Here is a 57671-nt window from a genome sequence, read left to right as displayed (position 1 = left end):
TTGCGGCCGGATTAATACTAGGATTGTTTATTTATAATTTAGTGTAGGTATGGATGTTTCGATAGTATCAGAAAATTGGATTTGGTTTGGTATTGCTGCCGTTGGTTTTGCTATTTTGTTTAATGTACCGCGCAGAACATTACTACCTATATTTGTGATGGCAGCGCTTGGAGGAACCATTAAACTAGTATTGTTACAATATCAATTAAATGTAGTGTTGTGTACGCTCTGCGCAGCGGTATTGGTAGGTTTTCTAAGTATTTATGCAGCGCATTTTAGACATTCGCCTCCGTTTGTGTTTGCTATACCAGCGGTAATACCTATGGTACCGGGCTCGTATGCTTATCATACCATGAAAGGCGTAATTAATTTAAGTAACATGGTAAATACTAATATGTTTAATGAGTTATTGTATAGTACGGTTAGTTATGGTTTAAAAACTATGTTTGTATTACTAGCCTTATCTGTAGGGGTTTTTGCTCCTATGCTTATAACTCGTAGAAATTCTGCCAAAGAAATAAATATTTGGTTGCCTAGTGTTAAAATAAGAAAAAAGTGATATCTTAAAAAGTATAAAAAATACCTATTTATAGGTATTTTTTTAATGATAATATTTTTAGATACTTGTGTTATATAATTTTAAGGCAATCATTTTAATAAATAAAATAAAAAAATTATGAAAGTTTTACAAGTTTGCGGATTATTAGACGCTTCACTTACTACGGTAGATGTAAAAACAATGCTTCCTGATTTAAAAAGTGGAGGAAGTTATGTATATGAAGATTTTTATAATTTAAGTGTATCCAATGGTATTAATACTTATTATGTACTTTTAGGAGTATTAAAAGTGACTGGAGAAACTGTGGGTAAATTAAATCAATATTGTACAGATAAAATAGATTTAAAGTCGGTGTCTGGAAATAAAATTGATTATATTAAAGATGTATCAGACCCTCTTGGAGTTGGTATTAGCTTAAAAGGAATTACTCCTGCAACAGATGTATATATGATTTCTTTACATGAAGATAATTTTGATATTAACGAAGGAGGATTAACTACTTTAAGTACAATACGTACAAACATTTTAACTAATATTGAAAGTAATGACTTTGCATCAATGGTATACCCAAAAGATGGGAGTGGAGGTCCATTAAGAACTGGAGGATGCACGTTTTAAGTAACGTAATTTGTATAAAATATTATATGGCAATGGTACTAGGTATCATTGCCATTTCGTGTTTTGGTCAGAGGGTAGAGTTAGAGGAGCTTGATCAAATTATAAATAATGGTCATTATAAAGAAGCTATAGAAATATCTAAATCTATAGACACTATTGATTTTACGGTTTCAGAGCGAGCGGAGTACAATTATTTGTTATCAAAAATTTATAGGTCAAAAAATGAACAGTCAAATGAGATACATCATCTCATGCGTTCTAGAGATCTATTTAAGAGTATAGATAGTCTTAATAAAGTAGAGGATATTAATTTAACTATTGTTTCTGTCATAGCTAATAATACGGATGATATTGATGAGGCTCGTATTTATTTTGATGAATTTTTGAAGAGTATTGAAAAAGAAAATAATCATGTGATACTGAGTAGGGCTTATAGAGAATTAGGAAGTATATATTACAATGAGCAACCTGAATTGGCATTAGAGTATTTTAAAAAAGCTTTAAAAGAAGTTGAGTATACTGATGATGAATTTTTGAAAGGCAGGATATATAATGGATTGGGAGCGGTGTTAGCAAGTGATGATGAGGTTATGGAATTAGATTCTGCGATGATTATGTATGATAAAGCTATGCGTATCTATAAAAAATACGATAGAAAATCGTGGCAGGCTGTGATAAGACAGAATAGAGCGGTAGTGTATACAAAGCAGAAAAAGTATCAAAAGGCACTTGATCAATATGCAATTGTAGATACCTCAAAGTTAGATGAATTTAAATTAGCTGTAAAGTCATATTTATATAGACATTGGGGGGATACCTATAGAGCTATGGGTGATTATAAAAAAGCGCTTGAGTCTTATGAGGTAGAGAAAATATATATGGACTCTATAAAAGTTGATGAACAGAAAAAAGCTATAAAAGATATTGAAACCAAATACAAAACAGCTGAAAAGGAACTGGAGAATCAGATGTTGGCAAGTGATTTAAAAATAAATAGAATCTTTTTAGTGAGTACTGCTATTGCTTTATTGCTATTACTTATTATTAGTTTCCTTGGGTATAATTATACTACCAAAAAACGAAAAATTGCAGAGCAGGAAAAAGCGATTGAAACCCAGAAGATGCAAACCATGTTACGGGAGCAAGAACTTAACGAGATAGATGTAATGTTAGAAAGCCAAGAGAAAGAACGCCAGCGAATAGCAAACGATTTACATGATAATTTAGGAAGTTTATTATCGGCTTTAAAACTTAATTTTAATACACTCGGGAAACGCGAGATACAAGATAATAGTTCTAAAAAGCTTTTTGAGAAAACAGAAGAACTGATTAACGAAACCTATGTGCAGGTACGTAATATATCGCACCTTAAAAATTTAGGGGTTATAGGTAAAGAAGGATTGTTGATAGCCGTTAAGAAAATGGCCGAAAAAATGAGCGTGATTAATGAGTTGGAATTTAGTGTAATTCCGTTTGGATTAAATAACCGATTAGAGAGTAGTTTAGAGATTGTATTGTTTAGAATGATACAGGAGCTGTGCTCTAATATTATTAAACACTCTAGAGCAAACGAGGTTAATATATACTTAACACAGCATGATAATCACCAGCTAAATATTATTATTGAGGATGATGGTGTAGGTTTTGATCCTCAGTTATTGAATAAAGAAAGTTCGGGTATTGGTTTAAAAAATATAGAAAAGAAAGTAGAACAATTAGGGGGAACTTTTACAATTGACTCTTCTAAAAATAAAGGTACTACTATTATAATAGATATTCCGTTATGATACGAATTGTAATCGCCGAAGATCATCAGGCACTTATAGATGGCGTAAAGTTATCGTTAGAATACGAAAAAGAAATTAAGGTTATTGGTGAAGCCAATGACGGGGAAATGCTTATAGACCTTGTGGTTAAATTAAAACCCGACATGGTTATAACCGATATACGTATGCCTAAGTGTGATGGTATTACAGCTACTCAGAAAATTAAAGAATTATATCCAGAGGTAAAAGTGATTGCTTTTAGTATGTTCGATCAGCGTGAGGCTATTACGCAAATGAAAGCCGCAGGTGCCTCTGGCTATGTAATGAAAAACTCATCTTTAAAAACGCTGCTAAGCGCTATTTTTAGTGTGAATGAAGGAAAGCATTTCTTTGACGATAAAATAATTATTGGAGATGAAAACTCTGAGGAAAAAATTATTCTAAGCAGACGTGAAAAGGAGATTTTAGGATTAATAGGGCAGGGCAAAACTTCGTATGAAATAGCGGAAGTGCTATTTATAAGTAAAAGTACCGTAGATACCCACCGTAGAAATATACTTAGAAAAATAAATGTACATGGTAAAACAGATTTACTACGGTTTGCAATAGAGCGTAAGTACGACTTCTAGTATTCTTTTAATGCTAGTGTTGTACCATCGTATACGGCATAGGTGTAGTACGAAATCCAGTCGCCTAAATTTACATATTTAGAAGTGTCTTTAAGCTGAATTTCCATAGGTAAATGGCGGTGCCCAAATACAAAATAATCGTAATGGTTGGTTTCTAATTTACGTTTGCAGTATTGTACCAGCCATTCGTTTTCTTCCCCTAAAAATACAACGTCATCATCGCCACTAATGAGTTTGTTTTTTACCGATAGGTATTGCGCTAAGCGTACCCCAATATCTGGGTGTAGCCAGCGGTATAACCATTTAGAAAACGGATGGGTAAATACCTTTTTCATACGTTTATACCCCTTATCTCCAGGGCCTAATCCATCGCCATGTCCTATAAAGAAGGAAGTATTGTTAAAGGTAAAAATTTGCGGCGTATGATATACAGGGATGTTTAGCTCTTCTTCAAAATAGTTGTTCATCCATAAGTCATGATTACCAACAAAAAAATGGATAGGAATACCCGCATCTGAAATCTCGGCAAGTTTACCCAATACCCTAACAAAGCCTTTAGGAACCACTGTTTTATACTCAAACCAAAAGTCGAATAAATCACCTAATAAGAAAATTGCGGCAGCATCCTTTTTAACTTCATCTAACCACTGAACAAATTTATGTTCACGTACGATACTATCTTTTTTGTTAGGTGCTCCTAAATGATTGTCGGAAGCAAAATATATTTTTTTACCTTCGGGTAATTGCATAACTATGGTTTAATTACGGGCTAAAGATACTATTTTTTATAGGCTTTGGTTTTACAACTTTTGGTAAAATACTTGAAACTAGATTTGAAATATTAGTGGGCGTGAGTAACGGGATATAAAACGCTATTTTTTGACAACTTATAATTGCCAAAAAGTAGCGTTAGTGTTTGTTTTAAAAGATGTGGTGTTGGTATGTTTTCTTTTGTAAAAGATAACAGTTAAGATGACTCTTTATCTTTTACAAAGAAAATAAAGTGAGCTACTAAAGAAGCTACTGCTAATAACATACATAATGCCGCCGTCCAATCGGGAAGCGGTAAGGTACGATTGGTTAACAAAATAACCGAGCAAAAGCCAAGGAACATTGTTAGGAATAGAAAACTTTTATTTTTCATACGTAATAGTGTTTGTGTTTAATTGATTTAATTACGTTGTTGTTGTTTATATAGCTGATATTAGATTGTTCTAAAATAAAAGGCATCAGATTTACTATATGGGATGTACAATAATTCTCATAGCGAGGTATAAAAGTACGGTTTTTTACAGAAGTTTGGATGGCACATTTATATAGCAGCTCGTATTTAGGAGCTGTCCAATATGTGTTAGTTATATACGTTTTATCGATGTGTATAGATGCTAAACATGTATGTATTTCCATAGGTTATATTTTAAAATATAACAAACCATTTTATAGCTGCATTATGCGGCTTTTAGTTTGAAGAGGACAGGGAAAATTTACTTAGCAGCTGAATATAATAATTATAACTAAAAATAGGGTAATCTTATTGTTATATTTTTAATTTATTGATTAGTTAGTAATAAAAAGGTGGGTTTTAGTTAAACTATTTATGCATGGCCATTAACCATAAGATCTTTATATCTCTTAGTAGTAAGGTTTATTTTAATACTAAAGTAACAAGGACCACCATCATGAACCATTATATGCTGAGATTTCCAATCTTCTGATTCCCGGTCATCGCAAAAAAAGTTTATGTATACCTCTTTTTCACCTTGGTTAGTAAGTACCGAAATATACTGTCTTTTGTATTTTTTTAGAGGGAATGTATTATATTCTTTAGAAGCATTTCGGTTATATTTCTTTACGGCCTTTTCTAGAATTTCTTCAGTAGTAATGAGTTCTTCTGTAGTTAACGAGGATGTGGTAGCGTTTTTAAATGGAAAGCTTTCTTTGTTATTGTATGGTAGGATTACATAATTAGAATCCGGAACTTTAAAGTGAACAGGAGGTGCTACTGTAGTAACTTTTTCTTCCTGATTTTTACAAGAAACTATCAGCAGACAACAAAGTATAAATAGGTATTTCATTTTAAAAAATTGGGAAGGTTATAAAATTAACGTTGTTTTATAAAAGGAAGATATATTTATTCCAATATTTCTTTATCCTTTAAAAGCTGAACAAGTGCTTCACCGGCGTCTGAATCTTCGCTATATACATGAAAATACGAAACAGGCTGGTCTAACCAAATTCCTTTAACAGCAATAATTTTACCTTTTTTCCACCAAGTGGAATAGTCATCAGAACATTCAGGTAGTACTTTAAAGTCTTCACTCATTACTTCTTCTAACAGTTTGCTGTTTTTAACGGTGTAGTATGGTGTTTCGGTATACTTATAATGTTTGTTTTTTAGAGCGTATGTTTCAATAAATTTTTCGAATGACGAGTGGATAATGTGGGGCATATCGGTATCGTCTAGCGTACAGAATTCGCCTTTATCAGTTATAAAAAAACTAAAAGGCGCAGATAGGTGATACCCACACATAGCAATTAGTCTGTCGCCCATTTTTTCAACTTCAATAGGTTTGTTTTTTTTAACCTGTTTTCTGGTAAATAACTCTGCCGAAAAATTATGGTGTTTCGCCTTTTTAATGGTGAATTTATAGCCCGAGTAGTTAACCTGAAACTTTATAAATTCTTCGAAATCAGAACCTAATTGCGCTTCTAAATAGGCAGTAGTAGATTTTTTTCCTGAAGAATAATTTTTATCTCTTTTTAAAGAGTCTAGATATTTTTTTGCTCTTTTAGATAATTCCATGGCGAATTTATTTTATGTCTAAGATACTATATTTTTCAACAATTTTGAAGTTGTTGTATTTGTCAATACTACTTCAAATGATATCTGTAAAACATACAAACATTTGTTATTGCTGAAATGAGAGGTTTAAGGATAGGGATCTATTTTTACAGTTGTCGGTTTTTTGCTTTTACTTTTTTATCAAAGTACATGCCAATGACCATACCTATTATGAGTCCAAATGGCACACCTAATGCAATACCCAACGGATTGCTGCTAGCCTTATAAGTTATAATACCGATGAGTAAGCTAGAAGCAGCTATACCCAATGATATACCTATAGTCATATAATAGTTTTTAGGTACCATCTTAAGCTCGGTTTTTAGCAGTTGTACTATTTCTACGTACGATGTGTTCATTATTTTGATAAACTTTTTATCGTCTCCAGAGAAATTATTAATGGTAGTTATTTTTTTATTGAAAACGTTCTGTAGCTTTTCGGGTATTTCTTTTTCATTGATAGATGTTAAAAGTGTATCTAGTTTATCGTAGCACTTTATTACATTATCATTATTGGTGACTCTTCGTTTAAGTATGGTTGCCATTGTTGGGTGTTTACTCGATCCTCGAGATTACATATTTCAAGACTTGTCTTGAAATAACAATTATTATTAAACTACTTGACGGTTTTACCAGCTAGTAGTTTGTTTTAAAATTATATAAGACAACAGTATTACCCAATTATATTAAGTTAATAAAAGATTATGTTTACTCAATAATTGAGATGAAATGCTCCAAGACTTGTCTAGAAATAGTTTAGTCTACAATCGCAATTAAACTCTGTACTTCTCAGATTTAATTGAAAGATAGAAAAATCTATTGGTTAGCAGTATGTAAAATAGAGAAAGAACAGCACATTTTAAAACCATGCATAGAACTTATTATAGATTAACCGATAGGTTACAACGAGGGTATTTGTACACCTTAAGGGGAAGCTACTAACATTCACTAAATATAAATAGCATATACAACGGCGTGATGCTACTTTATTTTAATTCTTGTATCTTCTTCGGAATTCTCTTGGGGTACATTTATTGATTTTAAAAAACATTGTATTAAAATGACCTAATGAACTAAAACCCCCTTCAAAAGCTATTTCAGTAATAGGATGATTCGTTGTAATCAATCTTCGTTTAATATGAGAAATTCTTTCTTCAATAATATACGCTGTAAGTGTTAGTCCAAATGCTTTTTTAAATATCGAGTTCGCATAATCAGGATGCAAACCTACTATTTCACCAATATCCGAAACTTTAATCTGTCGGTTATAATTTTGGGCAATATAAATAACCATTTTTTCTATTTTGGAAATACCTTTTGAGTTAACAGAGAGGTTGTTAGAGCTAGCGGCTAAATTTCCCTGAGCAAATCGGTTTAATCTTGCCTGTATTTCCAACAGACTTACACTTTTATCTGTTTTTGTAGTAGTATCCAAAACCCAATTTTTATAAAGAAACTCATCAAATTTAGCGTAATGTTCCGACTCTTCAATTAAAACCTCTCCTTGTAATATTCGTTCCACAAAATTATCAGGAAGTCTCCAATCAAGAAATTCGGCTAAGGGTACAGTGCATACATAATAGGGGTTTAATTCTTTAAAATCAATAATCTGATGTGGTATCAGTCCCCAAAATACAGTAAATCTACCGGCCGGAATTACAATCTTTTTGTCTTGAAATAGATAGGTTAAAGAGCCCTTAACAAGAAAATTTATCTCAATCTCATTATGCCTATCTGGTTTGCTCATCCGGCGAGGGTTCCACAACTCACATGTATAACCATAAGAACTAAAATCTTCACAGTTATGGTCAAAAGTACTATAAATCTCGGAATACAATGTTTTTTAATAGTAATATAGTGATTATATATAAAATATAGAGCTTAAATTTATAAATAATTTATTTATGACATCCTAATTATATGAATTCTCACAAGATAGTGTTGATATTTTTCATGTTTATCATTACGAGTGGAGCCTGTTTTTCGCAAAATCATATGGTGATGTTAACAGATTTTTCTACAATTGATATCATTTCGGGTGACCTAGGTTATATACCTAATGAGAAACGTAGTGATTCAGATGATGTTCAATCAATGATTACATCTTTGCTATGTTCTAAAGAACTTACTGTAACATCTGCAAATATGGCGAATAAGCAAAATAAAAATAATCGCTCTATAAGTGATTTACGGCATATAGCACAGCAAAGGTATTCAGGCACGTATGGTCAGTCTGTTTACAAATGGAGAAAAGTTGTTCATGACAATTTTGCACACGGTTAAGATAGGATGCCTTCAAATAAATAACTTTACTCTTTCATTAAACTTTTTAGTAAATAATTATTCAACTATGAAATTCATTTTTTCCTTCTTCATCATATGTATTATTGGCACTTCTCATGCGCAAACGATTTCTAAAACAACTTCCTTAAAACCCAGAATTATTGTACTGACAGATGTATCTACTTGGGAAACAGATGACAGTGAGTCTTTGGTTAGGTTGTTAGTTCATGCAGATCTTTTCGAAATTGAGGGCATTGTATATACAACGGGGTGGAGTTTGGATAAAACTCGTGATGATTTTTTTGGTTTAATCCATGAGGCTATTGATGCATATGAAAAAGACTTTCCAAACCTTATAAAACGTTCAGGTCAAAAAAAGTTCAAAAAGCATGAAGAAAAGCAGTTTCTGGGGTATTGGCCTAGCGCAGATTATCTAAGATCTCGTACTGTTAAAGGTAGTAAGAATCGAGGGCTTGAGTTTATAGGTGAAGGAAACGATTCTGATGGGAGTGATTTAATTTTAAAATTGGCACAGGAAAATGATGATCGTCCTCTTTGGGTATTGGCTTGGGGTGGTGGCAATACATTGGCTCAGGCTCTTTGGAAAGCAAAACATACATTAAGCCCAGAATATCTTCAAAAAGTTTTAGCAAAAATACGCTTTTATACAATTACAGATCAGGATAGGGAGCAAAAGACTTCTTATGAAATCAGCTCTCATCAATGGATGCGTAAAACTTTTGGCAAAAACTTATTCTTTATTTGGGATGAATCTGCCTGGGGCTATCAGAACGGAACCGGAAGACAAAACTGGGATCAATATGCTGCCCATATTCAAGGTCATGGGAATCTTGGGAATGTATATCCAAAATATAAATATGGTGTAGAAGGAGATACACCTTCCTTTTTGTACGTACTACCTAATGGACTAAACAATCCTGAAAATCCTCAATATGGTGGTTGGGGAGGCTACTTTGAATGGATGATAAGTGATGATAAAAAAACGTATGCTTACACAAATTACTCTCCAAGTTTAGCTAACCAAATTTCGGGCAGATACGAAGCATATTTTTATCCGGCTATTTTTAATAATTTTTCTGCCCGTATGGATTGGGCAAAAGATGGAATCGGAAATAGAAATCCCATAGTTATTGTAGATAAAATAAAGGGGCTGCAATGTATTCAAAAAACGCCTATAGCAGGTTCTCAAATTACATTGAACGCATCGGAGTCATTTGACCCTGATGGGGATAATTTAACCTTTAAATGGTGGGTTTTAACAGAGGCAGGAACGTATACTAAAAATATTAAAATACTCAATAGTAACACTGCCACACCTACGGTTAGTATTCCTGCCGATTCAGCAGATAAAACATTTCATATTATTTGCGAAGTCACAGATAGTGGAGTCCCAAGTTTAACGAGTTATCGTAGAATTTTGTTTAAACCTACGAAATAATGATTACTTAATAGCCAAGTAGCATGGGGTAACATCCATATTCAATTATAGCTTTTTAAAGAGTTATAGGGTACAGCTAATAGCAATGCTTTAACGTTTGTGATATATATTTTACTAAGTAAAGGTTATACATAAAAAAATACTATTGTAACATGAAATATTTTTTATTCATTTTTCTTATACTTCCTACTCTTTTTTATGCTCAGATAACTATAAGTACGTCTGAAAAGGAAAAAAATTATTTTCCAATTAGTACTACATCGGAAGAAGCAACTATTTTGTACGACTCATCTGAAAATATACTGGTGAAAAAATCTGCTGAATTTTTTTCGAGTGATATTGAAAAAATTACGGGTATAAAACCACAGGTAGCTACAATTTCAGATATGCCTAAAAGCGAAAACATAATTATTATAGCTACTGTAGGGAATAATGAATTAATCAACAAGTTGGTTCAGCAGGGTAAAATAGATGCTAATGCTATTAAAGGAGAATGGGAGCGTTTTATTATTCAAACGATTGAAAATCCATTCCCCGGAGTTAAAAATGCTTTGGTTATTTTAGGAAGCGATAGAAGAGGGGCTGCTTTTGGAACCTTTAGTCTTTCTGAAAAAATGGGCGTTTCTCCTTGGTATTGGTGGGCAGATGTGCCTCCCCTAAAAAGTAAATTTATTAGTTTAAAACCTCTTTTATATATTTCAGATGCTCCCTCAGTAAAATACAGAGGAATATTCTTAAATGATGAATCTCCTGCTTTAAGAAATTGGGCAAAGGAAAATTTTGGAGGATTTAATCATAAGTTCTATGAAAAGGTTTATGAACTTTTACTCCGGAACAAAGCTAATTTTTTATGGCCGGCCATGTGGTTACCTACAGTTTTTGCTGAAGATGATCCGTTAAATCCTAAAGTAGCAGATGAATATGGAATCGTAATTTCTACCAGTCATCACGAACCTATGATGCGAGCCCATGACGAATGGGGCAGGTTTGATGGGGGAGAATGGAATTATGTAACGAATAAAAAACAGCTCCGAGAATTCTGGAAGAATGGTATTAAGCGAATGAATAATTATGAAACCGTGGTTACGGTAGGAATGCGTGGAGATGGTGATGAGGCCATGAGTGAGGATGCTTCTATAGACTTGCTTAAAACTATTATTGAAGACCAGCGCAATATTATTGCTGACGTTACAGGAAAACCGGCAAAACAAACTCCACAAGTCTGGGCAATTTATAAAGAAGTTCAGGAGTATTATGAGAAAGGGATGCGTGTAGATGATGATATTATTATACTGCTTAGTGATGATAATTGGGGAAATGTTAGGATGCTTCCTAGTAAGAAAGATCATAACGGTAAATTTGGTATGTATTACCATTTAGACTATGTAGGGTCTCCTGTATCTTATAGATGGCAAAACGTAAGCCAAATAGAGCGGATATGGGAACAGATGCGATTGTCTTATGATTGGGGCGTGGATGAGTTGTGGTTAATAAATGTGGGAGACATAAAGCCTATGGAACTCCCTATAAACTTTTTTTTAGACATGGCATGGGATGTTAAGAGTATAACATCACAAAACCTTCCTAATTATTACCTTGAATGGGCAACACAGCAGTTTGGCGGTATGCAATCTACAGAAATAGCTGAACTACTTTCTTTGTATACTAAATATAACGCAAGAAGAACACCTGAAATGTTAAGTCCAGAAACGTATAGTCTGGAAAATTACAGGGAGGCAGATAGAATTTTAAATGAGTTTAAGGAATTGACACAGAAAAGCGAAGCCGTATTGGCAAGGTTACCCGATGTTTATAAAGCTGCTTACTTACAACTTGTTCATTACCCTATAGAAATGTCTGCCAATTTAAATGAAATGTATATAGCCGCTGCTAAAAATAAATTTTACTCAGAATTGGGTGCTACTGTTGCTAATAGGTACGCAAAAGAAGTTATTGAGTTATTTGAAAAAGATGCATTGCTAACAGAAAAATTTCATACCGAGTTGATGAACGGAAAATGGAATCATATGATGTCGCAAACACATATAGGATATACCAGTTGGAATCATCCGCCTGCAAATAAAATGCCGCTGGTTTCTTATATTCAAGTACGGGATACCGCTACCCTTGGGTTTTATATTGAATACGGGTCGGAACCAGCATGGGGTGGCTTTAGCGTAGAGGGTGATGGTTTATATAGTAAATCTTTTTCACCTTTTGATCAATTGAATAATCAAACTTATTATATAGAAATCTTTAATAGAGGAAATAAAGAACTTAACTACCAAATTAAAAGTAAAGACAAATGGATTAAGCTTTCCGAATTTAAAGGAACCATTCAATATAACGAAAAAATAGCCGTACATATAGATTGGGCACTTATTCCCAAAGGGGTATCTATGGGGCATATAGAGATTTTGAGTAAAGGCCAACGTTATTTGGTAGAAGTTCCTGTTATAACAGCAATGCCAAAAGCTTCTGGTTTTTTAGAAAATAACGGAATTGTAGCTATTGAAGCCGAGCATTTCACTAACAATACTAAAGGGAAATACGTTTCATGGGAAGTGATACCTAATTTAGGACGAACGGGTTCTTCAATAGTTGTAACGCCTATGAATGCAGACCGTCAGAAACTAAATAAAAATACGGCTTTGGCTGAATATCAATTCACCACTTTTGAAGATGGAGATCTACGAGTTGAGACGTATCTTTCACCAACACAAAATTATCAGAAAACGGAAGGGTTAAAATTTGCTATTGCTATTGATGATGAACAGCCACAAATAGTAAACGTGAATAAAGACGAAATGAAACCCGATTGGCAATATGCGGGATGGTGGACAAAATCGGTAGCAGATCATATTAAGAAACGGGTGTCTGAGCATAAAAATATAAAAGCCGGTATTCATGTTTTAAAAATATATGCCATAGACCCTGGCGTAGTAATACAAAAATTTGTAATAAATGCAGGTGGTTTAAAACCAAGTTATTTAGGGCCTCCTGAAAGCAAACAACAAGATTAGTTTTTGTCTTTCATTAATAACCAAATCTCCTACTAATTAAGTGGTTTATTTCCTGCTGATTAAAAAAATATAAGATATGCACAATTGGAAAGCATATGGACAACTTTTGGAATTGATGCTCCTATTTTAAATGAAGTATCTATTGGTGGTAGAATAAAGGATATTGTAGATAATAGGAATGCAATTGCTCATGGGAATTCTTCAGCTTCAGAGATTGGAAGTAGGGTTTCTTTATCCGATCTGTATCGCAGATATGAAGAACTTAGCGGATATTGTTCTTATGTCATTTCGGTATTTGAAAACTATGTAAACGAGAGAAAGTACGTTGCCCAATCGAGTAGACGGCCGTGAACGATGAGTCCACGGTGCGCCTCTCACACCACCGTACGTAAGGGTCGCGTATACGGCGGTTCAATAACCATCTTTCAACTCGCTCTTTACACCAAATTGAACTATCTTCTAGTTTATTCTTAGGCTACCAAACTTAATTGGGATTCGGACAGCCATTCACAAGTTCAGCTCCTAAGTACATTTCAAAGAGGTTATTGTTCGGTCCTTCCTCGTTTGTGAGACCTGTGTAAAATATTACACCTCGTTTACTGCGAGTACTATGACCGCTGCTGACTTCTCCACTATGCCAACCCGTAGCTATAGAGACCTCCCCAGGTAAGAACATCTTCTTTCTTTCAATTCCTGCCATATCTACTACTTCGGTACTTATCTAAAAGTGATATTTTGGACTTCGCAGTTATGTGCCTACTCATCCGACCTCATAGCCTCGGTATATGGTTCGTGTTCCTCAGTACCGAAATTTGCAGGCTCGCTTCCTTCAGTCCCAGCTTCACAACTAGCGACCTTGCGACTTGCTAATGGTTCAAGGCGTTACCCCTGCCCATAAGGGACTTGCATCCTCTAGATGAATATCCTATATTTGATAGGATAAAGATGCCCATGCTGGGTACACACATTTTGTATAAGTAATGGCAGGCAAAGTGCTAAATATCAATGTTTATACCCCGCTCAATCTTTGTAGCGGTTTGACAGGAAAGAAGCCCGAAATCTGCCACTATTCATACAATTTACCGTTCTACGCAATTTGAAAAACCACACAAAACTTGGAAAAAAAGAAATATCAAATCAAAAAAAAAACTTGGAAAAGGTGGTAACGGTATAGTTTACAAAGTAGAAGATGCTGAAGGTAATTTTTTTGCTAAAAAAGTTTAAAAAAATATCAAATCAAAAAAAATACGAAAGATTTAAAAGTGAAATAGAAGTTTTAAACAGTTTAAAAAAGAAAAAAGGGATAATTGAAATTATTGAACATCACTTTCCAACGGAATTAAATAAAGACGATTATCCATACTATATAATGCCAATTGGCATCCCTTTCAAAGAATTTATCAAAACTGCTACAATAGAAGAAGTATTTGAAATCATATTTGAACTTTGTGATGCTATTGAATATCTACATTCACAAGATATAACCCATAGAGACATAAAGCCTGATAATATTTTAATTATAGACGGAAAACCTGTATTTTCAGATTTTAGATTAGCTAATTTTCCCAAGAAAAAAAGGTTTCTGCATTAAACGAATCTATCGGGCCAAGGTGGACAATAGCACCAGAAATGAAAAGGATTTCGTCTGTCGCAGAATTTAAAAGAGCTGATATATACTCTTTTGCAAAAACTGTTTGGATGATTTTAACTGAACAATGGTTGGGCTTTGATGGTCAGTATATTTCAAATAGCAATATATCAATCGATAATTTTGTAGAAGTGAATATCAATAAAATGCATTACATCGGAGATTGGTATTATTTTTCAATTGTGTTATTAAATAGACTTCTTGAACAATCCACAGATAACGACCCTCAAAAAAGACCTACAGCTTCAGAGTTCAATGAAAAATTCAGATATTGGCATTCTAGCAATGATGATTATTACGAGAGGAATCCATATGAGTGGGAAGATGCACTGACTAGAATTTTTCCTGTTTCAATTCCATTGTGTTGTCAATGGAATGACTTGAAGGAGATTTATAATGTTTTAAAAATAATATTTGAATCATATGACAATTTAAATCATTGCTTTTACCCAAAAAGTGGTGGCAATGATTTTAATAAAATCGAGATTAAACAAGATTATTTATTCATTGAAAATGACATTTTCTTAAAACCTAAAGCGCTTTATTTCGAATCAATTGGAGATTTAGATTTTAGTTACTTTATCTTAGAGTGTGATGAAATTGAACCGTTATTTAATAAAAGAGTTTACGAAAACGAAGAACGAATATATATGGATGATAAAGGAAATTTCCATCAGGAAGAAAATGATAATTTGAGAGAAATTGGTAGATTCTTAAAAGGTAAATTCCTAATCACAAAAAAGACTTCTATTATTAATGAACTTAAAGGGAAATTAAACGCTTATGATGTAATCCAAAATAAAATGAGTTTAGCAGAGTATCAAGAATTGATAAATAAAGTAAAGTATAAAATTAAAAAAGAAAAAACTGCGTAGAACAATGGTAACCGTTGCACAACACCTGAATAACGGCAAAAGATCAATTATACAAGTCGCTTTAGAGCGACTTTGTTGTTTTTAGCAGTAGTACTATTTTAAAGTTGACTATTAAAAGAAGAGCTATAACAACTGTAATTGCTGCCTAATCAATCACTAACTCATACCTAACACCCCTACCGGCTCCTATAGAAGTAAACACTTCTTTATCTACTAAATCTTGTAAATCACGGGTGGCGGTTGCTTTAGAGGTTTTGGTAATTGCCATGTACTTTTTGGCAGTCATACCTCCTTCAAAACCTTCTATTCTTTTGTCTAGCATTTTAAGCACTACTTTTAGTTGGCGCTCATTCAATTGGTCTCTGTGAACATCTAAAAATTTTGCTTTACTTAGTGTAAATCGAATCAATTGTTTCGCATACTGCTGTGCCGCTAACATAGTTTCACAGAAGTATACAATCCAGTCGGTAATTTCTAAAGACTGTTGCGCCAATTGTAAAGCATCATAATAGGCTTTATTATTTTGCTCTATGGTTGTAGACAGACTAATTGCTAAAGGTCGGCCTAAAGATTCCGATAAACATTTGTCAGCAATGGCTCTACCAATACGTCCGTTACCATCTTCAAACGGATGTATACTTTCAAAATACAAATGCGCTATGGCAGTTTTTATCAGTGCTGCTTTTATATTATTTGGAGAAGTAGTAAAACTTGTATACCAAGCTACAAATTGTTCCATTTCAATTGGAATACCTTTAGAAGGTGGTGCTTCATAATGCACTACTTCTTTACCGTAGCCGCCGGAAACAATAACCATGGGTTCATCTCCAATTCGGTAAGCACCTCCATGTATAGCTCTAGATTTCGCAAATAATACCCCATGCCAATCTTTAAGCAATCCTTCCGTTAGTGGAGTGGCAAAATGCTCACGAACTTTTACCATAAGTTCGGCAATACCTTTGGCATTGATGTCTCTAATTTGAGTGGTTTCACCCATTCCCAAACGATTCTTAATAGACGACATTACATCTTTACGGCTGTAATATTCCCCCTCAATTTCAGAAGTCTTTATCGCCTCATCTATCATAAACTGCAATACAGTTTCCTGCTGAAAATCGGATGGTAAGGAATCTATAATACCCTTTACTTCTCCGGTTTCCGCTGCAAATTCAAGTACAATAGCATCTATGGCTGATGCATCATACTCAAACTGAGGCCAGTTTTTATATTGCCAGTTGTACATCATGAGCCGATTATTTTAGCTAATCGGCTCAAATATAATAAAAAAATGAGCCGATTAATAGGTTTAATTGGCTCATTTGCTATTACAGAGAAGTATTCTTGTTTTCATGTTTCTTAATTAAAGTTCCTAAAGGCTTTAATTCATTTACCTTTTTAGGTCCATACTTAGCATCAAAAGTCTCAATTCCAATATGGTGCGATTAAAAGCCGTCTCTTAAACGACTAAAAAAAGCCTGTTTTGCATGAATCATATTTCTTATTATGAGACATGAACACTAAATTTAATCAAATAAATCTGATTAAGTTTTACTCATTTATGAGTATTTTATAATATGCTTAAAATAAGCTGAAGGAGAGTGTAAATTATTTTCCATGTATCTAAAATAGAAATTAATAGAGAATAGAAAGAAGATAATTTTTTAAAAAATAGTGTACCTATGTTGTGCCTAAAACAAAAAAGCACTCACAATAAACATGTAAGTGCTTCATAATAAAGGTGGAGAAGATGGGAGTCGAACCCACGACCTCTTGACTGCCAGTCAAGCGCTCTAGCCAGCTGAGCTACATCCCCAATAAGTTCTTAGTACTTTTTCACTGGTAATACCAACAGCGGAATACTGCAGTGAAATTCACGCTTCAATATTACATTTTTTTCCAATAATTTGCTAAAAAATCCGCGTTTTCTTCTAAACACGCAAAGCATTTCGGGGTTAAGTTGCTGAATGTGTTGTAGTATCCCCTGAAAAGTAGTAGCACTTTCTACTGTGGTTAAACCGTTTCCTAGTTCTTTAAGTCCGCTATCTACCAATAAATCTTCCTCTTCATACCCAGGCGTTTTTACCAATAGCAGTTCAACCGTGGCATCGTATTTTTCTTTTACTTCCTTTAACGGCACCAACTGAATACGGTTTTTTACAATGCCCGATTTAAACGCAGTGAGTATAGACGTAATAGGGTGGTGTTTGTAATCTTCGGGCACAATTAAAGTAGGTATATTGGTTTGTTTAATAATGCTACCGGTGGTTTTACCAAGGTACACCTCGTCTCGTATATCGATACTTTTAGGTTCAATTACAATAAGATCTACCCAAAGCTCTTGGTCTATTTTCTGTATCGCCTCTAAAACGCCGCCTTCAAAGGTGAGTTTTTTTATTTGCACATCTTTGGTATCTATTGCTGAAATCACCTCGTCTAATTGGTAGGTACTACTTTTAGACACCGCCTCGTGAGATGAGTTCATACCCATAGTTGCAAATACAGTATAGGCTTGCATAACATACACATCACAGTAAAAATCGGTCGCAAAATCAATAGCATATTGCAACGTTTTCACGGCATTAGGCGAAGTACCTACGGGAACCAGAATGTTTTTCATAATTGGCTAGTTTTCAATAAAAGTAGTATTTTATTTTTAATTTTCAAGAGGTGAAATCTAACAATTCTGTATTATGAATTATCATAAAATATGCATGCTAGAGGTGTTTCAGCATCACACAAGTGACTCACGTGCTACTTTTACTCCATAATTAAGATTAAATGCTTCGTGAGCTTGCCCCGAAGTGGTTTAGTTCTCCGGTTTCTGATGCAAATTCAAGTATAATAGTATGAATTATACTCAAATTGAGGTCGGTTTTATGTTGTCAATTATTTTCCATATCTCTAAAATTAGAAATTAACAGAAAAGAGAAAGAAGATAGTTTTTTAAAAAAATGGTGTACCTGAAATACAAAACCTCCATACGCAAGGTGTAGAGGTTTTGTATACTATGGAGAAGATGGGAGTCGAACCCACGACCTCTTGACTGCCAGCCAAGAGCTCTAACCAACTTAACTACTTCCTAAATGCCTGCCATTTTCAGAGTATTTATAATAAATTTTTTTAGTCAAGTTTAAAGACATCGTCAGGAATACTAGAAGAAGCATTAAAACAGAAAACAAAATCACCTGAGATAGTTAAAAATAAATATGCTCCTTTTAACTTCTCCCTACAGCAATTGTCTACTCCTGGATCAACTGAAAGAAAAAGACTAAGTTCATTTATAGTTTCATTTTTAGAGATAACTTCAATACTACCTCTAAAAGGGTAGGAATCATCATACTCTTTATGGTTTACTACTCTGTATTTACCTTCTAATGGTTTAATAGGGGAAAATGTCATTATATCGAGAGTGTCCCCCTTATTATCAAAAAAATAGCTTTTACCCTCTTGAATACCGTTTGAATAAGCCTGCGTTATAGTTAAAACATTATCAAAATACCATTTCTGTATCCCATTTATCAAACCATTTCTATAACTGGTAATTGTTTTATGTACAGTTTCTTTTTTTTCATTAGAAGAATAAGACTTGTAATAATTCACTTGTAAGCCATTCTTTAAGCCATCTTTATATTCGCAAATATGTATCAACTCCCTCTTTTCATATGTTTCAACTAATCCGTTTAATTTTCCGTCTAAAAAATTGGCGAATATTGTTTTCCTTTTTTTGTAACAAATTTGATACTTACCATTAAGTAGACTATCTGTATTCAAACTTCTATAAACCGTAACTTCACATCCGTCAAATTCCTCAACATCTTCATTAATGTTTTTAAAAAGAATTTTTGTGCTATTATTTTTTGATATTTGTTTTACAGAATTGCACGAAATAAGAATTAAGCAAATTGATATTAATCCGATTATTTTATTGTTCATAATATATGTTCTTTTAATGGTTGTTTATTGCAATGCATTTCAATCCATTGCCAATACCAAAAGCTTTTGCGTTGGCCAAGTTTATAATCCATAAAATTTTCTTCAGTTGAACTCTGCTCAAGGTTTAAAGTTTTTTCTAATTCTCTTAGTCTTTTATTATCAAGAGCCTCTCTCATATTTTTAAACTTAAGCTCTTTCTGTTCATTTGTTAATACAGCCTTTTCACGTCCTTGATTTTCAAAATCAATTTTCCTGTTTTTATAATCTGTTGAAATAATTCTATCAATATCCGAAAGGCTACTATTCTTGACGAATTTAAAATTATTTTTTGCGTCTATGAATTCTTTTTCTAATCTATCATATAATATTGCTTTCAAATTGTTTTTCTTGCCATCTACATTTTTTTTCTTAGACGAGAGCTGTTCCTTTTTATCATTTTCTAATTTTTGAATTGCTTTTTGGTAATCTTCATCAATAGCCGTCTGATTATATTCAAATGTATGTCTTAAACCGAACGCATGCCCTACCTCATGTGCAATAAGCAGGACGTGGAAGCAAGACCAAATCAAATGTAATGATTATGGCCGAGAGTACGGTATTGGAAGATGTAGCTACCGGAAAAGTAGAGCGACAATGCAGGTATTTTAAGGCTAAAGTACTTGGTAACCATAAAGCAGCAGGAGTGGACGATGCTTTGCAAAAAGCCATTGAAAATGAAGGTTCTATTGTTTTTACGGATGACAGCACATCTTATGTAGACATTGCGGATTATGTGGAGATTCACATCAGTGAAAAGTCCAGCCCTCAAACCACCAAAGATACTTTAAAGTGGGTACATATAGCTATCGGCAATGCAAAACGGAATTTTGCAGGAACATACCACAAAATAAAGGCTAAATACCTACAGTTATATCTCAATGAGTTCGTTTATAAGCTCAACAGAAGATATTTTGGCGATAGAATCTTCGATAGGCTAGTCATGGCAAGCGTTACAGCTAATGGACATTAAACGGATATACAATAACAATTTTAAATGAATTAATTATCCTCATTTTCAAAACAACATCTTTAGGTTAATATTGATACATAAATTATAAATTAACCTATTAAATAAAAAATTTGAGTCGCCCTAAATAGGTTGACGATTTTAGATAAAAAAGGAGAGTATTAAACTCTCCCTTCTATCAAATCTTTATAATCACCTTTTCTCTAGTAGTGTTATACATTTCATTGTTTCATTGCTACCGGACAGACTAAAATCTTCGATTGTATAAAGTAAATTTCCTTGACTAATAAAAATTCTAGAATTATGAGTTTTATACGAAAAATCTAAAAACAAACTATCACTTCTTAATTCCCAATCACCATCATAACCTTTAAGTCCTACTTTACAAAAATCCGAAGAATATTTAAATTTTCCGTTCTCTTCTATCGTTAGCGTATCATTCTCTTCAGGAGTATAGACAAAATTATAATATCCCTTAGAATACATAATAGACATTTTTTCTCCCAAACTAGGTTTCTTGCTTACATAAATACCTGGTAAATCCAAAGCTTTCTTATTAACAGTAAAGCAAATGAGTATGAATACTATGAATAGCAAAAAGAAGAATAATTTAAGATTTTTCTTTATCATAATTTTATGCATTACATAAAATAAGTTATTATTTCAGATTTCTTTTTATTAGTTAAATATGTAACATCAGCCTCTATAGTATTCAATATCCTCTGGAACTCATGATTTGTTGTTAAATTTCTATATGAACTAATAATCGATAATATGTACGCTGAGTCAGAAGAAGTAATAACAACATTATTTGATAATGCCTGAGTAAATGAATGAGACTTTTGCAATAAAAATTCAATTACATCTTGTGTACGCTGCGGGTTATTATCAAATTCTTGGGTAACCCTCAAAACATATCCGATTTTCTCGTAAAAATCCTTATAATCGCTCCCCCTTGAAGATAAAGATAGTACATTATCTCGAATATCATACATATCAACCCCAAAAGCAGATATCGTAGGATCTATAGGTAAATTGCTATCCGCATAAGATTTTGCACAACAACAATCATCGATATATGAACTTTTTTTACAACTCACATCAGGTTCTCCAGAATATATCCCACAAAAACCATTATTACTTGAATCACAATCGGCAACCGAACAATAGTGAGGTATATAATATTTTTCTGTGAAAATTATTGGATATTGCTCCAATATTGCCATGTGAAAATCATAATCGACTTCTTCTACCTCATTTTGTTTACTCAAAAATTCAGAAGAATCCTCTATTTCACCCCCCCTAAAAACAACAAGTAACGAATTAATTTGATCGTTAGACTCATAACCAAAATAACCAAAACTTTCTATAAATACGGGACCAATATAGCTTCTTGTAAAATCAGTTACCGGATTTACAATTTCTTGATCTATATTATACATTCTTTGATAGAACCCACCTTCAGAATATTCCAAAACCGATAAGCCTGTAATATTTTTATCGATTTTCTGATTTATACCTTTACCATAAAATGTTACAGCCCAAACTTGAGTAGAATCTAATCCCAAGTTATAAGTTTTGTTCAAGGATTGAACTATAGACGAAAACTCATTCTTAACGGTTAAAATATGAGAGTTAATACTTTTATCAGAAGAGGTATAGGTAAGATCGTAGTTAAAATTATTGTAATTATAAAAATCATAACTTCTTCCGAAAATTTCCAAAGCTGTATTGTTAAAAACTTCTGAATTTTGAGAAGTATCGCTACAGCTATAAAATGTAATGACCGATAATAACAGTAAATAAAATATTTTTTTCATAATAATCAGTATTTATTTCGCATAAAAATACGTATAAAAACAAAAAAATACTGTTTGTTGTAATCAAATAATATACTACTTTTATGCGTTGTGCATTTAAGCAATATTGATTTTTAGATTATTGATATTTCTGTTGAATTCAAACATGTTTATATATTGAATGACTGTCATTGCTGTAATCTTGGATAAGATTCTATTTTTGAACCCCTCAAAAGATTTAGCATAATTCCTTCGAATCATAAATTGGTCACAGAGCTGAGAAAATAATGTTTCAATACGTTTTCTGGATTTCTTGAAAACCTACGGCTGTTCCCTATAGTTATGCTGGTTTGTTCTCATAGGAGTTTCAAGCCTAATATTATGATATTCAAATAGATTTAATTGGTATTCTGCCTACAAATACCCTCTATCACCAAGCAATGTACAATCACGTAATTGGTGCTTTATATCCTTTAAGTAATTGATATCGTGCACACATGCCGGACTAATATCCATACTTTCTATAACACCCTGTGCAGAACAGACAGCATGCAGTTTATATCCATAATAATGACTTGATTGACTCGCACAATATCCTTTTTCGGGCAGACTGTAGTCCTGTTCTTTACATATCTTACTTCTGGAGCTTCTTGATAATTTACAGACCTCTAAAGGCATACTGTCAACAATATAACAATGCTCAGATTTATTCAGCCTCTTTACCAATGCTTTGCGAAGTGATTCTCTAAATGAAAATAACTTACGCTTTCTTCTGTTGTAGACACTCTGCTCTATTTTGCTGGATAAACTAGCAGGTAAAATTCGAAAAAGTTGACATTCGCTATCAATACCCATATACTCTGATGTTAGATCCATGGCAATGAGTTGTTTATCTCTCAATTTAGGTTTGCGTATTTGATGTAAATAATCCATTTTACAATATGCTGTTTACCAAATTTTTAGAATAATAAAGCGGATGTTTTGAAATTCATTTTAAGAATGTTGAGTTTACTTGAACGATCAGGTTTTTTAATGTTTTTGGCTCTGATTTTGTCAACATTTGGGCTATTTCTGTTTGTTGTTTTTGTAAATGGGATTTAAAAATCCCGACCTTTGCCGGTATGATTAAAACACACCCCAATAGAGTTAGCTTTCTTGAGATTAATAAACTGGCGCTACCGGCTATTGCGGCGGGTATTGCAGAACCATTGATTTCTATTACCGATATTGCTGTTATTGGCAATGTAAAAGAACATCCGGTAGAGGCGTTGGCAGCGGCAGGTATTGTGGGTTCATTTTTATCGGCTCTTATCTGGATTTTGGCACAAACCAAAACCGCTATTTCGGCTATGGTGGCACGTCATTATGGCGAGAAACGTTTGCATGCTGTAAAAACCTTGGTGCCGCAGGTTATAGCACTTAATTTGGTATTGAGTTTGGTGTTATTGGTAATTACCACTGTGGGTGCGCATTTTATTTTCTCCTATATTTTTGAAGCCAACGGACTGGTATTGGAGTATGCAAAAAGCTATTACTTAATACGTGCGTTGGGGTATCCGTTAACCTTAGTCACCTTTGCTATTTTTGGAGTTTTTAGAGGAATGCAAAATACGCATTGGGCTATGATTTGCAGTATTACCGGCGCTACCGTAAACATAGGACTCGATTTTTTGTTGGTGTACGGCATAGAGGGCTATGTACCCGCCATGCATTTGCAGGGAGCTGCCATTGCTAGTGTTATTTCGCAATTGATTATGCTGGTTATAGCAGTGTTGTTTTTTGTGTATAGAACTCCCTTTAATTTTAAAGTCCGTAGGGTGTTTAATCCAAATTTAAAGCCACTTATTGTTATGAGTGCTAATTTGTTTATACGTACCTTCTTTTTAAATGTGGCAATGGTGGTGGCTAGTAGGCTGGCAACAGGATACGGTAAAAACGTAATTGCCGCACAAAGTATTTTAATGCAGGTATGGTTTTTTTTTTCCTTTTTTATTGATGGCTATGCCAATGCCGGAAATGCTATATCGGGCAGATTATTGGGTGAAAAAGCCTATAAAAAGTTATGGAACCTAAGTATTGATATTTGTAAAAATGCCTTACTAGTGGCTGCTATATTAATTGCCGTTTGTGCGTTGGTGTATAACGAAATAGGGGAGCTGTTTACCAAAGAACCACTAGTACTTAGTCAGTTTTACTCTGTGTTTTGGATAGTATTGCTTATGCAGCCTATTAATACCATAGCCTTTATGTTCGATGGTATTTTTAAAGGTTTGGGCGAGGCTAAGTTTCTGAGAAACGTATTGGTGATAGCAACCTCATTAGGATTTATACCTACCGTACTTATAGGACATTATATGGGCTTACAATTATATGGTATTTGGATAGCCTTTACGGTATGGATGCTGGTACGTTCGGTAGGGCCGGTACTAAAGTTTAGAAGCAAATATTTGCAGGTTTCTTAGTATAAAAAAATGTTTTTTTTGTTTTTTTGAGACCATTTAAATGCGGTCTATTTGTTTTATTAGTAGTTAATTATATTCCTAAAATAGCTATTAGTAATAGGTATTAACTTTTGATAGTGTCATTCGTATAGGTTTATTTTTTATTTTTACTCATTAATGAAGTTTCTTTACAATGTGTTTTGAAGAAATTTAAGAATACCACGCAAATCTTACTATTTATGAATGGAACCGTAACAACAACAGTAGAAAATACCATTGCAACCATAACCTTTGGGCATCCTGCGGGGAACTCGTTTCCTATAGCATTGCTAAAGAGACTTATCAGTGCTATTGAAGATGTGTCTATAGATAAAACGATTTCTGTACTTATTTTACAAAGTGAAGGCGACCGTGCGTTTTGTGGAGGAGCTTCCTTTGATGAATTATTAGCATTGAATACTCTAGAAGATGCGATTGCATTTTTTAGTGGTTTTGCCGGGGTATTGAATGCGATGCGTACCAGTACAAAGCTTATTATTGGTAAAGTACAAGGGAAAACTGTTGGTGGCGGAGTGGGTATTATTGCTGCTTGTGATTATGTGATTGCTACCGAGGCTGCCCATGTAAAACTATCGGAGTTTACCATAGGTATCGGTCCGTTTGTAATTGCCCCTGCGGTAGATCGAAAAATTGGAAAAACGGCTTTAGCAGAGCTTACCTTAAATGCCTTGGAATGGAAAAGTGCACAATGGGCTTTAGAAAAAGGACTCTACACAAAGGTAGTGCCTACTTTAGCAGATGCCGATAAGGAAATAGCTATGTTAAGTGAGCAATTAGCAGTGTATAACATAAAGGCGTTACGTGCTATGAAACATACATTATGGAAGGGTACAGAAGATTGGGAAGAAATGCTAGTATATAATGCTGAAATTTCGGCAAGATTGGTACTTTCACCATATACCAAAAATGCATTGGCCAAAATTAAAAATAATAAGTGATGAATTTGATTATTATCTTACTGCAGCAGCCAAATATTGATGAGAAAATAAAAAGTGCCCCCGATAACTCGTATGTTATAGGGGTACTTATAGGGTATTTATTACCTATCACTATTATTGCGGCGTTTGCCTACCTTATGTTTTCGTACTTTAAGAAAAGACGTAAAGAGTAGCTAGTTCATAGCTGACTGAGTACATGCTTTGCAATTTGTCTCTCAATAGCAATGGGACACTTAATAAATGCTTCTTGGGCTTATGCCGAGGAGGGTTACTTTTTCATCCAGATAGTGTACCTGTTTATTTCTAGTTTTTTTCCTTTTTTGAGTTTGTAGATGACGGTAAATCCTATTGCTAGTGCAATGGTAGTGAATCTAAATACATTTGCCATAGTATCACCTAAGGCATCTTCAGAAACCGAGAATAACATCCAGAACAGGTTCATCCAAAAGTGCATTCCTATGGCTACCCACAAATTGTAATTCCATTCGCAGTACAACCAAGCAAATAAAATAGCCCCCATAAAGGTCATAGTAAAAATACCTATTAAGGTTTCCATATTGTTGCTTTGGTAAAGGTGCCCCATAGCAAATAACACAGCCCCTAAAAATATAGCCGGAATAAATCCGATTTTAGTATTTTTAAATATAAGTCCGAACAAGAATCCTCTAAAATACAGCTCCTCAAAAAAAGCAGCTGCTACGGCACCTATCAAAATAGTATCGAGTTTTACATAGTTATTAAAATTGAAAAAAATAGCACTCCCAATGCCCATAGGTAAGGTAAATCCTAAGGTGATTAAAATACCTTTTATGGCGTTCGATTTTAGTCCTATTCCGGTAAAAAATCCTTTTCCTTTGGTAATAAGTAAGGTGCCTGTAAACAGTGGAATACCCATCAAAACATAGCAGATGATATGGCTAACACCCATACTGCCTATGGTAAGATCAATACTATTTTTCCAAGCACTAAAAAAGGTACGGAATCCGGTAACATAAACAATAAAAGCAATAGCTACAATAAGTATTATTCTATAGGTGTTTTTCATAATAGGGCGTTTCATCTGTTATGGTTAGTTCAATGGCATTTTTCTTTATATAGTTCTAATAAACCTGTGTATGTAGGTATACGTATCTGCTTGCCGGCGGTGTGCATCAAAGAACTTTCATTAGTTGGTTTGGTAGCTGCTTCCAGTATATAGGAATCCGTTTCTGATGAGGTAGTTCCGACTTGTCCGTTTGCCGCCCAACTAGTACCATAAGAAATGGTTACTTTAGAGGCATGGTCTACCACAACACCAGTAAGTTTTGCACTGCTAAAACCATAAAAGCATGGTAGGTCAAAAAATAATATTTCTTGCATGTTTTTGATTGATTTCGACATAAATATACAATAAATCTTACAGGATATTATTTAATGTCTCATTTTTTGTACATTCCTTTTCTATGTAATAGCGTAGTAAAATATTTAGACAACAACAACTCAGTCTTTACAAGGGTTTTGAACGGTTTTATATAAAAAAAGTGATATCCTTAAAAATAAATTCTTTGAATTGCGAAAAATTAATTTTAACTTCGTGTTAATCATTGATCCTTCACTATATCACATAGAGGTAAAAATAAGACAATTTGGGTCTAAAAAAAATAACAATTAACGAAAACGATTTCGTGAAATTATATTGAACAATTTAATAGCCACATATCTTAAATTATAATGTTATGGTACTTCAAAAAGTAACTTCATTTTACTTAATCCCCGACGCTTATCATTTCTTTTATAGAGTTGTGCAATCGATTACATTAAATCTTAAACTGTTAGAACCTCCTGAATAGGTTGTAAATTTCTCTTATACAGTGTCTATTATTCTGGGTAATTTCTATTGCTACAGCAGGTTATATATTGCCAAAATATTTCGAACTTTAAATTATTTATAATCATGAACAAATGTATATCTTCTGCTAACTCGCCACCGTAATTTATACGAAACGGTTTTGTTACATCAGCTGCTCCGGACCCTTTAATATGTTGCGGACACACGCCCTGTATTTTATTATAGCCAACACCGATAGGTGTATTTTGGCCTAGGTTTAATACGCCCTGTTTATCACCCCTACTCAAGGATTATATTACATATTTCCTTTATAATCAATACGGTAGTGAATCCGTAAAGTAAACATCTGACACATCAACAGATGATTACATTAACATTTAAAAACATTAAATTATCATGAGTAAATTACCAATCCAAATTTTATTTGTTTTGCTTATAACCTTTTCTATAAGCAATGCTCAATCTGTTACTTTTAACGAAGCCTCTGGTTGGATGGAAACCGCCTTTGCTACTTGGCAACCGGTATCTGGTGCCGATAGCTATAATGTATACTATAGCGGACAAGGATACACTAATGAACCTGTTGATGACCAACTAATACGAAGTTATGGTACTTATTATAGAGTGGATATTCCTGGGTTACAGGCCGGAACCTATACCATTACGGTAGCACCTGTTACCTCAGGTACTGAAGGCACTTCTGCAACTACTTCTTCTATTACGGTGACAGCCCATGACCGAACCGGATTTTCATTCAATAATAGTAGAATACCGGGAGCTTATAATCTTGATGGTACTCCTATGAGTGGAGCAGTTATTCTATACATTACAGAAAATACCAAAGACGTCATTAGCTTAAATGTTACAGGCGCTAACTCCAATCCGTGTGTTGGTTTGCAGGAAATTCTGGAGGGCTTTAAAAAAGGAGATGACAATCGTCCTCTCATTGTTAGGTTCATTGGACAAATAACGGATTTCTCATACATGTCGAACGGTGATATTGTGGTTGAAAACGATAAGAATGCAAGCAGCCATATTACTTTAGAAGGTATTGGTGACGATGCTACTGCAGATGGTTGGGGCATACGTATTAAAAATGCAACTAATATTGAAATTAGAAACATTGGCTTAATGAATTGTAACAGTGGTGAAGGCGATAATATTGGTCTGCAACAAAACAACGATTATATTTGGGTACATAATTGTGATTTCTTTTACGGAGATGCAGGTGGTGACTCCGATCAGGCGAAAGGAGACGGAGCATTAGATTGTAAAAAATCTACCTATGTTACCTTTTCTTATAATCACTTTTGGGATTCAGGGAAAGCGAACTTACTTGGATTAAGCGAAGGTACTACTACCGGACTTTATATTACTTATCACCACAACTGGTATGACCATTCCGATTCCAGACATCCAAGAGTACGTTTCTACTCTGCTCATATTTACAATAATTACTACGATGGGAATGCTAAATATGGGGCGGGTTCTACAAAGGGTTCTTCATTATTTGTAGAAAGCAACTACTTTAGAAATTGTAAGTTTCCTATGCTTACCTCTATGCAAGGATCTGATATTTATGATGATAGTACGCAAGCTAATGATACCGATAATGCCACTTTTTCAAGTGAAGACGGTGGTAGTATTAAAGCAGCGAATAACTACATGATTGGTGAACATCGATTTGTTGCATATGGAGATACCAACTATACAAATTCTACAGTTGACTTTGATGCTTACGTGGTTACCAATCCTACTGATAACATGCCTAGTTCTGTAACTTCTTCTTACGGAGGCAACAGCCATAACAATTTTAATACCTCTTCTGTAATGTACACGTATACTGCCCAAACACCTGCCAATGCACGTACTACTGTAATGCAATATGCAGGACGTATGGATGGCGGTGACTTTACCTGGACATTTAATAATAGTGTAGATGATACCGATTCTGATGTTAATACAGCTCTAAAATCGGCCTTATTAAACTATCAGACAAGTTTAGTGGGCGTTCAAGGTGATGGTGGAGTTGTGGTAAATCCGGGAGGAGATTATACCCTAACAGTTACGGTTTCTGGCTCTGGTACGGTGAGCGGAGGAGGTACCTATGATGATGGTACTACAGCCACTTTAACAGCTACCCCAGCAAGTGGATGGTCTTTTAGTAACTGGAGCGGAGATGCCAGCGGTACCAGCACAACTACCACGGTATACATGGATGACGATAAAGCAGTGACTGCTGTTTTTACCCAAGATGGAGGAGGAGGTACCGGAGGAGATGAAATTCATAATTTTACCGAATCGGGAACTAGTAGTAGTTTCTATACTATTTCCGGAAGTCTGTCTACCTCTAAAGGTACTGTTTATTACGGAGGGTTAACCTTAACGCAGTGCATGAAAATTGAATCGAGTACGAGCGTTAATTTTACGGCATCTCAAGAAGGGACATTAACACTTGTATTTAATGACACTTTTACCGGTAACTTTAAAATTGATGGAACTAATTATGCTGCTGCATCTGGAATTATTACTACGACTGTTTCATCTGGTAGTCATACCCTTACTAAAGGCGATGTAGCCAACCTTTACTATATGAGTTTGGAATATGCCGGTACTACCACCACAACATATAATCTTACTACTGCTGTTACAGGGCAGGGATCGGTATCTCCTTCTAGTGGAACGTATGACGAAGGGACTTCGGTATCCCTCACGGCAACACCTAATACTGGTTGGCAATTTGATGGATGGAGTGGTGGTTACACGGGTAATCCTACTACTATAACAATGGATGCTGATAAATCTATTACTGCCACGTTTAGCGAAATACCAACCACTAGTACTACGATTACCATACAAGAAAACGCTAGCGGATTTTGTAGTGTAGATGGCTCTGTTGATAATAATAACTCAGGTTATACCGGCACCGGATTTGCGAATACCGACAATGCTAGTGGAAACAGTATTAGTTATAGCGTTACTGCATCAGGTGGAAGTGCCACCCTGGTTATTGGCTATGCCAATGGTGGTGGAACAGACCGACCTGCAAATATTGTAGTTAACAATGCTACAGCTGTTAGTAGCCTTAGTTTTCCGGCAACTACCAATTGGACAACCTGGAGTACTGTATCTACAACGGTTACTTTAACCTCTGGCACTAACGATATTGTATTAGAGGCAACTTCATCGGGAGGGTTGGGTAATATTGATTATCTTGAAATTACCGGAAATGGTGTAAGTGCTGCAAGTTGTTCCTCAGCCAGGCAAATGAATTCAGGCGGGAAAGAACTACTTTCTAAGAATACGTTGGACAGTACTATTAAGCTGTACCCTAACCCGGCGCGTACTACTATTGCTATATTGTCATCTATTAGTATTGAAAGAGTAGTACTCTACAATGTAACAGGGCAACAAGTATTGGTAGTAACCGAAGCATTTTCTAACATCTCTTTAAACGCTTTACAAAAAGGACATTACTTTGTAAAAGTGTTTACAGAAGAAGGAACTTCAACACATCAACTCGTGAAGTTTTAATAATACTTAAAAACAGCAGGGATAACTCTCTGCTGTTTTCTCTATTTACTTAATAATTGAGATTAAATACTCCGAGACTTATCTCGAAATAGTTTAGTTTATAGTTTTCTGCCTAAAAAGCGTATAATACTTCCTTTACCTTTATGATACCTTCCTTCATTAAGATCTACAGTGGTTTCTTTTAGCTCCATAATTTCATAGTTAAAAAAATCCGATTGTATTTCCGCTATTGAGAATAAAGATTCTTCATCTGAAGGTCCTCCAATAGTAGGATTTTGTTTTTTGTATGTTACATGTGCTTTGCTAAATGCTTCAAAAATGACAATCCCTCCTTTTTTTAAATAGGTGTGTAGTAGTTTATGATATTGTGATTTTAGTTGTACAGGAAAATGTGCATAAATAAGCACTATGGCATCAAAAGATTCGGGCTCAAAATTCAAATCGGGTAATTCTCCTACCTTGTACTCTATTTGTACTTGGTTGTTTTTAGCAAGTTGCAATGCCTTGTTTTTTCCCTCAGTACTAATATCAAAACACGAAACCTTATAGCCCTTAGTTGCAGCATACACGGCATTTCTACCCTCCCCTTCCGCAGCAAATAAAATACGTCCTTTACCTACTATCGTAAGTTGTTTTTCCAAGTACTTATTAGGTAGTACACCATAAGCATATTCGGGTTGTTTGTATCGGGTTTCCCATCTTTTTAACCAATCATTCATCATTTCTATTTTAAAGGTTTTCAAAAACAAATTCCTTATTCAGTAACATTCCTGCAATTCCACCAGATGCTACGGCATTGGCTACTGTTCTTTTGGGTGAGCAGTTATCACCGCAAGCGTAAACGTTGGCTATAGTGGTACGTTGCATTTCATCAACCTCTATATATCCTTGCTCGGTAAGCGTGCATCCTAATTGTTGTGGTATACTACAATGTTGCTCAAAAGGAGCATGCGTATATAGAACGTGTAAACTGCTTTCAGTTCCGTCTTTAAATAGAAGGGCTTTTAATTGTCCTTGTTCGTGTAGTAATGCTTCAATTTTATTCTCTTCAATGGTTATTTTGTGCTGTTGCAGTACGTGCAGTTGATCTTCTTTTAACGTGGTCTTCCCATTGGTATATATCGTAATTTCACGTGTCCAATTAGTTAAAAATCTAGCAAACTCATACGCATAATCTCCATCTCCTAAAATTCCGGTAGGCATATTGCGTACCTCATAACCATGACAATAGGGGCAATGTAAGACAGAGATTCCCCAGCATTCTTGTATTCCTTTTATTTCTGGTAATACATCTTTTATTCCTGTAGAAAAAATAAGCTTTTGTCCGTTTACAATTTTACCCGATGCCAGTTCAATTTCAAAACCAACTGCTGTTTTTTTTCCGTTAATAGCAATAGCGTTAGTAAATGATATGGTAGGGTAGGCACTCACTTGAGTTTTCGCAAGTTTTGCTATCTCAGCAGGTGTTTTCCCATCATGGGTTAAAAAATTATGTGAGTATGGTGTTTGCCTGTTACATGGTTTACCACCGTCTATTACTAAAACGTTTCTTAATGCTCTACCTAATGACATTGCAGCGGAAAGTCCGGCATAGCTACCTCCTATAATTAGTACATCGTAACTGTTATTACTTTTCATTTGATACAAATATTAGTGTATCAAAAGTAGCAGAAGCTTATATGAAAGATATAGGACAACTTTAAAATTAAACAGGACTTATTTAAAATTTTGACGAAATGTTTCAGGGGTGTATCCTGTATGTTTTTTAAAGAACCGAATAAAATAAGAAGTATCTTCATAACCCAGTTGGTAGGCTATTGTATTAACCTGATTTGTGGTAGCTAATAGATTTCGTTTGGCTTCCAAAATAATTTGGTCATTAATAATAGTAGAGCACGTTTTGCCTAAGGTGTTTTTAGTAATGGTATTTAATTGATATGAGGTTAAATGAAGCATTTCTGCATAGTCTGTTACTTTCTTTTTAGTTAAAATGTGAGTTTCTAATAAGACCATAAATTCATGTAATCGTTCTTGAGTATAATTGGTGCTATTATTTTTATTTGCAACTAAATAGGCATGTTGGCGGGCCATTTCTATAAAGAAGATATCTAGATAATATTCAATAACTTTTTGGTGGTTCTCGGGTTTATCGGTATGTTCTATAAAAATATTTGATGCGATAGCGTTTATACGTTTAAAACTATTGAATGATAACTTACAATGATTATGGCTGCATGCTTTTAGAAACATTTTGCGACCTAAGTTTTCTTTAGGACTGTAAAAGTCGGTATTAAAACGGATTAGATACCCCTTGCTTCCTTTTTTTAAAGTGAGTTGATGCACTTGACCCGGGCGCATGCAAAATATTGAATAATCACCAACGGGGTATGAAACAAAGTCTATACTGTGTTCCCCAATTCCTACTTCTAAAACCAAAATAAAAAAGAAGTTATGCCTATGTAGATCCTGAACCATTTCAGAATTTTGGAGTAGCTTCTGCACATCACGAATATCAAAACTACCAGAATATTCGGGTTCTTTTATGGTTCTTAAGGGTGTCTTTTTCATAGCAATTGTAAAATTACAAAATTAAGCTGCCTATATTTCGCTTAAAAAATGAGTAATTACTAATTTAGTTTATGCAGTAGCTTTTTTAGCGTCTTGTAGTTTTTAGCACTGTCGGGCATGAAGTTAAAAAAGGTACGCTCTATGGTAATTTTAATATAATTATCTTGTCGTATAACTTTAAGTACAGACGGAATTAAAAAGCGTTTCAGGTTTATTACTATATATCCGTCATGGTCTTCCTCTATTGTATACTTTTCAAAACCGTTGTGTATTTTAGCTCTAATAGTTTCCCAGGTTTCTTCGTTATTATCTAGTGTGTGCTGATGTACCGATTCTAATAAATCGGTCTGACTCACAGAATTGAATTTTTCATAATAGTATAATTGCCATAACATAATGGCAAGCGCTAACGGAATTCCAAATAGCAGAGACATCCACCAATTATTGGGGTGGTTCATATTCTTAATTAGGAGAATCAAAAAAGTAAAGGGGGTCACGAATAGCGATTTCATTAAAAATTTACCTGTTTTGGTTTTCATATACAGCCATTTTTAACTTTTAAATATACAAAATTAGGTGAAAGCTATTAATTGTTATAAAAATATAGCGTATGAGAATAATACCCCGCCTCATGTTCAAACATATTATCATAGTACTCGTCGTTACTTTCAGATAATGAATAGCTCACCGCAGATATAATAAGGTTATGAAAATCTAAATACGTATGATTGTTTAAAAAACGCCCCCATTTATAATTCTTAAGCCAGTTTTTTATAGATGGGGTGTAATAAGAATTTAAAGCAATGTAATTATCACGCTGATAACGGTGAATAATTTCATGCACATAGTTTCTTTCATCGGTAAGCTGACTTTTTATGACTAGAATGTTTCCGGCATTGTGTAGGGCATAAATGTTATGTCCTAAATAATCTGCAGAAAAGATCATATGTCCTGTTTTGAGACTCTGTTTAGCTTCAAAATTAAATTTAGATGCATTGTAAAGAAAGCTACCCGTTTCTACTAGCATAAATTTAGGGTGTACTTTCAGGTTGTTTTTTAGCTTAAATTCTAATCGCATAAAAGCAATATGCCAGTTGAGTTGTTCGAACATGCCACGGTTATAAGCAGCATTTTCGGTAATGGAGGAACCTATACAGTTAAGGGTATTAGCAGCCCAATAGTAATACCATTGATCATTGTAAATGTTTTTACGCAGGAGTCTTTTAGCTTCAAAGTTTATATACCCGCCAACAGCCCCTTGCCATAGACTTTTTTTAATGGTAGCCCCAAGAGTTACGTCTTCTTTTTTATTTATAATGGCTCCGATGGAGCTAAAGACTGAGCCTATACCAATATTGTAAGCGGCACCTTCAAAATCATTTGCCTGGCTTTGTACATTTATAGTAACAAAAAGGGTGAGTAGTATAATGGTTAGTCGCATAGTAGGTAATCTACTATAAATATACTTTTTATTTATAATAATCCGAGATAAATGTAAGTTATTTCTACTTTACACATGGTATGGCACTTGCATTATTATAATTATTGCATCATTCTTAGGCAGTCTATCTTTTTAATACCTTCTTGTTATACACACCACCCTCGGGAGTTGTAATTTTAATAATATACACAACTGTAGAAAGCTAAATAATATTTAATACAATTCCGCTTGGTTTCATTTTTCAAGTACCTTTTTAGTTATTTTGGTATCTAGACAGTGATTAAGCATTATCACTTGCTACCCATTCTGCATAAGACGAATCGGTTTCTTGTAAACGTAATGCAAATAATTTGATATTTTTTGGCAAACGGCTCTTAATCTTTTTAGCAAAGTCAATCACCATCATTTCGCTGGTAGGTTGGTAATCTACCAATAATACATTATGTCCGCGTTTTGCAAGTTCCTCTGCTAACTCTACATGAGGGGTATTTTTATTAAAAACGGTAGCATGATCAAATACATCTACAATCTCTTCGGTTACAATCTTTTTAAGATCGCCAAAGTCAATTACCATCCCACATTTTGCATTTGTAGTATCGCTTATAGGGGTACCAATTACGGTTACCGATAGCTTATAACTATGTCCGTGTACATTTTTACATTTTCCGTCATATCCATATAATGCGTGTCCGGTTTCAAAGCTAAACTGTTTGGTAATTCTAATGGTGCTCATGGTCTAAAAATATTTAAACCGCAAAGGTACATTTTTTTGACAGGCATATTCAATATCAGACTACATTTGCGCACTTATTTTTGGTATTTATTATTGAAAATAGGACACCCCAGTAAATTCGCTTGTTACTCCATCTTTTATTAGCCATTCTTTACCTTGGTAAATGTAAATAAGCTCGTTAAAGGTTTTTGTTTCTTTAGGAGTTACAACGGGGTCAGTCGTAAATTTATGTACTTAAATAGGATGTGTTAAGTGGTTGGGTATGTACATAGTGTAAATGTACCAAGTGGAAGTGTAAAATTAACATGCCAACAAAAAAGATTTTACGAACTTTGTAAAAAAATAAAAGTATATGGAAACTAAGATGATGCAGAAACCACAATTTATGAGAGGTGTACTTACTGTAAAGTATAAAGAATATAGTACGCCACATTATATACGTGTTGTGTTAGAAGGAGCAGATTTAAAAAATTTTACAGAGGCGAATGTAGGCGACAATAATAAAATTTTAATACCTAAAGATAAAACCAAGAAACTGGAGTTACCTGAACAAAAGGGAGGTGGCAGACTTAATAGTGATGATTTCTGGGTACGTACCTATACTTTACGCTCGTTAGATTTAGAAAAAGGCGAAATGGCTATAGACTTTGTAATGCACGGAGAAACCGGACCGGCATCTTCTTGGGCAATACATGCAGAGAAGGGAGATGAACTGGGAGTATTAATGAAAGCTAAAAGTAAACCATTATTTTTACCCGCAGAGAAATATGTTTTAGTAGGCGACCATACCGCTGTACCTGTAATTAGTGTTTTATTGGAAAAGTTACCAGAAGATGCTATTGGTACAGTTCTATTAGAGGTGTATAGTAAAGAAGATATGTTGCCATTAACCAAGCCAAATGGGGTTACCTTAAACTGGTTAATAAATTCAAATCCGGGAACAACAACTAATATACTAGATGCTTTTGCTACTGCAGTAATAGATGCCAATACGTTTGTTTATGCTGCGGCAGAGTTTACTGTGGTTAAACAATTGCAAGAAAAGCTTAGAAAAGTATCTGGCTTAGAACGTAAAAATTGGTATGCTTTTTCTTACTGGAAATATGGAAAATCAGAGGATGCTTCTGCTAAAGACCGTAAGGAATTATCTCATACTGAATAATATATTTTGGATTACATATTTTTCTTGAATATGTAAGTGAAAAATTTTTTTTAGTATAAAAGTGCTATTTTAACAGTGTTTAATAACCATAATAAATAAATGAAATAAATGAAAAAATTATTTTTACTATTAGCATTAATAGTTTCGGTAACTGTTGTTAATGCCCAAATTAATTATGAAAAAGGGTATTATATTACCAATTCTGATGAAAAAGTAGAATGCTTTATTAAATATGTTGAGTGGAATAACAATCCGGTTGATTTTAATTATAGAGGTTCGTTAAAAGGTGATACCAAAACTATTGGTATAGACAATGTAAAAGAGTTTGGTGTATATAACCGAGTAAAATACCAGAGAGCAACCGTAGCTATTGATACTTCTAGTACAATTCTTAAAAATTTAAACGAAAATAAAGAACCTAAGTATAAAACAATTACAGCGTTTTTAAAATTTTTGGTAGAAGGCGAAGCTAACTTGTATCTATATAAAGATAAATATGTGCCTAAATCGTATTTATACAATGTAGGTTCAGCTCCTATAAAATTACTTGTTTATAAGAAGTATCTTGATCAAGAAAAAGATGATAACTCTCAAATGATTAAGAAATATAATGATAAAATTGCTGAAAATAACGAGTTTAGAAAACAATTGTATGTCAATTTAAAATGCGGTAATAATTTAGCCCTTATTAAAAAAACAGATTATAAAGAGAAGTCCCTAATAAACTTTTTTAATGCTTACAATAGATGTAAAAGTGGTAATAGAGTTACAAGTAATAAAAAGAAGAAAAAAGGTAAAAGTGTAAACCTTAATGTAAAACTTGGTGCCCAAAGTAGTAGTCTTAGTTTTTCAAATCCTAGTTATGGTATTGACTTTGATAGTGAGATTGCCCCAAGAGTAGGGGTAGAGGGGGAGTTTGTATTACCTTTTCATAGAAATAAAGTAGCCTTAACTGCAGAGTTAATGTATAATAGCTACAAAAGCACTACTACTAATACTAAAAATATTAGTTTTGTATCTGGTGGTTTGTTAAATGCAGATATAGATTACAAATCGTTAGAAGTACCTTTAGGTGCAAGATATTATCTGTATTTAGACAAAAGAGGTAATTCTAAATCTAAAGTATTTATTGATGCTGCCGTTTCATTTGATTTTCAATTTGGTAGTAGCTTTGTTTTAAAAAGAAGTAACGGGGAAGTTTATGAAGAATTAGATATTAAACCTAGTTTAAGTTATACAGTAGGTACCGGTTTTAAATATGATAAATATACCGTAAGTGTACGCTACTTGTTTGATAGAAACTTATTTGTTGATTATGCTGGTGTAGGGTCTAATTATAACTCGTTAACCTTAATGGTTGGGTATACAGTATTCTAAACTTATAAATTGCTTATACAAAAACGCTTCTATAGAAATATAAAAGCGTTTTTTTGTTATAATTATTATTTTTCTAAATGATCTGGTGTGCTTACTACAAAGTTACCAGCTACATCTTAAATGTATAACTAACACCATATTGTATATCGGGGGCATTATTAACTGATAATATATCTTCTCCTAGAGTAAATGTAAAATCACCATTTTTAGTTCGGGTACCTAATAGAATATATGTTTTTATAGAAAAGAAATACATAGAGGCAGGTGTTAATTTAGTTAAAGGAAAATAGGAAGATGTTATTTCCTCTCCTTCCCAAACATCACCAGCTCTTAAGTACGATACACCAAGATCTTGGTATTCATCTTGACTAGTACTAAAAATAGAGCCTTTTAAATAAGCATCTTGGTAGTTGGTTAACATACCAGCAAAAAAAGTTTTGTCTTTTTTAGGGTTGTAAAAATTAAACCCAAAATAGAATTTAAAACTATTTCTTACATCGCGGTCTATGATATTAGCGGTTTCTTTTAAACTGATAAGGGAGTGGTGCGTAACAAGTCCGTCTAAAGCAATATCTAAAGTTGTTTTACCTCCAATTTGTTGACGTGTAAATAAAGCAGCAGAAACACCTCCCGATACCTTAGGATAGTAAGAATTTAGCGGTATACCCAAATGTGCTCCACCTTGTAGGGTATAAAATGCTAGTGGCGTAGATTTTCTCCAAATGGGTAGCCAGTAATGTGTGTCTAATGTGCCTAGAAAGGCATCCCCTTTATTAATTCTAATGGTATTTTTGTTTTCGTCAATAAACTCAATATGGGCCTTGTTAGATGGGTATAGTCTTCGTCCAAAATTATCTACTTGTCCAAGTACATCATGAAATTGTTCAATAAAATGATCCCCTGCTAAATAGAACAGCGGGAAGTCGCCACCCGATAAAAGATGTGTATTTAAAGTAAATAAAAAGGCTCCCTTTCTTTCAAGTTGCAATAGATAAGAAAGGTTTAGATTTTGCAAAATACCATCGGTAGATAGTGTTTTGGTTTCGGTTTCTATACTATGCTCTTCAAAATATGCAGGACGTTTGGTGTAGAATAAATTATTAACTTCTGTACGTTGATTTGGGGTTAATCCTTTTGGATAATATACAGTAGCCTGTGGGTGCCATGTATTCCCCATAGAGTAACCAGCAGAGAATCTACCTCCTTTTTCTTTAAAGGTACCAACGTATAAAGGAGCATCTAGTGTAAATATACCAAACGAATGTAGTGGATTTACTTCTGTGAATAGCAGAGGTTCTTTGAAAATACCTGATATGGTGTCTGTAGATGAATTTTGAGAAAATAATAAAACAGGTGTGCACAATATTGTAAGGAGTACACAATATAAAGGGGTATGAGGTCTCATTTTCTTTTAAAGTACTGGTTGACGGGTTATGTATTCGTTTTTATGGTATGAGGTAAATTTAATTATTTAATTTACACCTAAATATGTTTTTCATGTATTTTTATGTCTTTAAAATTAACCTGACTATTTATGAAACTGCTGCTTCAAAAACCACACTTGCCCTTTTTTATAATGTTACTGTTACCGCTGGTTTTGGTATTTTATAATTTTGGGAAAGACTTGGTCATAAATATTTATGATACCTATTATGTAATGCCTTATTATTATGCAACGGTATTTTTAATATTCCTATGGGGGCTTTTAGGTTTAGGTTATTGGGGGGTGTATAAAGTAAAAAGAAGATTATCTGTTGTACTATCAGGTTTTCATATACTAATAAGTTTTGTCTTTTTAGGATACCTACTTTTTTACCTTCAGCTATATGGTGTAGATAGTAGTATATATTTTAATGATTTCTATATTTTTGATGGGGCTGGACAGCTAATTTCATTTTTCTTATTCATGGTTGCACAATTAGTGTATGTAATTAATGTGATAAGAGCTTTTGTTATAGAGAAGACACAGTAAGGTATATATGTTGTAAATAGTTATCAAAGGTTTTAAGTTTTATTAGCATAAATTTTCTCTATGTTTTGAAATATCCGTTTATTTTTGTTTAAAAAAACATAAATATATGGCATCAGGTTTTTTTGCAATTTTAGATGATATAGCTTCATTAATGGATGATGTGGCATCAGCCAGTAAAATAGCATCCCAAAAAACAGCAGGAATTTTAGGAGACGATTTAGCGGTTAATGCAGAAAAAGCAACTGGATTTGTATCGTCTAGAGAGTTACCCGTATTATGGGCAATTACAAAAGGAGCATTACTGAATAAAATTATTATTATTCCTATCGTTTTTTTATTGCAAGTCTACCTACCTATAGCCATAACCGTTGTGTTAATTATTGGGGGTTTTTATTTGGCATATGAAGGAGTAGAAAAAATTTATGAGTATTTGTTTCATAGAGGTCATCATACCCATAGTGTAGAGGCTGCTCTTACCGCAGAAAGCGCGAAGGAAGCTGAAAAAAGTAAAATAAAAGCAGCTATCTCAACCGATTTTATATTATCTGTAGAGATTGTAATTATAGCGTTAAGCTCGGTTATAGAGGAGGCTTTAACCGTGCAAATAATAACAGTGGTTATTGTTGCTTTATTAGCTACTGTTGGTATTTATGGTATTGTAGCCTTAATTGTTCGTATGGATGATGCAGGTTTTAAACTTATTAAGCGCAGTAATGATAAAGGCTTTTTAGGGAAGTTAGGCCATTTATTGGTGAAAGCATTGCCTATAATTATACGTATTTTAGGGCTAGTTGGTACTATTGCCTTAATACTTGTTTCGGGTGGTATTTTTGTGCACAATATACCTTATATACATCATCTGGCCGAAGAATTCCCTGCGTTATTAGTAGAAGTATCGGTAGGTCTTATTGGAGGTACAGTTGTTTTACTTGTAATTACCAGAGGTAAAAAGATCTTTAAAAAGAATAAATGTTAGTGCTCAGTATTTTACTTAATAAGCGAGATTAACTACTTAAAGAATTGACGTTATATTTTATAAAGATTAGGTGGTTTTAAACAGGGTAACTTCTCTTACTATTGTGGGGTGTTTTATTTTAAGCTGTCTGGTAATTGTTATAATTACAAAATAAAATGAAGGTAAAAGATATTAGTGTTTTGAAAACATAGCTAATTTAATTAGGTTTACGTACCCAATTCTTATTATTAATATTATTATGACCTATCTTGAGGAAGAATTAAGCCAATATTCAATTTTAGCTAAAGTACAGGAGATAAAACCTCCTTCTTGTGACGGCCAACTCATATGGAATCTTCTAGAACCAAATGATATTTGGGTAACACCTTCTTTTTATAGAAATTTAGGATATACACCACACGAAATAGTTTCTGAAGGTCAAAGTTTATGGAACAAAGTTACTTCTAATGTAGATAGAGAGCGAATTATTTTTGTACTTAGAAATCAATTACAGGAAGGATATTATGAAAATATTCTACAAATTAAAGATAAAAAGGAAAATATCTTATGGTTTAAATATTATGGATATGTAATATTTAATGAAGAGCGAAAACCAGCTCGCTTTATAGCATTTTTACAATTGGAACCTGTTGCAGAGGTTTTAGGAAAATATTACGATCTTGAAAAACGAGCCAATAAGATCGCTAAAATAGGGATGTGGGAGGTGAATATGCAGAATGAAACCATTTATTGGGATAAGCAAACTAAAAGTATATTTGGAGTTGAAGAAGATTTTATCTGTGATTTTACTAATAGATTAGATTTCTATAAAAAGGCTCTTAATTACGATCTCCTAATGGAAAATTTTCAGCAGCTCTATAAAGGTAAAGATTTCGATTTTGAGGTTCAGATGCAAAGACCCGATGGAACACTAAAATGGGTGCGATTAATTGGTATTCCTATTATGGAGGAAAGTAGTTGTACCAGAGCTTATGGTATAGTGCAAGATATAGATGTTGTTGTAAATAATTATCAGCAATTAGAGAAACAAGAGATGCTTTACCGTAACATGTTTGAGTATGCCGCAACTTCTATTATACAGGTAGATGATAGGCATAGAATTATAAAGTGTAATAACAGCTTTATGAATTTTATAGGGTATACGGAAGAAGAACTTATTCTTAAAGAGATGATGGCTTTTACGCATCCGCATGATAAACAAAAAACCATTGATGTGGTTATAGGTTTAAAGGAAGGTAGGTATGCATATAAAACCTTAGAAAAGCGATATCTTCATAAAAATGGGGAGGTGTTATGGGGGTTAGTCTCGTTGTCTTTAATTAAAGAGAAAGGTATGCAAACGGTATTATCTCAAATAGTAGATATTACGAACAGGAAAAAAACGGAAATGCAGGTAGCTTCTCTTATGAATGTGACAAAAGACCAAAATAGGCGGCTTTTTAGTTTTGCGCAGATTGTATCTCATCAGTTGCGCTCGCATACAAGCGATATGGAAATGTTATTGAGCTTAATTCATATGGAGCATACTGAGGGTGAAAAAGATCCGTATTTTCCAATTCTTAGCCAGAGTGTTCGTAATTTAAGTAATACCATTAGCGATTTAAATGAAGTAATATTTATTTATAATCAAGGAAGTAAACAAATTGAAAAGCTACATTTAAAAACATATTTAGATAAAGGGATTGAAAAGATTAAAGAAAATCTTTTGAATGAAGAGATACCTGAAATAGTGATTGATATATCTGAAGACGTATATGTTAATTTTAGGGCAAAGTATTTAGATAATATTATTTGGCAACTGCTAGATAATGCATGTAAATTCAGATCGCCGTTAGCACCTTTAAAAATTACAATATTGGTGGTGGAGAGAAAAGACTTTGTAGAGGTTACTTTTTCTGATAATGGTTTGGGGATAGATATGAAGCGTAATGGGCATAAATTGTTTAAAATGTACAATAGCTTTCATAATCATTCAAAGGCAAGAGGAATTGGGCTATTTTTAGTTAAAAATCAGCTCGAAGCATTTGGAGGTTGTATTGAAGTATCGAGTGTCCCGTTGATGGGAAGTAGTTTTATTGTATATTTAAAAAAATAGGACACCATGTTACAAAATATTTGCATAATTGATGACAACCCTATTTTTTTATTAACAGCTACTAAAATGATTCAGCTACAAAATTGTGCAAAGAGTATCTGTTCTTTTAAAAATGGAGAAATAGCGTTAGGTCATTTAAAAAATGAATATAAAGCGGGAGCAGACTTACCCGACCTTATATTGTTGGATATTAATATGCCTGTAATGGATGGATGGCAGTTCTTAGATGCGCTCCGGTCTCTTAACTTTCCTAACCTTACAATCTATTTGTTAACTTCTTCTGTAGATCCGGCAGATATTACCCGTGCCAAAACTTATAAAATGCTAAGCGGATACCTTACCAAACCCTTAACCCCAGAAGTTATAGATAGCTTGATGATTGAGATTTCATAACTTAGATTAAAGTAGATTACTTCTCATGCTCTTCTCAATCGCATAATTTTATGGGATTAAGCTTAATTAAAGAGTAAATAGCCTAAAATAAGTTAGAGTTTAACTTTTAGAAACGGCGTAGCATCAGTATTACAAGATAATGCGTTTATTTATATAGATACAGGAGGTAATTGGATAAAAGACTTTGTGTTAAAAGAAATAATAACTGGTTTTTATCGATTGTGTAAATAGTATGATTAAAAAATGTATCTTATAACAACTAATTAAAACTCAAACTTATGTCACCAACAGCCGTAAAACCACCGGTGTGGTTTATGATAGTAGCTATTTTAGCTATTATCTGGAATTTAATGGGGGTATTAGCCTTTGTAGGAGATACATTTGTTACCCCTGAGGTAATTGATCAAATGCCTGAATTAGATCAAAAGATTAGACGAATGTATCCGGAGTGGTCTGCTATTGTATTTGGAATAGCAACTATTTCTGCAGCAATTGCCTCTCTTGGATTAACCTTAAGAAAAAGCTGGTCGCACTATTTATTTTTAATCTCATTTATAGCCGTGTTAGTACAGTCGTATTACACTTTTGTGGTGATCGATTTTATTAGCCTTAAAGGTTTTGGAATGGATACTATAATGAGTTTAGCTATTGTTTTTATAGGAGCTTTTTTATTATGGTTCTCATATATCGCAGCAAAAAAGCGATGGATTATTTAATAAGTAGTTATGGCTCATCATATCTATCATTATTGAGTAATGAAAGTGTCTTACGATGAGGTTTACAAGGCAGTAACCCAACCAGAGCATTTGGTATCTTGGTAACCGTTAGCCATAGAGTACTGAAATAGAAATGCCATGCGTACTAAATGCTTAGTGGGCTTGGCTCGAAGTAGTTTACTACTGTGTTGGTTATACTCAATTTTCTTTTTTGTACTTTTGTAGGGAGAACAATGATACATGAATTATGAGCGAATTCCCCCATACCCAATTACCTGTTTCTGTATTAGATTTAATACCTATAACTCAAGGAGCTACTATTCCTGAAGCGTTGCACAATAGTGTAGACCTTGCACAAACCACCGAACAATTAGGATATAAGCGTTTTTGGCTGGCAGAGCACCATAACATGCCAAATATTGCTAGCTCGGCTACTACGGTTTTAATGAGTCATATTGCGTCAAATACTAGTCATATCCGTGTAGGTTCAGGAGGTATTATGCTACCCAATCATAGTCCGTTAATCGTAGCCGAACAATTTGGTACGTTAGCACATTTGTATCAGGGTAGAATTGATATGGGATTAGGCAGAGCACCAGGTACCGATCAGGTAACCGCACAAGCTATTAGAACAGATAGAATGACGGCGGCACGCCATTTTCCGTATGAAATTGAAAAAATAGAGAAGTACTTTGCTGCCGATAATGAAGGAAGTCAGGTACGTGCATATATAGCAGAAGGTGCAGAGGTACCTATGTATATTTTAGGTTCTAGTACAGATAGTGCTTATTTAGCAGCCGCAAAGGGATTACCATATGTATTTGCAAGTCATTTTGCGCCAGCACAGTTTATGGACGCAATTGAAATTTACAGAAAGAATTTTAATGCTTCTTCTGGATACTTAAAAGAGCCTTATATAATAGCCTGCGTAAATGTAATAGCGGCCGATACCGATGCACATGCTCAATACTTATCTACTACTTTAAAGCAGGTGTTTATGAGTATTATAACAGGAAATTTACGTAGAATGCCGCCACCGGTAGAAAATATGAACGAGTTATGGAGTGTGTACCATGCAGAGGCAGCTTCAAAAATGCTTACCTATTCTTTTATAGGAAGTAAAGAAACCGTTAAAACAGAAGTACAAGAGTTTATAAAGACCACTAATATTAACGAGCTTATGGCCGTATCTCATATATACAGCCATGAAGAGCGTTTGTATTCGTATAAGCTATTAGCAGAGATAATGTGTTAGTTAAAAGGAGTAACTTAAACCTACACCTAATAATTGTTTTAACTGCATTCTGGCACCATACGAGGCATCATTACCATTTTCATCTTCGGCTGACACAAATTTTACATCGTCATCGTATTTGATATGCGTACCTATGTTGGCTTTTACAAATTTGTTTACGGTAAGATCTACGCTCATTTCCCAGTCAATATCAATATTTCCAAAACTGTTAATATAGTCAGTATAAAAACTGATGCTGTTATTCATGGCCATATTGTCGTATAGTTTCTTTTTCCAAGTACCTGAAACTAATATACCAAATTCCCCAAAGTACTTTTTCCCTTCTTCAATAATGTTTCCTGAACTGTCGTATCGTGCTCCGGTAACCCCGAAGGATCCATTGTTTGCCAAATCCTGATCTAGCACAAAGGTAGCCTTAAATGTACCCGGAGATATGTATACTGTTAATTTTTCAGGCGTATCAGAATACTCCATACCCAAACCAACAAATAAGTAACCCGGTGCCATGAAACGCGATATAGGATTATCTTTATCAGGGTAATTGTAACCATTACTAAACTGAGAGTTAAAGGTTAGCTTAGCAGAGTAGAACCAGTAAGAAAGTGAATCTTTACGATAACCAAAGGTGGAGTTTAAGCTCATACCGTCATCCGTTTTTCTAATTCCTTGTCCCTCCTGTAAGTTTAAACCATATTTTAAAACCATTTCATTACTCCATTGTAAATAACGGTCTTCGTATTTTCTACTAAAGGTACCTTTCGTAATTGCAGAAATAGAGTTTTCACCCCCTGCATTCCAGTTAGAAAAAGCTACTTCGTTTAGGTTTACGCTAATCTTGTTGCTTTTGATCCATGAAGCTTCAGGTATTACTTTCTCCTTTTTTGTTTTTTGCTTTTTATCGGTTTGTTTTATAGGGGCACTTTTGTCGACATAATCAAACTTCAGATTCAAAATTTCCGACATAGGAAGTTTTGTTACTTTAATAGAATCTTGGGCGTTCGTTTTTAAGGAAATCAGAACGGTAAAAATAAGCAGTAATCTAAATACCTTCATTTTTCTGTTAGCTCTCAATTTGCGTTTGGGTTATTATTTCTATTATTTTTTCTTTAATACTAACAACGTCTATTTTACAAATTTCTTGTAAAAAAGCGGTGTTTCCATGTTCAATAAATGCATCGGGTATGCCCAGTGTATATACCTGTTGTGTATAATTATGCGCATTGGCAAATGCCAATACCGATTCTCCAAAGCCGCCACTAATACAACCATCTTCAATGGTTATTATTGCTTTGTGATGTAAAAATATGTCGTGCAATAATTGGGTGTCTAAAGGTTTTACAAAACGCATATCGTAATGACTTACTTTTTCATGTTCAGCTTGTAAGTTATCTATCGCTTGTGAAACATTTTTAGTAATGGTACCAATACTAAGTAGGGCTATAGTTGTACCCGTGGTTAGGGTAGTGCCTTTGCCTATGGTAATGGTTTCAAAAGGTTGCTGCCAATTAACGGTAGTACCGTTACCTCTAGGGTAGCGTATAGCAATAGGAGCATCTAATCCTAACTGTGCAGTATATAATATATTACGTAATTCAATCTCATTACGCGGAGCAAAAACAATAAGGTTAGGGATACACTTTAAATAGGCAATATCAAAAGCACCATGGTGTGTGGCACCATCTTTACCTACTAATCCGGCTCGGTCTAAACAAAAGATTACTGGAAGTTTTTGCAAAGCCACATCGTGTATTACCTGATCGTACGCACGTTGCAAAAAGGTTGAGTAAATATTGCAAAACGGAATCATACCTTGCGTAGCCATTCCGGCTGCTAAGGTCACTGCATGTTGTTCGGCAATACCCACATCAAAAGCACGATCAGGAAATTTCTCAATCATGTATTTTAACGAGCTGCCTGTAGGCATAGCAGGTGTAATCCCTATGATTTTAGGGTTTTGTTCTGCTAGTTCTACTATCGTATGCCCAAATACATCCTGATATTTTGGAGGCATGGGTTCACTAAACTCTTTTTTAATTCGTTCTCCGGTAAGCTTATCAAATTTTCCGGGTGCATGGTAGGTAATTTGGTCTTCTTCCGCCTGCTTTAATCCTTTTCCTTTAGTCGTAATTACATGCAAAAATTTAGGACCTTCAATTTTCTTTAAACGTTGAAGCTCTTTTATAAGTGCAGGCAAATTATGTCCGTCAATAGGACCACTATAATTAAAGTTAAGCGATTTAATAATGTTATGTTCCGCTAACTTGGGGTTGGTTTTTACCTTGGTAAGGTATTCCTTTAAAGCCCCCACGCTTGGGTCTATACCAATAGCATTGTCGTTTAATATCACCAACATATTGGCATTGGTTACCCCCGCATGGTTTAAACCTTCAAAAGCCATACCGCTAGCAATAGAGGCATCACCAATAACGGCAATGTGTTGTTTGGTAGTTTCGCCTTTTAAGTACGAAGCCATAGCCATACCCAATACCGCCGAAATAGAAGTAGAAGAATGCCCAGTACCAAATACATCGTATTCGCTTTCAGCACGTTTTGGGAAACCACTAATTCCATGTAATTGTCGGTTGGTATGAAATACATCTCTTCGTCCTGTAAGTATTTTGTGTCCATAAGCTTGGTGACCAACGTCCCAAACCAAAAGGTCTTCAGGCGTATTAAATACATAGTGTAAAGCAATGGTAAGTTCTACTACACCTAAGCTTGCTCCTAAATGGCCTTCTTTGGTAGCAACCACATCAATAATAAACTCTCTTAATTCTTTAGATAACAGCGGTAACTGCGCTTCAGTTAGCTGGCGCAGATCGTAGGGCGAATTAATATATGATAACAGATGTTGGCTCATTACAGGCCGCAAAATTACAATTATTTATAATTAATTTAGATTCATTAGTAATGTTAAATGGCAACTAACTGGTAGTTGTTACTTGTTTTTACTCAATAATTGAGATGAAATGCTCCGAGAGGCATATTGTTTCTACTTTTTTTAAGTATCAAACATCACGCCAAAAATGTTGTATTTTTGTTGCAGATACAATTGGTTATGGAGAATATTTTTGACGATGCCTATTTTATGAAAAAAGCCCTGCAAGAGGCAGAGATGGCTTTTGAAAAAGGCGAAATACCTGTAGGAGCTGTAATTGTAATAGATAACAGAGTAATTGCCCGTGCGCATAACCTAACAGAAGCCCTGAACGATGTTACTGCACATGCCGAAATGCAGGCGATTACCGCTGCGGCTAATTTTTTAGGAGGTAAGTATCTCAAAAACTGTACCCTATATGTAACTTTAGAGCCTTGCCAAATGTGTGCCGGAGCCTTGTATTGGAGCCAGATTAGTCGTGTGGTATATGGAGCTACGGATGAACACCGAGGTTGTGGCGTTATGGGAACCAAACTACACCCTAAAACAACCATAGAGGGAGGTTGTATGGCAGAGGGAGCGTCTACCCTTATGAAGCGTTTTTTTATAGAGAAACGAAATTTGAATTAGCGCATGGAACTTCTGGTGATTCTTTTTTAACCCTACTTACTTTTAGGTTGTTTTTGCAACCTATAGGGTATTCTTTTTTCAGTTAGATTTGTGGTCTGTAATATTTCTATGATAGCGAGTTAAGTTTCGCGAATCAAAATGTGAAGTTCAGAGATAAGTCTCAAAAAATTGTCTTGTAATTTCATTTAAATGCTTCTAAATGTTTCATTGGGTTGTTTCCCGATGTTATGCACTATTTCTTATTACAAAATACCTTGTTAAACCATGAGTTATTTAGGTTTGGAGGAAGTCATGGGAATGGATAGTCCCTTTGGCGAGAATAGTATATTTCATGTTACATATACTAATAAAGAAGGGGTAAGCACTCCCAATTTAACTAATATTTCTAAATATTCTTATCAAATCTTTAGTTTCAAATCTGGGTTAGATGCTTTAGAGGCTTATGAAAATATGAAAGAAGCTGATATTGAAGACAACTATATGTACATTTTTGTAGAAGAGAAGAGTGAAGATACCTCTAATATTTTTGGAACCGTATGCAGAGTGCGGATGGGTAATAAGTTTAGAGAGTATTTAAAAAGGGTAAGTAACGGATATGAAACCACAGTAAATGATTATAAAATACGAGGTTTATATGCTTTTTGTAAAGCTATTTGCGATAAAGATGAGGAGTTGCTTCCTAAGTATTCTCTTTTAATTAATGCTGTTAGTCTGGAATATTTTAATACTACAGATTTGAACAAATTTCTTAAAGAAGTATTTAGTACTGATGAAAAGATAGCAGATTGGATTAATAGTGGTGTAGAAGCCATTGAAAAATGGAAGTTTACCGAGGAAAACTACAATTACGATATAGCCGATAGGAAAAATAAGTATAAACCTATATTGCCTGTAACCTTGCCCCAAAAAATGGCTAATGGAGCTACTAATGTGATTAGTTATACTACTGAAGGGTTGGGTATGCTTGTAGAACTGTCTGAAAAAATTGAAGAAAAGGTTTTTAGCCTTGCAGAAAGAGTTGCTCACTATATCCCGGGGAAAGCAGATGATTACATTTTGGCTTTAATAAAGGTTGCCAAAGAAAAGCTTAATGAGTTATTGTTTGAAAAAATTAAAAATGTTATTAGCAGTGTTAAAGAAATTTTACAGCAAGCGGTAGATTCTGTTAATAAACTAATTAAAGGGTTAGGGGATTTATACACTAAAGAGTTAGCTATTATTAACGCCTTTTTATGCGGAATTCTAAACGGACTAATTTCTACGGTACAACTAATAATGTCTTTAGTAGCCTTGTTAATAGATAATATTAGTTTTATTGAAATGGAGGATTTTTCTCCAGAAAAAATTGCAGAACAACAAAAAAAACTAGAGTTTGTAGAAGATTTGGTAGATGTTGTTCGTGAAAATGGTATAGAGGTTTTTGATAAGCTTGTTACATATGTAAGTACCAGCGAATATGTAAAAGATTTTATTGATTTAGCTAAAATGATAGTTAAAAAGGTAAAGGGATATAATATATATTCATGGGCTTATTTTTTAGGAAATGTAGCTTTTGAAATTATCTTAGATGCTGTAATAGCGTATTTTAGCGGAGGGGCTTCCGTGACTGCCAAAATATCTTCTAAAATATCTCGGTTAGCCACCAAGGCAGAAGAAATGGCTGCTAAAGGAATTAAAATAGCAACTAATATAGGGGCAAAAGTTGCCGACACAGCTACAGCCTTATTAAAATGGATAAAGAAAGAGTTTGTTGAGTTAATTGAAGCTATAAAAAATGGTAAATTAGTAGAATGGTTAAGGGATAAGCTGAAAAAACTTTTTGGGATAGAGAATAAACCTGCCGATGCTGTTTTATTGGAAGAATGGGATGATGTTGCCATTAGAGTTTCAGGTAGAGGGAGGAGATTTGGTCAGATAATGAGTAAGTCTGATATCAGGAAGGTTAAACGATTTTTAAAGAAGCATAAGGTAGAATTGGAACTTTTTCCAGAAAACGGATCATATACAATTAAAGGATTGGCATTGGAATTGTCAGATAATGCTCAAGCAGCATTCATCATTTCAAATGATGGGAAAAAATTAAAAATGTGTTTGAGAAAAGGGTGTACTGTATATGAATTTTTTCATGAATTAATGCATTTGAGACATTCAAGAAAAATAGGAGTTCAAAACTATCTTAACTTGGTAAAGTTTTCTGGAAGACTTGAAAAAGAAAGGTGGGTTTTTGATGCTTTGATGAGGTATAAAGAATACTTAACTCATTCAGAGGTAGACCATGCTTTTAATTATATTAAAGATCTTTACAAAAGAAATGGCAAACTATTAGAAGATGTAGGTTTATTGAAAAAAGAATTATATCTTGAAAAAGTACCAAAAGTGCGAAAAAAGGTTAAAATAGAACAAATAATTAATATAACAGAATAACATTATGGTAACAGAAAAAGAAGCTATAGATAGGGCGGTATCTTATTTAGAAGAAATTGGCAGTAATTATATTAAAGATAGTATAACTATTCATTTTAATAGTATAGAAGATCATGATAATACGGTACCTATAGGTAAATATGAGGGAGAAAATTTTGATGTATATGCCGTCGGCTATGACATTCCTTGGGCGCCAGATGTAATAGTTTACTTTTTATATGTACGCGCAGATACTGGAGAACTTTTGTATATAATTACACCTACAAATTATATTGAAATAGAATAATTAGATATTTAAAAACTCTAATAACTAATAAATTAGGAGAAGTATTTTTTTTAAATTAAAATACATATTTTTATAAAAACCAGTTATCTTTAAGGTAGCTGGTTTTTTTGGTTCTTATATTTATAGAAAACAGTAAGATTATAAAAGACGAATTGATAGAGAATAAGTATACTATGCCAATTAAGGAAGCAGAGCCTTATATAAAAGCGCTAGTAGCAGAAAAGTCTATGTTCAGCTTAATTAAAGAAAGTACAGACAAGGGCACTTATTTCTCTTATTTTATATTGGGGTATAATGAATATACGATAAAAATAGGGGTATAAAGAGGTTTATTAATAGCGGTGTATGAAGACTATTTTAAGCAAAAAGGAATTATTTCATAAACGAAAATATTCAAATTAAAATACATATTTTTATAAAAACCAGTTATTTTTAAGGTAGCTGGTTTTTTTGGTGTAACGTATTGTATAATTAAAAATGAAAAAAGAATTATATCTTGAAAAAGTACCAAAAGTGCGAAAAAAGATAGGCACTATTCTAAAAAGTAGCTAAGTTATATATCAAGAGTTCTACTTAATGTAATCTTATTTTCCTAAGATGAAATACAAGACATAAAAAAAAACGCAACCCATAAGGTTGCGTTGTCTTTTTAGTCAAAATAAAATACTCTATATCTTAAATCTAGCCTATGATTCTCACTTTTGCCGCTACTAATCCTTTGCGTCCTTCTTCTTCAACATATTCTACTTTGTTGCCGTCTTGTAAAGTAATTCCTTTTAATGCAGTAATGTGCACAAAAATATCTTTACCTGTTTCGTCGTTTGTAATGAATCCGAAACCTTTAGATTCATTGAAAAATTTAACTGTACCTGTCATTATAAATTGTAAATAAAAAAATTATGGTTTAAAAGTACTGTTAAATTTTGAGACTAAGTATAAAAAATTGTAAATAATTTATTTTAAATAGGTTGATTTTCAGGGTTTTTTATCGTCGTTTGGTGACAGATTGTTCATTTTATCCATATTTTCCTTAGTTAACATGTAGTTACGCAGGTCTTTACCCTTCCATCTATGATAAATAAAAAGGGGCATTAAAATGAATGACATAGCCAAAACCGATAGCCCTAAAATGCGATCTCCGGTTACATCATCTACCGAAATTTTCACATAGGATCCATAAGCGAATCCGCCCAAGATAGAAATGAAAATAACGATTATAATATATTTCATTAGTGTACGCATTTAACTATTATTTTATTGTTGTGTAAAGCTAATAAGTTTTCTTCTGTAGGCAGTTAGTAATTTCGATTTAGAAATAAAACCAATGTATTTTTCTTCGCTAATCACCGGTAAGTTCCAAGCACTGCTATCTTGGAATTTCTGCATCACCCCAGACATTCTATCATTATCTAAATCTATTACGGCGGGTGCATTTTGCATTACATCCTCAGCTTTAATTTCTTTATATAAGTTCTGGTTGAACATAATTGGGCGAATATCATCTAACAATATAATTCCTTGTAAGGAGTCGTTAGCATCAATCACCGGAAATATATTTCGGTTCGATTTAATAACTGCTTTATGTACAATATCACCTAGGGTCATTTCAGGATGTACAGGTACAAATTTCTTTTCTATTAAACTTTCTAGGTTCATTAAGGTTAAAACCGCCTGATCTTTATCGTGTGTAATAAGATCACCAGCTCTAGCCAACTCCATACTATATACAGAGAAGGGTAAAAAGTACTTAGTAATGGCAAAACAAATAGCCACCGTAATCATTAGTGGTATGAACAAGTTGTAACCTCCTGTTAATTCTGCAATAAGGAAGATAGCGGTTAACGGTGCCTGTAGTACCCCACCTAATACGCCTGCCATGCCTACTAGTGTAAAGTTACTTTCCGACAGGTTAAATTTTAAAAACCCTAACGTATTTATTAGCTTAGCAAAGAAGCAACCTAGTATAGATCCCATAAACAAACTAGGAGAGAAGATACCACCAATACCACCGGCACCAAAGGTAAAGGCACTGGCTATAATTTTAAAAATAACCAAACCGGCTAACATACCTATAATAATCCATGCATTGTGAATTTCAAGATGTAGGAAATTATTTTGCAGGGCAGTTTCATAGTTGCCCTTCATAACGTTGTTAATTACATCGAAACCCTCACCGTATAGTGGCGGAATAAAAAATACGATAACACCTAAGCCAAGTCCACCAATAATTAATCGCTTAATAGGAGAGGCAATTTTTTCAAAATAATTATGAAGGTATTCGTATACTTTGGTAAAGTAAATTGAAGTAAGTGCAGCAACTACACCTAAAAGAGCAAAGTATGGTACTTGGTTTAATTCAAATTTATCAATTAATTGAAATGGAAGAATGGTATCATCTCCATAAAAGAAATAGGATAATAAGACTCCCGATATTGACGATATAAGTAAAGGCAATAAAGAAGATAGTGTAAGGTCTAAACTAAAAACTTCAATGGCAAAAACAATAGCGGCAATTGGCGCCTTAAAAATGCAGGCAATAGCACCTGTAGAGGCACAACCAATAAGTAACGTACGGGTAGATTGATTGGTATGAAACAATCTTGAAATATTAGAGCTAATAGCTGCAGCAGTAGACACTGTAGGACCTTCTAGTCCAACCGATCCACCGAAACCAACTGTAAAAGGAGCGGCAAGCAGGGCAGAAAACATTTGGTACTGTTTCATAATCCCTTTTTTCTTGGCAATCGCTTTTAAGGTAGAAGGAATACCATGACCAAAATTATGTCTAATGACATATTTTTTAATCAAAAAGGTAATAGATAAACCTACTAGCGGAAATAAAAAGTAAAAAGCATGATGGTAGTCGCTAACTACTTTTGCTTCCAGTAAATGTTGAATAAAGTGGGTAAGGTTTTTTAGGGTAACTGCACCTAAACCGGCAATTAACCCAACTAACACACTTAACATGTACACAAAGTTACGTTGCGGAATGTGCTTAGTTTTCCATAGCAAAAACCGGGTAAGTAACGATTTATTTTGTGTATTTGGCATAGCTAATAGTCTAAAAATCCCGCCTAAGCGGGATTATTTGTTATAAATTTAATTTTATGTGTAGCTCGTCTAGCTGTTCGTTGTCTATAGATGCGGGGGCATCTATCATAACATCTCTACCGGCATTGTTTTTAGGGAATGCAATAAAATCTCTAATTGTTTCTTGTCCTCCTAAAATAGCAACCAGTCGGTCAAAACCAAAAGCGAGTCCACCGTGTGGCGGTGCACCATATTGGAAAGCATTCATTAAAAAGCCAAACTGAGCTTGCGCTTGTTCAGGTGTAAAGCCTAATAAAGAGAACATTCTACTTTGTAATTCTTTATCATGAATTCTAATAGAACCCCCACCAATTTCATTACCATTTAATACAAGGTCATAGGCATTGGCTCTAACTTCACCCGGATTGGTTTCAATTAATTCAAAATCTTCAGGTTTAGGAGAAGTAAATGGGTGGTGCATTGCATGGTAACGCTCTGTTTCTTCATCCCACTCTAATAAAGGAAAATCAACAACCCATAAAGGAGCAAATTCATTTGATTTACGTAATCCTAAACGAGTAGCCATTTCCATACGTAAAGCACTTAATTGTGCACGTACTTTATGAGCAACCCCCGAAAGCACACAGATTAAATCACCTGGTTTAGCTTGGGTAGCTTCTGCCCATTTAGCAAGATCTTCTTGGTCGTAAAATTTATCAACCGAAGACTTATAGGTACCATCTTCATTACATTTAACATACACCATACCTAACGCACCAATTTGTGGGCGTTTTACCCAGTCAATTAGTTTATCTATTTCTTTACGTGTATACGCAGCTGCTCCCGTTACGGCAATACCAACCACTAAATCAGCTTCGTTAAAAACTTTAAAGTCTTTGTGTTGGGCTACCTCATTTAATTCACCAAACTCCATTCCAAAACGAATATCTGGTTTATCGTTACCATATTTTTTCATGGCTTCGGCATAGGTCATTCTTGGGAAGGTATCTACTTCTAAACCGTGAATTTCTTTTAATAAATTGCGGGTAAGACCTTCAAATATATTTAGAATATCCTCTTGCTCAACAAACGCCATTTCGCAGTCTATTTGTGTAAACTCTGGCTGGCGGTCTGCACGTAAATCTTCATCTCTAAAACATTTTACCAACTGGAAGTATTTATCCATACCACCTACCATAAGCAACTGCTTAAAGGTTTGTGGAGATTGTGGTAAAGCATAAAACTGACCTTCATTCATACGTGAAGGCACTACAAAGTCACGCGCTCCTTCAGGAGTAGATTTGATAAGGTAAGGAGTTTCTACCTCAATAAAACCTTCTTGAGACAGGTAGTTACGCACTTGCATGGCCACTTTATGTCTGAACAATAAACTGTTTTTAACCGGATTACGACGAATATCCAGATATCTGTATTTCATTCGTAAGTCTTCACCACCATCAGTTTCATCTTCAATAGTAAACGGAGGTGTGTTAGCTGTGTTTAAAATGGTAAGGTTGGTTACCAATATTTCAATATCACCAGTAGCAAGGTTGGGGTTTTTAGATACTCTTTCAATAACCTTTCCGGTTACCTGTATCACAAACTCTCTACCAAGCTCTTTTGCTTTTTCGAAGACATCTGCCGGAGTACGTTCTTCATCAAAAATTAATTGGGTAATACCGTAACGGTCTCTAATATCTACCCAGATCATAAATCCTTTATCTCTTACTTTTTGAACCCATCCGGAAAGTGTAACTTCCTGATTTATATGTGCTGAACGCAGTTTTCCACAGTTGTGACTTCTATACATTTTATATGATATCTTATTGAAAATGCAAATGTAATGAGTTACGATTTCTTAGTGAATAAAATAGTGAAGTAATTGTGTTAAGGGATTTATTTGTGATAAAAGTCATGTAATCAGTGTTTTATGTGTTTAAATGTTAATTTAATGTTATGTAAATGTTTATTATATGTAAAATTTATGTATATTTGTAATAGAAATAATGACGGAAATGAACTTTAAATTAGGAGCATCATGAAAAAATTAGTATTCACTTTAGCTATGGTTTTTACGTTAGCAGGATTTGCTCAACAAGAAAAACCTCAATTAGAACAACAAGGAGACGTTGTAAAAGCAACATATACAAACGATAAAGGAGCAATAACGCAAACAGGATATTTTAGAGATGGGAAACCTCATGGCGAATGGGTTGCCTATAATGATAATGGAAAAGAGGTAGCAAGAGCTACTTATGATGAAGGAAAAAAAGTTAGTACTTGGTTTTTCTGGACAGATAAACATAGCCTTAGCGAAGTAGAATTTGTAAACAATGAGGTTAAAAATATTACCAAATGGAGTAGTGTAGATGCATTGGCTACCAATCCCTAGAAAAACAAAGTGTTTAGATTATAAACTTTTAGTGTTATGAGTTTAACCCGGAACCAACGTTCCGGGTTTTTTATTTCTTATTATAAAAGAGCACCTTTTGAG

The 57671-nt window shown here is 34.0% G+C and carries 55 protein-coding genes, 1 tRNA gene and 2 pseudogenes (1 of these 58 running past the window's edge); 29 read left to right on the top strand and 29 right to left on the bottom strand.

Annotated elements, in window-relative coordinates; all coding sequences use genetic code 11:
• From NBRC110019_RS12945 to NBRC110019_RS12925, 5 genes are all read left to right on the top strand, one after another.
• Nucleotides 1-47: the final stretch of a threonine/serine exporter family protein gene (locus tag NBRC110019_RS12945; RefSeq protein ID WP_281755509.1), read on the top strand. The gene continues 718 nt to the left of window position 1, outside the view; the window shows 47 of its 765 coding nt (coding positions 719-765); its start codon lies beyond the left edge, outside the window; the stop codon is at nt 45-47.
• A 2-nt stretch (nt 48-49) separates the two neighbouring features.
• Entirely contained in the window at nt 50-559 is a 510-nt protein-coding gene (locus NBRC110019_RS12940; protein WP_281755507.1) for a threonine/serine exporter family protein, read from the top strand.
• Nucleotides 560-676: 117 nt separating this feature from the next.
• Nucleotides 677-1177, top strand: coding sequence for a hypothetical protein (locus NBRC110019_RS12935; protein WP_281755505.1), 501 nt, complete (start codon nt 677-679; stop codon nt 1175-1177).
• A gap of 26 nt (nt 1178-1203) precedes the next feature.
• On the top strand, nt 1204-2964 hold the full coding sequence (locus tag NBRC110019_RS12930) for a tetratricopeptide repeat-containing sensor histidine kinase (protein WP_281755504.1): 1761 nt from the start codon (nt 1204-1206) through the stop codon (nt 2962-2964).
• Complete coding sequence (locus tag NBRC110019_RS12925) at nt 2961-3572, top strand: response regulator (protein ID WP_281755502.1); 612 nt, start codon at nt 2961-2963, stop codon at nt 3570-3572. Before NBRC110019_RS12930 ends, NBRC110019_RS12925 begins: the two co-directional genes overlap by 4 nt.
• Here NBRC110019_RS12925 and NBRC110019_RS12920 read toward each other — a convergent pair.
• From NBRC110019_RS12920 to NBRC110019_RS12895, 6 genes are all read right to left on the bottom strand, one after another.
• A complete protein-coding gene (locus NBRC110019_RS12920) occupies nt 3569-4321 on the bottom strand; it encodes a UDP-2,3-diacylglucosamine diphosphatase (protein WP_281755500.1) in 753 nt (250 codons plus the stop codon). The genes NBRC110019_RS12925 and NBRC110019_RS12920 overlap by 4 nt on opposite strands.
• Nucleotides 4322-4539: 218 nt before the next feature.
• The gene (locus tag NBRC110019_RS12915) at nt 4540-4716 is read right to left on the bottom strand and encodes a hypothetical protein (RefSeq protein WP_281755498.1); all 177 of its coding nucleotides are present in this window, start codon (nt 4714-4716) and stop codon (nt 4540-4542) included.
• A gap of 451 nt (nt 4717-5167) precedes the next feature.
• Nucleotides 5168-5647 (bottom strand): hypothetical protein, encoded by a 480-nt coding sequence (locus tag NBRC110019_RS12910; protein WP_281755496.1) that lies wholly within the window; start codon nt 5645-5647, stop codon nt 5168-5170.
• A 56-nt stretch (nt 5648-5703) separates the two neighbouring features.
• Nucleotides 5704-6375, bottom strand: coding sequence for a hypothetical protein (locus NBRC110019_RS12905; RefSeq protein WP_281755494.1), 672 nt, complete (start codon nt 6373-6375; stop codon nt 5704-5706).
• Nucleotides 6376-6521: 146 nt separating this feature from the next.
• A complete protein-coding gene (locus tag NBRC110019_RS12900; protein ID WP_281755492.1) occupies nt 6522-6959 on the bottom strand; it encodes a hypothetical protein in 438 nt (145 codons plus the stop codon).
• Between the two features lie 446 nt (nt 6960-7405).
• Nucleotides 7406-8161 carry a helix-turn-helix domain-containing protein gene (locus NBRC110019_RS12895; RefSeq protein ID WP_281755491.1) on the bottom strand — a complete coding sequence of 252 codons (756 nt, stop codon included), beginning with the start codon at nt 8159-8161 and terminating at the stop codon, nt 7406-7408.
• Between the two features lie 173 nt (nt 8162-8334).
• Here NBRC110019_RS12895 and NBRC110019_RS12890 point away from each other — a divergent pair, with 173 nt between their 5' ends.
• The 6 genes from NBRC110019_RS12890 to NBRC110019_RS12865 all read left to right on the top strand — a co-directional run bounded on the left by NBRC110019_RS12890 (nt 8335) and on the right by NBRC110019_RS12865 (nt 15702).
• Nucleotides 8335-8697, top strand: coding sequence for a hypothetical protein (locus NBRC110019_RS12890; RefSeq protein WP_281755490.1), 363 nt, complete (start codon nt 8335-8337; stop codon nt 8695-8697).
• 67 nt (nt 8698-8764) lie between these two features.
• Nucleotides 8765-10156 (top strand): DUF1593 domain-containing protein, encoded by a 1392-nt coding sequence (locus NBRC110019_RS12885; RefSeq protein ID WP_281755488.1) that lies wholly within the window; start codon nt 8765-8767, stop codon nt 10154-10156.
• Between the two features lie 152 nt (nt 10157-10308).
• The gene (locus tag NBRC110019_RS12880) at nt 10309-13179 is read left to right on the top strand and encodes a glycosyl hydrolase 115 family protein (RefSeq protein ID WP_281755486.1); all 2871 of its coding nucleotides are present in this window, start codon (nt 10309-10311) and stop codon (nt 13177-13179) included.
• A gap of 69 nt (nt 13180-13248) precedes the next feature.
• A complete protein-coding gene (locus NBRC110019_RS12875) occupies nt 13249-13530 on the top strand; it encodes an MAE_28990/MAE_18760 family HEPN-like nuclease (protein ID WP_281755551.1) in 282 nt (93 codons plus the stop codon).
• Nucleotides 13531-14368: 838 nt separating this feature from the next.
• The gene (locus NBRC110019_RS12870; RefSeq protein ID WP_281755484.1) at nt 14369-14770 is read left to right on the top strand and encodes a protein kinase domain-containing protein; all 402 of its coding nucleotides are present in this window, start codon (nt 14369-14371) and stop codon (nt 14768-14770) included.
• A 38-nt stretch (nt 14771-14808) separates the two neighbouring features.
• Nucleotides 14809-15702 (top strand): hypothetical protein, encoded by an 894-nt coding sequence (locus tag NBRC110019_RS12865; protein ID WP_281755482.1) that lies wholly within the window; start codon nt 14809-14811, stop codon nt 15700-15702.
• Nucleotides 15703-15847: 145 nt separating this feature from the next.
• Here the strand turns inward: NBRC110019_RS12865 and NBRC110019_RS12860 are convergent, their stop codons facing one another.
• The 5 genes from NBRC110019_RS12860 to NBRC110019_RS12840 all read right to left on the bottom strand — a co-directional run bounded on the left by NBRC110019_RS12860 (nt 15848) and on the right by NBRC110019_RS12840 (nt 20204).
• Nucleotides 15848-16948, bottom strand: coding sequence for a Fic family protein (locus NBRC110019_RS12860; protein ID WP_281755480.1), 1101 nt, complete (start codon nt 16946-16948; stop codon nt 15848-15850).
• A 493-nt stretch (nt 16949-17441) separates the two neighbouring features.
• Nucleotides 17442-17515: transfer RNA gene (locus NBRC110019_RS12855), tRNA-Ala, on the bottom strand.
• Between the two features lie 9 nt (nt 17516-17524).
• On the bottom strand, nt 17525-18319 hold the full coding sequence (locus NBRC110019_RS12850) for a universal stress protein (protein WP_281755478.1): 795 nt from the start codon (nt 18317-18319) through the stop codon (nt 17525-17527).
• A gap of 503 nt (nt 18320-18822) precedes the next feature.
• A complete protein-coding gene (locus NBRC110019_RS12845; RefSeq protein ID WP_281755476.1) occupies nt 18823-19635 on the bottom strand; it encodes a toxin-antitoxin system YwqK family antitoxin in 813 nt (270 codons plus the stop codon).
• Nucleotides 19632-20204 carry a hypothetical protein gene (locus NBRC110019_RS12840; RefSeq protein ID WP_281755474.1) on the bottom strand — a complete coding sequence of 191 codons (573 nt, stop codon included), beginning with the start codon at nt 20202-20204 and terminating at the stop codon, nt 19632-19634. The genes NBRC110019_RS12845 and NBRC110019_RS12840 overlap by 4 nt, the downstream gene beginning before the upstream one ends.
• On the opposite strand from NBRC110019_RS12840, the pseudogene NBRC110019_RS12835 reads away from it, so the two are divergent.
• A pseudogene (locus tag NBRC110019_RS12835) lies at nt 20180-20644 on the top strand (IS1595 family transposase); the annotation flags it as partial. The gene NBRC110019_RS12840 and the pseudogene NBRC110019_RS12835 sit on opposite strands and share 25 nt — an antisense overlap.
• A 189-nt stretch (nt 20645-20833) precedes the next feature.
• Here the strand turns inward: NBRC110019_RS12835 and NBRC110019_RS12830 are convergent.
• From NBRC110019_RS12830 to NBRC110019_RS12820, 3 genes and pseudogenes are all read right to left on the bottom strand, one after another.
• A complete protein-coding gene (locus NBRC110019_RS12830; protein WP_281755473.1) occupies nt 20834-21187 on the bottom strand; it encodes a hypothetical protein in 354 nt (117 codons plus the stop codon).
• A 95-nt stretch (nt 21188-21282) separates the two neighbouring features.
• Complete coding sequence (locus NBRC110019_RS12825) at nt 21283-22461, bottom strand: hypothetical protein (protein WP_281755472.1); 1179 nt, start codon at nt 22459-22461, stop codon at nt 21283-21285.
• Nucleotides 22462-22557: 96 nt separating this feature from the next.
• Nucleotides 22558-23361 (bottom strand): annotated as a pseudogene (locus tag NBRC110019_RS12820) (IS982 family transposase); the annotation flags it as partial.
• Between the two features lie 200 nt (nt 23362-23561).
• Between NBRC110019_RS12820 and NBRC110019_RS12815 the strand changes: the two are divergent.
• The 3 genes from NBRC110019_RS12815 (at nt 23562) to NBRC110019_RS12805 (ending at nt 26052) form a co-directional block, all read left to right on the top strand.
• Complete coding sequence (locus tag NBRC110019_RS12815; protein ID WP_281755470.1) at nt 23562-24902, top strand: MATE family efflux transporter; 1341 nt, start codon at nt 23562-23564, stop codon at nt 24900-24902.
• Between the two features lie 218 nt (nt 24903-25120).
• Nucleotides 25121-25879, top strand: coding sequence for an enoyl-CoA hydratase/isomerase family protein (locus tag NBRC110019_RS12810; protein WP_281755468.1), 759 nt, complete (start codon nt 25121-25123; stop codon nt 25877-25879).
• Nucleotides 25879-26052 (top strand): hypothetical protein, encoded by a 174-nt coding sequence (locus tag NBRC110019_RS12805; RefSeq protein WP_281755466.1) that lies wholly within the window; start codon nt 25879-25881, stop codon nt 26050-26052. Before NBRC110019_RS12810 ends, NBRC110019_RS12805 begins: the two co-directional genes overlap by 1 nt.
• Nucleotides 26053-26147: 95 nt before the next feature.
• Here the strand turns inward: NBRC110019_RS12805 and NBRC110019_RS12800 are convergent, their stop codons facing one another.
• Both NBRC110019_RS12800 and NBRC110019_RS12795 read right to left on the bottom strand, forming a co-directional pair.
• Nucleotides 26148-26939: a CPBP family intramembrane glutamic endopeptidase gene (locus tag NBRC110019_RS12800; RefSeq protein ID WP_281755464.1), complete on the bottom strand. Its 792-nt coding sequence runs from the start codon at nt 26937-26939 to the stop codon at nt 26148-26150.
• Between the two features lie 14 nt (nt 26940-26953).
• Nucleotides 26954-27238 (bottom strand): hypothetical protein, encoded by a 285-nt coding sequence (locus NBRC110019_RS12795; RefSeq protein WP_281755461.1) that lies wholly within the window; start codon nt 27236-27238, stop codon nt 26954-26956.
• An 865-nt stretch (nt 27239-28103) separates the two neighbouring features.
• Here NBRC110019_RS12795 and NBRC110019_RS12790 point away from each other — a divergent pair.
• Entirely contained in the window at nt 28104-31241 is a 3138-nt protein-coding gene (locus NBRC110019_RS12790) for an InlB B-repeat-containing protein (protein ID WP_281755459.1), read from the top strand.
• A 98-nt stretch (nt 31242-31339) separates the two neighbouring features.
• Here the strand turns inward: NBRC110019_RS12790 and NBRC110019_RS12785 are convergent, their stop codons facing one another.
• From NBRC110019_RS12785 to NBRC110019_RS12760, 6 genes are all read right to left on the bottom strand, one after another.
• Nucleotides 31340-31984 carry a class I SAM-dependent methyltransferase gene (locus NBRC110019_RS12785; RefSeq protein ID WP_309297647.1) on the bottom strand — a complete coding sequence of 215 codons (645 nt, stop codon included), beginning with the start codon at nt 31982-31984 and terminating at the stop codon, nt 31340-31342.
• On the bottom strand, nt 31971-32879 hold the full coding sequence (locus NBRC110019_RS12780) for an NAD(P)/FAD-dependent oxidoreductase (protein WP_281755457.1): 909 nt from the start codon (nt 32877-32879) through the stop codon (nt 31971-31973). The genes NBRC110019_RS12785 and NBRC110019_RS12780 overlap by 14 nt, the downstream gene beginning before the upstream one ends.
• 78 nt (nt 32880-32957) lie before the next feature.
• The gene (locus NBRC110019_RS12775) at nt 32958-33809 is read right to left on the bottom strand and encodes a helix-turn-helix domain-containing protein (protein ID WP_281755455.1); all 852 of its coding nucleotides are present in this window, start codon (nt 33807-33809) and stop codon (nt 32958-32960) included.
• A gap of 59 nt (nt 33810-33868) precedes the next feature.
• Nucleotides 33869-34348 carry a hypothetical protein gene (locus tag NBRC110019_RS12770; protein WP_281755453.1) on the bottom strand — a complete coding sequence of 160 codons (480 nt, stop codon included), beginning with the start codon at nt 34346-34348 and terminating at the stop codon, nt 33869-33871.
• A gap of 47 nt (nt 34349-34395) precedes the next feature.
• Nucleotides 34396-35250, bottom strand: a complete 855-nt coding sequence (locus NBRC110019_RS12765) for a hypothetical protein (RefSeq protein WP_281755451.1) — start codon at nt 35248-35250, stop codon at nt 34396-34398.
• A 280-nt stretch (nt 35251-35530) separates the two neighbouring features.
• Nucleotides 35531-35983: a 6-pyruvoyl trahydropterin synthase family protein gene (locus NBRC110019_RS12760; protein WP_281755449.1), complete on the bottom strand. Its 453-nt coding sequence runs from the start codon at nt 35981-35983 to the stop codon at nt 35531-35533.
• Between the two features lie 352 nt (nt 35984-36335).
• On the opposite strand from NBRC110019_RS12760, the gene NBRC110019_RS12755 reads away from it, so the two are divergent.
• Nucleotides 36336-37145, top strand: coding sequence for a siderophore-interacting protein (locus tag NBRC110019_RS12755; RefSeq protein WP_281755447.1), 810 nt, complete (start codon nt 36336-36338; stop codon nt 37143-37145).
• Nucleotides 37146-37253: 108 nt separating this feature from the next.
• Nucleotides 37254-38522: a porin family protein gene (locus tag NBRC110019_RS12750; RefSeq protein WP_281755445.1), complete on the top strand. Its 1269-nt coding sequence runs from the start codon at nt 37254-37256 to the stop codon at nt 38520-38522.
• Nucleotides 38523-38631: 109 nt separating this feature from the next.
• On the opposite strand, the gene NBRC110019_RS12745 is transcribed toward NBRC110019_RS12750, so the two are convergent.
• A complete protein-coding gene (locus NBRC110019_RS12745; RefSeq protein WP_281755443.1) occupies nt 38632-39927 on the bottom strand; it encodes a hypothetical protein in 1296 nt (431 codons plus the stop codon).
• 129 nt (nt 39928-40056) lie between these two features.
• Between NBRC110019_RS12745 and NBRC110019_RS12740 the strand changes: the two genes are divergently transcribed.
• The 6 genes from NBRC110019_RS12740 (at nt 40057) to NBRC110019_RS12715 (ending at nt 45929) form a co-directional block, all read left to right on the top strand.
• Nucleotides 40057-40494 (top strand): hypothetical protein, encoded by a 438-nt coding sequence (locus NBRC110019_RS12740; protein ID WP_281755442.1) that lies wholly within the window; start codon nt 40057-40059, stop codon nt 40492-40494.
• A gap of 106 nt (nt 40495-40600) precedes the next feature.
• Nucleotides 40601-41470: a DUF808 domain-containing protein gene (locus tag NBRC110019_RS12735; RefSeq protein ID WP_281755440.1), complete on the top strand. Its 870-nt coding sequence runs from the start codon at nt 40601-40603 to the stop codon at nt 41468-41470.
• A gap of 238 nt (nt 41471-41708) precedes the next feature.
• The gene (locus NBRC110019_RS12730; protein WP_281755438.1) at nt 41709-43565 is read left to right on the top strand and encodes a PAS domain S-box protein; all 1857 of its coding nucleotides are present in this window, start codon (nt 41709-41711) and stop codon (nt 43563-43565) included.
• Nucleotides 43566-43571: 6 nt separating this feature from the next.
• Complete coding sequence (locus NBRC110019_RS12725) at nt 43572-43958, top strand: response regulator (protein WP_281755436.1); 387 nt, start codon at nt 43572-43574, stop codon at nt 43956-43958.
• 278 nt (nt 43959-44236) lie between these two features.
• Nucleotides 44237-44674 carry a hypothetical protein gene (locus NBRC110019_RS12720; RefSeq protein ID WP_281755434.1) on the top strand — a complete coding sequence of 146 codons (438 nt, stop codon included), beginning with the start codon at nt 44237-44239 and terminating at the stop codon, nt 44672-44674.
• 247 nt (nt 44675-44921) lie between these two features.
• Nucleotides 44922-45929 carry an LLM class flavin-dependent oxidoreductase gene (locus NBRC110019_RS12715; protein WP_281755432.1) on the top strand — a complete coding sequence of 336 codons (1008 nt, stop codon included), beginning with the start codon at nt 44922-44924 and terminating at the stop codon, nt 45927-45929.
• On the opposite strand, the gene NBRC110019_RS12710 is transcribed toward NBRC110019_RS12715, so the two are convergent.
• Together NBRC110019_RS12710 and dxs are read right to left on the bottom strand one after the other, a co-directional pair.
• Nucleotides 45930-46892 (bottom strand): DUF3078 domain-containing protein, encoded by a 963-nt coding sequence (locus NBRC110019_RS12710; protein WP_281755430.1) that lies wholly within the window; start codon nt 46890-46892, stop codon nt 45930-45932. It abuts the gene before it with no gap.
• 97 nt (nt 46893-46989) lie between these two features.
• Nucleotides 46990-48789 carry a 1-deoxy-D-xylulose-5-phosphate synthase gene (gene dxs, locus NBRC110019_RS12705; protein ID WP_281755429.1) on the bottom strand — a complete coding sequence of 600 codons (1800 nt, stop codon included), beginning with the start codon at nt 48787-48789 and terminating at the stop codon, nt 46990-46992.
• 198 nt (nt 48790-48987) lie between these two features.
• Here dxs and NBRC110019_RS12700 point away from each other — a divergent pair, with 198 nt between their 5' ends.
• The 4 genes from NBRC110019_RS12700 (at nt 48988) to NBRC110019_RS12685 (ending at nt 52470) form a co-directional block, all read left to right on the top strand.
• Entirely contained in the window at nt 48988-49437 is a 450-nt protein-coding gene (locus NBRC110019_RS12700; protein ID WP_281755427.1) for a nucleoside deaminase, read from the top strand.
• A 264-nt stretch (nt 49438-49701) separates the two neighbouring features.
• Nucleotides 49702-51861: a zincin-like metallopeptidase toxin domain-containing protein gene (locus NBRC110019_RS12695; RefSeq protein ID WP_281755425.1), complete on the top strand. Its 2160-nt coding sequence runs from the start codon at nt 49702-49704 to the stop codon at nt 51859-51861.
• 4 nt (nt 51862-51865) lie between these two features.
• A complete protein-coding gene (locus NBRC110019_RS12690) occupies nt 51866-52147 on the top strand; it encodes a hypothetical protein (RefSeq protein ID WP_281755423.1) in 282 nt (93 codons plus the stop codon).
• Between the two features lie 173 nt (nt 52148-52320).
• Nucleotides 52321-52470: a hypothetical protein gene (locus NBRC110019_RS12685; protein WP_281755421.1), complete on the top strand. Its 150-nt coding sequence runs from the start codon at nt 52321-52323 to the stop codon at nt 52468-52470.
• Nucleotides 52471-52828: 358 nt separating this feature from the next.
• Here NBRC110019_RS12685 and NBRC110019_RS12680 read toward each other — a convergent pair whose 3' ends face one another.
• From NBRC110019_RS12680 to aspS, 4 genes are all read right to left on the bottom strand, one after another.
• Nucleotides 52829-53023, bottom strand: a complete 195-nt coding sequence (locus tag NBRC110019_RS12680) for a cold-shock protein (protein ID WP_281755420.1) — start codon at nt 53021-53023, stop codon at nt 52829-52831.
• 99 nt (nt 53024-53122) lie between these two features.
• A complete protein-coding gene (locus tag NBRC110019_RS12675; protein ID WP_281755418.1) occupies nt 53123-53377 on the bottom strand; it encodes a hypothetical protein in 255 nt (84 codons plus the stop codon).
• 24 nt (nt 53378-53401) lie between these two features.
• Nucleotides 53402-55198, bottom strand: a complete 1797-nt coding sequence (locus tag NBRC110019_RS12670; protein ID WP_281755416.1) for a chloride channel protein — start codon at nt 55196-55198, stop codon at nt 53402-53404.
• 40 nt (nt 55199-55238) lie between these two features.
• Nucleotides 55239-56987 carry an aspartate--tRNA ligase gene (gene aspS, locus NBRC110019_RS12665; protein WP_281755414.1) on the bottom strand — a complete coding sequence of 583 codons (1749 nt, stop codon included), beginning with the start codon at nt 56985-56987 and terminating at the stop codon, nt 55239-55241.
• A 228-nt stretch (nt 56988-57215) separates the two neighbouring features.
• Between aspS and NBRC110019_RS12660 the strand changes: the two genes are divergently transcribed.
• Complete coding sequence (locus NBRC110019_RS12660) at nt 57216-57569, top strand: toxin-antitoxin system YwqK family antitoxin (protein WP_281755412.1); 354 nt, start codon at nt 57216-57218, stop codon at nt 57567-57569.
• Nucleotides 57570-57671 lie beyond the last annotated feature (102 nt).

Source organism: Neptunitalea chrysea (genome assembly GCF_027924145.1).
Taxonomy (GTDB): domain Bacteria; phylum Bacteroidota; class Bacteroidia; order Flavobacteriales; family Flavobacteriaceae; genus Neptunitalea; species Neptunitalea chrysea.
The sequence above is the reverse complement of the archived record's forward strand: the minus strand, read 5'-3'. Positions and strand labels throughout refer to the sequence as shown.

Bases quoted from the DNA above. Each gene is read 5' to 3' on its own strand.
- NBRC110019_RS12940 (WP_281755507.1), top strand. From the start codon at position 50: ATGGATGTTTCGATAGTATCAGAAAATTGGATTTGGTTTGGTATTGCT.
- NBRC110019_RS12935 (WP_281755505.1), top strand. From the start codon at position 677: ATGAAAGTTTTACAAGTTTGCGGATTATTAGACGCTTCACTTACTACG.
- NBRC110019_RS12930 (WP_281755504.1), top strand. From the start codon at position 1,204: ATGGCAATGGTACTAGGTATCATTGCCATTTCGTGTTTTGGTCAGAGG.
- NBRC110019_RS12925 (WP_281755502.1), top strand. From the start codon at position 2,961: ATGATACGAATTGTAATCGCCGAAGATCATCAGGCACTTATAGATGGC.
- NBRC110019_RS12920 (WP_281755500.1), bottom strand. From the start codon at position 4,321: ATGCAATTACCCGAAGGTAAAAAAATATATTTTGCTTCCGACAATCAT.
- NBRC110019_RS12915 (WP_281755498.1), bottom strand. From the start codon at position 4,716: ATGAAAAATAAAAGTTTTCTATTCCTAACAATGTTCCTTGGCTTTTGC.
- NBRC110019_RS12910 (WP_281755496.1), bottom strand. From the start codon at position 5,647: ATGAAATACCTATTTATACTTTGTTGTCTGCTGATAGTTTCTTGTAAA.
- NBRC110019_RS12905 (WP_281755494.1), bottom strand. From the start codon at position 6,375: ATGGAATTATCTAAAAGAGCAAAAAAATATCTAGACTCTTTAAAAAGA.
- NBRC110019_RS12900 (WP_281755492.1), bottom strand. From the start codon at position 6,959: ATGGCAACCATACTTAAACGAAGAGTCACCAATAATGATAATGTAATA.
- NBRC110019_RS12895 (WP_281755491.1), bottom strand. From the start codon at position 8,161: ATGAGCAAACCAGATAGGCATAATGAGATTGAGATAAATTTTCTTGTT.
- NBRC110019_RS12890 (WP_281755490.1), top strand. From the start codon at position 8,335: ATGAATTCTCACAAGATAGTGTTGATATTTTTCATGTTTATCATTACG.
- NBRC110019_RS12885 (WP_281755488.1), top strand. From the start codon at position 8,765: ATGAAATTCATTTTTTCCTTCTTCATCATATGTATTATTGGCACTTCT.
- NBRC110019_RS12880 (WP_281755486.1), top strand. From the start codon at position 10,309: ATGAAATATTTTTTATTCATTTTTCTTATACTTCCTACTCTTTTTTAT.
- NBRC110019_RS12870 (WP_281755484.1), top strand. From the start codon at position 14,369: ATGCTGAAGGTAATTTTTTTGCTAAAAAAGTTTAAAAAAATATCAAAT.
- NBRC110019_RS12865 (WP_281755482.1), top strand. From the start codon at position 14,809: ATGAAAAGGATTTCGTCTGTCGCAGAATTTAAAAGAGCTGATATATAC.
- NBRC110019_RS12860 (WP_281755480.1), bottom strand. From the start codon at position 16,948: ATGATGTACAACTGGCAATATAAAAACTGGCCTCAGTTTGAGTATGAT.
- NBRC110019_RS12850 (WP_281755478.1), bottom strand. From the start codon at position 18,319: ATGAAAAACATTCTGGTTCCCGTAGGTACTTCGCCTAATGCCGTGAAA.
- NBRC110019_RS12845 (WP_281755476.1), bottom strand. From the start codon at position 19,635: ATGAACAATAAAATAATCGGATTAATATCAATTTGCTTAATTCTTATT.
- NBRC110019_RS12825 (WP_281755472.1), bottom strand. From the start codon at position 22,461: ATGAAAAAAATATTTTATTTACTGTTATTATCGGTCATTACATTTTAT.
- NBRC110019_RS12815 (WP_281755470.1), top strand. From the start codon at position 23,562: ATGATTAAAACACACCCCAATAGAGTTAGCTTTCTTGAGATTAATAAA.
- NBRC110019_RS12810 (WP_281755468.1), top strand. From the start codon at position 25,121: ATGAATGGAACCGTAACAACAACAGTAGAAAATACCATTGCAACCATA.
- NBRC110019_RS12805 (WP_281755466.1), top strand. From the start codon at position 25,879: ATGAATTTGATTATTATCTTACTGCAGCAGCCAAATATTGATGAGAAA.
- NBRC110019_RS12800 (WP_281755464.1), bottom strand. From the start codon at position 26,939: ATGAAACGCCCTATTATGAAAAACACCTATAGAATAATACTTATTGTA.
- NBRC110019_RS12795 (WP_281755461.1), bottom strand. From the start codon at position 27,238: ATGCAAGAAATATTATTTTTTGACCTACCATGCTTTTATGGTTTTAGC.
- NBRC110019_RS12790 (WP_281755459.1), top strand. From the start codon at position 28,104: ATGAGTAAATTACCAATCCAAATTTTATTTGTTTTGCTTATAACCTTT.
- NBRC110019_RS12780 (WP_281755457.1), bottom strand. From the start codon at position 32,879: ATGAAAAGTAATAACAGTTACGATGTACTAATTATAGGAGGTAGCTAT.
- NBRC110019_RS12775 (WP_281755455.1), bottom strand. From the start codon at position 33,809: ATGAAAAAGACACCCTTAAGAACCATAAAAGAACCCGAATATTCTGGT.
- NBRC110019_RS12770 (WP_281755453.1), bottom strand. From the start codon at position 34,348: ATGAAAACCAAAACAGGTAAATTTTTAATGAAATCGCTATTCGTGACC.
- NBRC110019_RS12765 (WP_281755451.1), bottom strand. From the start codon at position 35,250: ATGCGACTAACCATTATACTACTCACCCTTTTTGTTACTATAAATGTA.
- NBRC110019_RS12760 (WP_281755449.1), bottom strand. From the start codon at position 35,983: ATGAGCACCATTAGAATTACCAAACAGTTTAGCTTTGAAACCGGACAC.
- NBRC110019_RS12755 (WP_281755447.1), top strand. From the start codon at position 36,336: ATGGAAACTAAGATGATGCAGAAACCACAATTTATGAGAGGTGTACTT.
- NBRC110019_RS12750 (WP_281755445.1), top strand. From the start codon at position 37,254: ATGAAAAAATTATTTTTACTATTAGCATTAATAGTTTCGGTAACTGTT.
- NBRC110019_RS12745 (WP_281755443.1), bottom strand. From the start codon at position 39,927: ATGAGACCTCATACCCCTTTATATTGTGTACTCCTTACAATATTGTGC.
- NBRC110019_RS12740 (WP_281755442.1), top strand. From the start codon at position 40,057: ATGAAACTGCTGCTTCAAAAACCACACTTGCCCTTTTTTATAATGTTA.
- NBRC110019_RS12735 (WP_281755440.1), top strand. From the start codon at position 40,601: ATGGCATCAGGTTTTTTTGCAATTTTAGATGATATAGCTTCATTAATG.
- NBRC110019_RS12730 (WP_281755438.1), top strand. From the start codon at position 41,709: ATGACCTATCTTGAGGAAGAATTAAGCCAATATTCAATTTTAGCTAAA.
- NBRC110019_RS12725 (WP_281755436.1), top strand. From the start codon at position 43,572: ATGTTACAAAATATTTGCATAATTGATGACAACCCTATTTTTTTATTA.
- NBRC110019_RS12720 (WP_281755434.1), top strand. From the start codon at position 44,237: ATGTCACCAACAGCCGTAAAACCACCGGTGTGGTTTATGATAGTAGCT.
- NBRC110019_RS12715 (WP_281755432.1), top strand. From the start codon at position 44,922: ATGAGCGAATTCCCCCATACCCAATTACCTGTTTCTGTATTAGATTTA.
- NBRC110019_RS12710 (WP_281755430.1), bottom strand. From the start codon at position 46,892: ATGTCGGAAATTTTGAATCTGAAGTTTGATTATGTCGACAAAAGTGCC.
- dxs (WP_281755429.1), bottom strand. From the start codon at position 48,789: ATGAGCCAACATCTGTTATCATATATTAATTCGCCCTACGATCTGCGC.
- NBRC110019_RS12700 (WP_281755427.1), top strand. From the start codon at position 48,988: ATGGAGAATATTTTTGACGATGCCTATTTTATGAAAAAAGCCCTGCAA.
- NBRC110019_RS12695 (WP_281755425.1), top strand. From the start codon at position 49,702: ATGAGTTATTTAGGTTTGGAGGAAGTCATGGGAATGGATAGTCCCTTT.
- NBRC110019_RS12690 (WP_281755423.1), top strand. From the start codon at position 51,866: ATGGTAACAGAAAAAGAAGCTATAGATAGGGCGGTATCTTATTTAGAA.
- NBRC110019_RS12685 (WP_281755421.1), top strand. From the start codon at position 52,321: ATGCCAATTAAGGAAGCAGAGCCTTATATAAAAGCGCTAGTAGCAGAA.
- NBRC110019_RS12680 (WP_281755420.1), bottom strand. From the start codon at position 53,023: ATGACAGGTACAGTTAAATTTTTCAATGAATCTAAAGGTTTCGGATTC.
- NBRC110019_RS12675 (WP_281755418.1), bottom strand. From the start codon at position 53,377: ATGAAATATATTATAATCGTTATTTTCATTTCTATCTTGGGCGGATTC.
- NBRC110019_RS12670 (WP_281755416.1), bottom strand. From the start codon at position 55,198: ATGCCAAATACACAAAATAAATCGTTACTTACCCGGTTTTTGCTATGG.
- aspS (WP_281755414.1), bottom strand. From the start codon at position 56,987: ATGTATAGAAGTCACAACTGTGGAAAACTGCGTTCAGCACATATAAAT.
- NBRC110019_RS12660 (WP_281755412.1), top strand. From the start codon at position 57,216: ATGAAAAAATTAGTATTCACTTTAGCTATGGTTTTTACGTTAGCAGGA.